Here is a 54,780-nt window from a genome sequence, read left to right as displayed (position 1 = left end):
CTTCATCTTGAAGCTGAGCTGGAACTTGGACTCCAGGTCCTGCAGGCCGAGCGGGGTGGTGACGGTGTTGTTCGGATTCGGCGAGGCCGGCATGTCGTTGACCTTGCTGGTCCAGAACACCGGCAACAGGTAGGTCGGCTTGTAGGCGCGGAAGTTGAACACGCCCAGCTTGGAGTCGCGCGCCAGCTCCCAGCGGCTGTCCAGCAGGGAGCCCTTGCCGGCATTGGCGATCGCGGTGCTCAGCGGGTCCTCGTTGGGGTACAGCTCGCCGCCGCCGCTGGTGATCGCGGGCACCGCTCCCGGAGCGACCTGTTCGCCGATCGCCAGGTTCTCCTGGATCGCGCGCGCCTCGCGCGCGGCCACGTCGGCGTCGCGCGCGGTGCCGGCCTGGTGGCGGTGGAAGGCGTCGTAGCAGGCCAGCCGGTCGGCGTCGGCATCGATGCGCAGGCAGGCTTCGGCGGTCGCCGGCTGGCTCGCCTGCTGGGCGTGGCCGGCAAGCGGGGTCAGGACGAGCAGGGTCTGCAGCAGCAGTCGCCGATCACGGCGCGGCGGCTGGGGGAGGGGCGTGGACATCGGGACTGGCATCCGTCTTGGCGTGGGCGGCGGGTGATCGCAACAGCGTAGCGGCGAGGATAGCCGGCCGCGATGACCGCTGTCGGCGGCTACAGCCACCAGGCGAGCAGGAACAGGCCCAGCATGGCGAACGCCAGGCCGAGCTTGAGCACGGTGCCGACCACGATGCCGATCCAGGTGCCCAACCCGACCCGGGTCGCCTTGCCCATGTGGCGGGTGTCGATCAACTCGCCGACCAGGGCGCCAACGAACGGTCCGACGAAGATGCCGACGAAACCGAACATGAGGCCGGCGAAGGTGCCGATCATGGCGCCGATCAGGGCAAGTCGACTGGCGCCGACGCGCTTGGCGCCCATCGCGGTGGCGGCGAAGTCGACCAGCAGCGACAGCACGGTCAGCGCTCCCAGCGCGACCAGTGGCATCCAGCCGACCTGCTGGAAATCACCGGTCCAGGCCGCCAGCAGCATGCCGACGAAGACCAGCGGCACCCCGGGCAGGGCGGGCAGCACCGTGCCGGCGATGCCGATCACGATCAGGACGCTGGCGAGGATGTAGTAGAGGAGGTTGATGTCCAAACGATCGGCTCCCGACGGGGTGTCGTGTGCGGTGGGAAACCGGCCGGTTTCCGGTCGAGCGGCCCACGGATGGGGCTCGATTGCATTTTCACATGGTGCGGGGTAAGTTGCGGACGCTGCGTTTGCCAGGGTCACCGTGAATCGTGGCCCGATGCGGTTGATCCGATGATCCGCTACATCGTTGCACCTCGCTTCCTCCTTGCAACCAGCACTTCGCGCAAGCGATGTCCAAACCAACGTTCCAAGGAGCAAGTCAATGTCGAACCGTGAAACCGGTACCGTCAAGTGGTTCAACGATGCCAAGGGCTTCGGCTTCATCAGCCGCGAGAATGGCGAGGATGTGTTCGTGCACTTCCGCGCGATCCAGACCCAGGGCTTCAAGAGCCTGAAGGAAGGCCAGCAGGTCTCCTTCACCGTCGTCCAGGGCCAGAAGGGCCTGCAGGCCGACGCCGTCGAGCCGTTGTAAGCACGCCGGGCTTCGCGTCAGCGGCAGCGACTGCCGAGGACGTGTCGGCGATACGAAAAACCCGGCCGGATGGCCGGGTTTTTTCTTTGCGCCTATTGCGTGCGTGGGCGCCGGATCAGTAGCCGTAGACGCGACCGTTGGCGACCCGCACCCGGGCGCCGGCCTGCAACCTGCCGACGCTGTCCATCGACACCACCGTGGTGCGGCCGTCGTCCATCCGCACGTGCACGTTGTAGCGGGTCTGAACCGCGTTCTGGACCGCGTTGCCGGCGACCGCACCGGCGGCCGCGCCGGCCACCGTCGCGGTGTTGCGACGGCCCTTGCTCTTGTCGTCGGCCAGTTCGCGGCCGGCGACCGCACCCACCAGTCCGCCCAGCACGGCGCCGGTCGCGTTCGGGGCGCGCTGGGTCCTGAAGGGTTCGATCCGGGTGATGACGCCGCAGTCGTAGCAGCGCTGATTGTCGTAGGACGGGGCCGGCGCGGGGTTGCCGTAGCCGTAGCCCGGGGCGGACCCGCCGTAACCGGAACTGACGCAGCCGGTCAGCGCCAGCATGCCGGCGGCGGCCACGCCGACCAGGACGGGTGTTCTGGCGGACGCCCGGCGTGTCGCGCGGGCGCTGCGGCCCGGGTCGAGCATGCTCAAGTCGTTGATGTTCATGTCGATCTCCTGGGTGGACGGGAGTGGCGGTCCGGTCCTGGGCGACAGGGCCGGGCCGGCGCGTGCCGGTTTGTGTGCCGACACGCTCACGCCCTTCACGCTAGGAGATCGCCGATGAACCTTCCACCAATCGCGGGTGCTGCGGTGGAGATCGGGGACCGGAGGTTCAGGTAACCGCGTGGCTCAGCCGCGGAAGTCCTGGTGACAGGCCTTGCATGCGCTGCCGACCTGCTTGACCACCGCCTCGACGCCGGCGCAGTTGAGCGGCGGGCTGGCCAGGGAGGTGTCGAGCGCGGCGCGCATCTTGCTGGCGCTCTGCACGAAACGCTCATCGTCGCGCAGGTCCGGGAACGCCGGTTCCAGATCGTTGGCCATCTCGCGCAGGGTCCGCAGGTGCGGCAGGGTGTCGGTGGCCGCGCAACGGTTCTGTTCCAGGCTGGTCTGCAACTGCTGGAGGTGCCATTGCTGCACGTGCATCACCGCGTCGGGCAACTGGTCGGAGAGGGTCTTGCGGGCCTCGACCGCGCGCAGCGCCATCACCGTCGCGATCACGCCCAGGACCAGACCGAGGATCAGCAGGAACAGATACCTGGATGCGTTGCTGACCGCAGGTGCCTTGGCGGCGGTGCTGGGCTGGGGGTCGTTCATGGCCTGGCCTCCTTGAGTGTGGCGGGCAAGATAGCATGCGCGACTGCGCGTCCGTGCGCGCTGTCCGTAAACTATGGCGATGCCTGAAGCCCACGACCCCGCCGTTTCCTCCCCAGTTCCGGACCCGTCGCTGATCGAGCGTTTCGCCGGCGTCGACCGGCTCTACGGCGCTGGCGCGCTGGCCCGGTTCTCGAACTGCCGGGTCGCCGTGGTCGGCATGGGCGGGGTCGGTTCGTGGGCGGTCGAGGCATTCGCCCGTACCGGCATCGGCCACCTGAGCCTGATCGATGCCGACGATCTGTGCGTGTCCAATACCAACCGCCAGCTGCCGGCGATCGACGGCCAGTACGGCCGCGCCAAGGTCGAGGCGATGGCCGAGCGCTGCCGGGCGATCAATCCGGCGATATCGGTGGATGCGATCGCCAGTTTCCTGACCGCCGGCAACATCGGCGAACTGCTGGACCGGCGCTTCGATCTGGTGCTGGATGCCTGCGACAGTTTTCGCAGCAAGGTCGAGCTGATCGCCTGGTGCCGGCGCCGCAAGCTGCCGCTGGTGGTGGTCGGTTCGGCGGGCGGCCGCACCGACGCGACCCTGGTGCGGGTACGGGACCTGTCGCGCACCGAGCACGACGCGATGCTGGCCCTGATCCGAAAGAAGCTGCGTGCGGAGTTCAATTTCCCGCGCAGCCCGTCGCGCTACTTCAGCGTGCCGGCGGTGTACTCGCTGGAGAACGTGAAGTATCCGCAGCCCGACGGCTCGGTCTGCGGCGTGCGTCCCAAGGTCGACGGCGACGCGGCATTCAAGCTCGACTGCGGTGGCGGCCTTGGTGCGGCCACCCACATCACCGGCACCTTCGCGTTCGCGGCCGTCGGCAAGGCGATCGAGCTCCTGCTCAGGAAGGCGTCTTGACGTTGCGAGCGGCGTGAGTCGGGATGGATGCCGCCGGAAAGGCCCGGTTGCCGCTTACGCAGCTCCTACGTATGGCATGTACGCACCGCCAGAGCCTCCGGTAGGAGCGATGAGGCTTTCATGGGAAGGCCCTCGCGGCTTACGCCGCTCCTACGGGGCTGCCATGGGTGTCGATGGCCGGCAGTGCGAACAGGCGCTCGGCGTTGGCGGCGGTGGCGCGGGCGAGCTCGTCCGGAGCGATGTCGCGCAGGCCGGCGATGGTGTCCAGCACCCGCGGCAGCCGCGCCGGTTCGTTGCGCTGGCCGCGGATCCCGGCGTCGGGCTGGTCCGGCGCATCGGTTTCCAGCAGCAGGCTGTCCAGCGGCACCTGCGCGGCGATCCGGCGCACCCGGTTGGCGCGCTCGTAGGTGACCGGACCGCCGAGGCCAATCAGGAAGCCCAGCGCGTACAGCCGTCGCGCCTGGTCGGCGCTGCCGGAGAAGCTGTGGACCACGCCGCGCAGCGGAGCGAAGCGGCGGATCGCCGCGATCACCGCATCGACTGCCCGCCGCGCATGCACGATCACCGGCAGCTCGAACTCGCGCGCCAGCCGCAGCTGGGCGTCGAAGTAATGCGCCTGCTGCTCCGGGTCGAGGTCGTCGACGAAGAAGTCCAGGCCGCACTCGCCGACGGCCACCGGGCGCTCGCGCTCGATCCATTCGCGCAACTGCCCGAGATGCTCGTCGCGATGCCCGGCCAGGTACATCGGGTGCAGACCGTAGGCCGGGTGCAGCCCCGGCGCCAGCCGGCAGGTTTCGCGCAGCCCCGGCCAGCCGGCGGCGGCGACCGCCGGCACGATCTGCCGCAGGACGCCGGCGGCGCGCGCCCGCGCGATCACTTCGCGCCGGTCGGCGTCGAACTCGGAGGCGTCCAGGTGGCAGTGCGAATCGATCAGCATGGCGGCAGCATGGGGGTGTCGGCGCCGGCCGGAACCGGCTTGTCTCAGTGTTGGCCGCCGCCGCCGCCCGGGGGCGCGTCGATCACCCGGTCGTCGTTCTTGTCGGTCTTGTTGCGCCCCTTCCAGTTCGCCAGCAGCAGGGTGCCCAGGCCCAGCACGATCTCGTCGATGAACGGGATCGGATCGAAGGGCCACAGTACGCTGATCGCGAACGCGACGGCGGTGATCTTGAACAGGGTCGGGTAGCGCAGGCCGCGCGCCCAGTTCATCAGTGGCAGCAGCATCGGGTTGGCCATCGGCATACTTCCGTCAACTTGGATCTGAGAACGCTATCACGCCAGCTGAACGCCGTTTGTTGCGGTTGCAGAATAGGTCACGATAATCGGCAGCCATTCAGGTTCCCGATGCTGCAATCGGGCCATCTATCGATGCGGGGCCGGTGTCCCGCTCCAGGAGGTCGTGATGAACAAGAGCATGTTGGCGGTCGCATTGGCATCCCTGCTGGTCGGCGGCATCGCCGTCGCGGCGTACCAGAGTTTCGCCGGTGGCGACCGTGGCGATGCGCCGGGCGCGCCGCTGGATGCGGCCGCATCGCTGGACGGCGCCGGCTCGGACGATGCCGCTTCGCTGGACACCGGGCGGGTCGATTTCGCCGAGGTGCTGGCGGTCGAGCCGGTGACCGAGAAGCAGAAGCTGTACGCGACCGTGACCGGCAGCGAGCCGGTCCGCGAGACCAGCACCACCAGCCAGCCGCGCGAGGTCTGCGAGGACGTGGTGGTGCAGGAGCGCCTGCCCGAGCGCGACGGCAACGTCGGCGGCACCGTGGCCGGCGCCATCATCGGCGGCGTGATCGGCAACCAGGTCGGCGGCGGCAACGGCCGCAAGGTCGCCACCGCGGCCGGCGCCGCGGCCGGCGGCTACATCGGCAACCGGATCGACCGCAACCACGAGGGCGGCAAGGTCGTCGACCGCGTCGAGCGCCAGTGCCACACCGTCACCGATACCTCGCAGAACACCCGCGTGGTCGGTTACGAGGTCGCCTATCGCGCGCCCGACGGCAGCACCGGCAGCAAGCGCATGAGCAGCAAGCCCGGCGATCGCATCCTGCTCGGCGACGAGGACGCGGTGATCGGCTACGACGTGACCTACAGCTTCGACGGCCAGGAGCGCACGGTGCGCATGGACCAGGAGCCGGGCGATCGCCTGCCGGTCATCGACGGCAAGGTCGTGACCCAGACCGCCGACGCCGCCGAACCGGTCAGCCGCGGCTGATTCCGGCGGTCCACCGCGGGCATGACGAGGGGCCGGGCGACCGGCCCCTTTTTCGTATCCGCGGCCGGCGCCGGGGCGATGGCCCGAGACGGTGGCGTATGGCCGTGGCCCATGACCATGTCGGGGTGCCACGGCTCGCGGGGCACCGATACAATGGCGGTTTCCTCATCGCTCGAGTTCACCATGGCCCTGCAACCGTACGACCTTTACGACGTCCGTTCCCTGCTGACCGAGGAGGAGCGCGCGGTGCAGGATACGGTCGCCCGCTTCACCGACGAACGGGTACTGCCGATCATCGGCGACTGCTTCGATGAAGGCCGTTTTCCGAAGGAGCTGGTCGGCGAGATCGCCGAGCTCGGCCTGCTCGGTTCCTCGCTGCCGGAGCAGTACGGTTGCGCCGGCCTCAACGCGGTCAGCTACGGCCTGATTTGTCAGGAACTGGAGCGCGGCGATTCCGGCATCCGCAGCTTCGTCAGCGTGCAGTCGTCGCTGTGCATGTACCCGATCTACGCCTACGGCAGCGAGGAGCAGCGCATGCGCTGGCTGCCGGACATGGCCGCGGGCAAGGTGATCGGCTGCTTCGGTCTGACCGAGCCGCACGGCGGTTCCGATCCGGCCAACATGAAGACCCACGCCAGGCGCGACGGCGACGACTGGGTCCTCAACGGTTCCAAGATGTGGATCACCAACGGCAACCTGGCCGATATCGCGATCGTCTGGGCGCAGACCGAGGACGGCATCCAGGGCTTCGTGGTCGAGAAGGGCATGGCCGGCTTCGCGGCCCAGGAGATCAAGCACAAGATGAGCCTGCGCGCGTCGGTGACCAGCGCGCTGTATTTCGACAATGTGCGCGTGCCGGAGGCCAACCGGCTGCCGAACGTGAAGGGGCTGAAGGGGCCGCTGGGCTGTCTGACCCAGGCCCGTTACGGCATCACCTGGGGCCCGGTCGGCGCCGCGATCGCCTGCCTGGACGAGGCGCTGAACTACTCCAAGGAGCGCATCCTGTTCGGGCGCCCGGTCGCGGCGACCCAGAGCGCGCAGCTCAAGCTGGCCGACATGTCCCGTCGCATCACCATGGCGCAGTTGCTGGTGCTGCAGCTGGGCCGTCTCAAGGACGCCGGCACGATGCAGCCGCAGCAGGTCTCGCTGGCGAAGTGGAACAACTGCCGGATGGCGATCGACATCGCCCGCGAGTGCCGCGATCTGCTCGGCGGTGCCGGCATCACCACCGAGCATGCGGCGATCCGCCATGCTTTGAACCTGGAGTCGGTGATCACCTACGAGGGCACCGAGACCGTGCACCAGCTGGTGATCGGCCGCGAGCTGACCGGCATCAGCGCGTTCTGATTCCGACTCTTTGATCGCCGCCGTCGGGGCCGCGGTGTCGCGGCCCGGCGGGGTAGGGAGGCTTCGTTGTGGGACTGGATATCGTCAACGGCCCGGTCGTCGAAACCGAGCGCCTGATCCTGCGTGTGCCGCGGATCGGGGACTTCGAGCGCTACGCACAGATGTTCGCCCATGAAAGCGCCAACCATATCGGCGGCCCGCTGCTGCGCGGCGAGGCCTGGCGCCGCTTCCTGCAGATGCCGGGGGCGTGGTTGCTGCAGGGCTTCGGCATGTTCTCGGTGGTCGAGAAGGCCAGCGGATTGTGGGTCGGCCAGGGCGGTCCCTGGCAGCCGGACGGCTGGCCCGGAACCGAGGTCGGCTATGCCTTCCATCCCGATGCGCGCGGCAAGGGCTACGCGACCGAGACCTGCGTCGCCGCGATCGACTGGGCCTTCGACAATCTCGGCTGGAGCGAGGTGATCCATTGCATCGCGCCGGCCAACAGCGCCTCGCAGGCGGTGGCGCGGCGCCTGGGCTCGACCCGGCGCGGCCCGGGGACCTTGCCGCCGCCGCTGGACGTGCATGAGGTCGACATATGGAGCCAGACCCGCGAACAGTGGCGCGCGCGTCGCGCCGGGGCGGCGCCATGATCACCGTCTACGGTTTCTCGCCCTCGGGCAATTGCCACAAAGTGCGCCTGTTGCTGGAACAGCTGGGCAAGCGCGAGGATCGCGACTACCGCTGGGTCGAGATCAACAGCGCGATCGGCGAGACCCGCAGCGCCGATTACCTGGCCCTGAATCCCGCCGGCAAGGTGCCGATGCTGGCGCTGGACGACGGCCGGGTCCTGGTCGAATCGAATGCGATCCTGCACTGGCTGGCCGAGGGCAGCGCCTATCTGCCGGAGGACCCCTGGCAGCGCGCACAGGCGCTGAGCTGGATGTTCTTCGAACAGTACAGCCACGAGCCCTGTATCGCGGTGGCCCGCTTCATCTGCGGCTGGACGCCATTGGATTCGCCGCGGCGCGCGGAGCTGCCGGCCCTGCGCGAGAAGGGGCGGGCGGCGCTGGCGGTGATGGAACGTCATCTGCAGTCGCACGAGTGGTTCAGCGGCCCCGCCTACGGCATTGCCGATATCGCTCTGTTCGCCTACACCGACGTCGCCGGTCACGGCGGCATCGAATTGACGCCGTTTCCCGCCGTCCTCGACTGGTTGCGACGGGTGCGCGCGACCCCCGGTTTCGTGCCGATGGCGGCGCCCGACGCCCGGGCCCAAGCCCTGATCGACGCGTCGCTCTGATCCTCCCGCGCGGCCGGCGCCGCGCGCCCGCCGGCGTCATCCCGCTAGAACCCCCATCCGATTCCGACCGAGTGCCCATGTTCGCCACCGTTCCCAATCCGATCCCCGCCCGCATGAAGGGGCTCAACCGCGCCGAGATCTGCGACGTCAATTTCAGCGAGTTCGTGAAAGCCTGGAACGGCCAGGCCGATGTCCGTCCGGCCGCGGAGGAGGCGGTGCTGGCGGGTAGCGCGCTGGATGCGCGCGGCTTCCGCGAGTTGCTGGAGTCGCAGCTGATCAGCCGGCATCTGGATCTGATGGCGCGCGTGCTGCGCCTGCAGAACAAGGTTTTCTACACGATCGGCTCGTCCGGACACGAGGGCAACGCGATGGTCGCGCGGCTGACCCGGCACACCGATCCGGCCTTCCTGCACTATCGCTCCGGCGGCTTCATGGCCGAGCGCTTCCGCAAGCTGCCGGGCATGGACCCGGTGATGGACTCGGCGCTGTCGTTCGCGGCCAGCAAGGACGACCCGGCCTCCGGAGGCCGCCACAAGGTCTGGGGCAGCAAGCCATTGTGGGTGCTGCCGCAGACCTCGACGATCGCCTCGCACCTGCCCAAGGCGCTGGGCACCGCGATCGCGATCGAGGCCGGCCGGCGCCTGGGGCATGCGCTGCCGATCCCCGACGACAGCATCGCGGTATGTTCCTTCGGCGACGCCTCGGCCAACCACGCGACTGCGCAGACCGCGTTCAATGCCGCTGCCTGGACCGCCTACCAGAAACTGCCGGCGCCGGTGCTGTTCGTCTGCGAGGACAACGGCATCGGCATCTCGGTGAAGACGCCGTCGGGCTGGATCGGCAACCGCTTCCGCCACATGGACGGCCTGGACTACTTCTACGCCGACGGGCTGGACCTGGCCGCGGGCTACGGCGACGTGCAACGCGCGGTCGAGCACTGCCGCACGACCCGCCGTCCAACCTTCCTGCACCTGCGCACCAATCGGATCATGGGCCACGCCGGCACCGACTTCGAGATCGAGTGGCGCTCGATCGACGAGCTGTGCCGGGTCGAGGCCGGCGACCCGCTGCTGCGCAGCGCGGCGATCGCGCTGGAGTCGGGGCTGATGTCGAAGGACGAGCTGCTGGCGCTGTACGAGTCGATCCGCGACCGCTGCTTCGCCGCCGCCGAGGAGGCCGATCGCCGGCCCAAGCTGGAGAGCCTGTCCGAGGTGGTCGCACCGCTGGCGCCGTACAGCCCGGACAAGGTCGCCGCCGAGGCCGCCCGTGCCGACTACGACGCGCGCCGCGTCGAGGCGTTCGGCGGCGAGCGCAAGCTGCCCGAGAGGCAGCCGCCGCGACACCTGGCGATCCAGATCAACAACGCCCTGCACGACATCTTCGCCAAGTACCCCGAGACCCTGCTGTTCGGCGAGGACGTGGCGCAGAAGGGCGGCGTCTACACGGTGACCAAGGGCCTGCAGAAGGCGTTCGGTCCGCGCCGGGTGTTCAACACCCTGCTGGACGAGACGATGATCCTGGGCATGGCCCAGGGTTTCGCCAACGTCGGCCTGCTGCCGATCCCGGAGATCCAGTATCTGGCGTACTTCCACAACGCCTGCGACCAGATCCGCGGCGAGGCGGCCAGCCTGCAGTTCTTCAGCAACAACCAGTACGCCAACCCGATGGTGGTGCGCATCGCCGGGCTGGGTTACCAGCGCGGTTTCGGCGGTCATTTCCACAACGACAACTCGATCACCGCGCTGCGCGACATCCCGGGTCTGGTGGTCGGCTGCCCGTCGCGTGGCGACGACGCGGCCACGATGTTGCGCACGCTGACCGCGCTGGCCCGCGTCGACGGCCGGGTCAGCGTGTTCCTGGAGCCGATCGCGCTGTACATGGCCAAGGACCTGTACGAGGCCGGCGACGGCGGCTGGCTGACCGATTATCCGCCGCCGGGCGAGGCGATGCCGCTGGGCGAGGGCAGGGTGTACGGAGAGGGTCACGACGACCTGGTGATCTTCACCTATGGCAACGGCGTGCCGATGAGCCTGCGCGCGGCGCGCGAGATCGAGCGTGCCCACGGCTGGAAGTGCCGCGTGGTCGATCTGCGCTGGCTGGTGCCGCTCAACGAAAGCTACATCCGCGAGCAGGCCGCCAGCGCCAGGCGCATCCTGATCGTCGACGAGGGCCGTCACAGCGCCGGAGTCGGCGAGGGCGTGATCACCGCGATCATCGAGGGCGGGTTCGGTGCGCGGCCGTTCAAGCGCGTGGTCGGCGTCGACACCTACACCCCGCTGGCCGGTGCCGCCTTCATGGTGATCCCGGGCGAGCAGGACATCGTCGCCGCCGCGGCCGAGCTGGCGGGCTGAACCACGACCGCCGCGATCCGCGCGACCGCCCCGGGGCCGGTCGCGCGGCGTCGCTCAGCGCGCGAGTCCGTCCAGCAGGGCGACTTCGCGGACCGGGGTCGCACCGACCCGCAGGGCCGGGCGTTCGTCGGCCAGCGGGACCACCGCCAGTGCCGACCAGCACGCACCGTCGTCGGCGGTACTGACCAGCGGACCGATCATGCGGTCGCCGCTTTGCAGTTCCTGTCCGCTTGCCAGTGGCGCGTCGGCCGCGATCGCGACCAGGCCGCGCTTGACCTTGCCGAGGAAGTGGGTGCGGGCGACGATCTCCTGGCCGGGGTAGCAGCCCTTCTTGACGCTGAAGGCGCGCAACCGCTCCAGCGACAGCTGCTGCGGCGTCCAGTGTTCGACCTGCTCGCCCAGCAGGTGCGGCAGGCCGTGGCGGAGGTCATCGCGACGCCAGCGCGCGGCCCGTGCCGGGGCCTCGTCGGCAGCGTTGCCAAGCCGCATCCGGCGCGGCTCCGACGCCGTCCCAAGGTCGAGCTCCAGGGCGCCGTTGTCGAGTGTCGCGAAGGCATTGCCACGCGCCGCTTCGGGTGCCGAGAAAGAACCTGAAACTGGTTTTTCATCAATCACTTCCATCGTGATTTTGCTGCGAAACACGAAGCGGCGCAGGGCGCCCGCCAAGGCCTCGGGATCGGCATCGGCCAGCAGCAGCCAGAGGTGCTGCGCATCGATCCGGAGCAGGGCGAACAGGGCGATGATCCGGCCCTTGGGCGTGAGCCAACCGTTCCAGTGCCACTGGCCGTCGGCCAGGGCATCGACGTCGTTCATGAACTGCGCCTGCGCGAACGCCAGCGCATCGCGTCCGCTCAGGCTGAGGATGCGGTAGTCGGGCAACGCAAACGGCTGGCCGGAGACCGGCGGGAGCGGGCCGGCGACGGCTGATGAGGGGCGTTGTGGGTTGTCAGGCATTGGGGCTGGGAATTAAGCTTCAACGCCGAGATGATAGGCGAAACGACCCACGACCCCGCTTCCGACGCGCCCGAGACCCCGGCTCCGAAGCCGGCGGACGAGGACGCCAAGGCGGTCGAGATCGGGGGGCGCGACGGTCCGGACCCCACCCGCTTCGGCGATTGGGAGAAGAACGGCCGCTGCATCGACTTCTGAGACACCCGCGCGCCGCTGCGCCTGGTTGTCCCCTGCCTGTTCATCCCGAGAGTAGCCCGACCCTTCCGCCACGCGGCTCCGCCGCCCAGCCGAGACTGTCCGTCCACCCATGGCGAACCCCCAACGTCCCTTGTCACCGCATCTGCAGGTTTACCGCTGGCAGATACAGATGGTGACCTCGATCCTGCACCGGGCCACCGGTGTGGTCCTCGCCGTCGGCAGTCTGCTGATCGCCTACGCACTCGTCGCGCTCGCCGCCGGTCCCGAGCAGTGGGCCAAGGTCGCCGCGTGCATGGCCTCGCCGCTGGGCTTCCTGGTCCTGTTCGGCTGGAGCTGGGCGTTCGCCTACCACCTGTTCAATGGCCTGCGCCATCTGGTCCAGGACGCGGGCTACGGCTACAAGGTCGCCAGCTTCGTGCGCAGCAGCTGGACCAGCGTGTTCGGCAGCCTGGCGCTGACCGCGATCATCTGGGTGGTCGCGATGACCATGCGGGGTGGCGCATGAGCAGCAATCCGCGCCTGCGCAATCCGCTCAAGACCGCCCGTGGCCTGGGTTCGGCCAAGGACGGTACCCATCACTTCATCGTCCAGCGCATCACCGCGGTCGCGCTGGTGCTGCTCGGCCTGTACGTGCTGTGCCTGCTGGTCGGCCTTGCCGGCGCCGACTACGCCAGCGTGCGCGCCACGGTCGCCAGCCCGTTCAACGCGGTCGTGCTGATCGCCTTCCTGCTGAGCATGTTCTGGCATGCCCAGCTCGGCCTGCAGGTCGTCATCGAGGACTACGTACACGGTGGTCTGGCGGTGGTCTCCCAGCTCGCTGTCCGTTTCATCTGCGTACTCGCGGCCATCGCCAGCGTGCTCGCCGTCATCCGCATCGCGCTGGGGTAATCCGACATGCCTGCCTACAAGATCCACGAACACAGCTTCGACATGGTGGTGGTCGGTGCCGGCGGCGCCGGCCTGCGCGCCACCTTCGGCCTGGCCCAGAAGGGCCTGAAGACCGCCTGCATCACCAAGGTCTTTCCGACCCGTTCGCATACCGTCGCCGCCCAGGGCGGCGTCGCCGCCGCGCTCGCCAACATGGGCGAGGACGACTGGCGCTACCACTTCTTCGATACCGTCAAGGGCTCGGACTGGCTGGGCGACCAGGACGCGATCGAGTACATGTGCAAGGAGGCCATCCCGGCCATCATCGAGCTGGAGCACTACGGTGTGCCGTTCTCGCGCACCGAGGACGGCAAGATCTACCAGCGCCCGTTCGGCGGCATGACCACCAAGTTCGGCGAGGGTCCGCCGGCGCAGCGCACCTGCGCCGCGGCCGACCGCACCGGCCACGCCATCCTGCACACCCTGTACCAGCAGTCGCTGGCGCATGACGCGCAGTTCTTCATCGAGTACTTCGCGCTCGACCTGATCATGGACGCCGACGGCGCCTGCCGCGGCGTGCTCGCGCTCGACCTGTCGACCGGCGAGCTGCACCTGTTCCGCGCCCAGGGCACGGTGCTGGCGACCGGCGGCTACGGCCGCGCCTACTTCTCGGCGACCTCGGCGCACACCTGCACCGGCGACGGCGGCGGCATGGTGCTGCGCGCCGGCCTGGCGATGCAGGACATGGAGTTCGTGCAGTTCCACCCGACCGGCATCTACGGCGCCGGCTGCCTGATCACCGAGGGCGTGCGGGGCGAGGGCGGCATCCTGCGCAACAGCAACGGCGAGCGCTTCATGGAGCGCTACGCGCCCAGCGTGAAAGACCTGGCGCCGCGCGACATGGTCAGCCGTTCGATGACCATCGAGATCCGCGAGGGACGCGGCGTCGGCGAGCACAAGGATCACATCCTGCTCGACCTGACCCACCTCGGCCCCGAGGTCATCCACGAGAAGCTGCCGGGCATCGCCGAGTCGGCGCGGATCTTCGCCGGCGTCGATGTCGAGAAGCAGCCGATCCCGGTCATTCCGACCGTCCACTACAACATGGGCGGCATCCCGACCAACTATCACGGCGAGGTCGTGCAGCTGCGCAACGGCAATCCGGACGAGGTGGTGCCGGGCCTGTACGCGATCGGCGAAGCCGCCTGCGTGTCGGTGCACGGCGCCAACCGCCTGGGCTCGAACTCGTTGCTGGATCTGGTCGTGTTCGGCCGCGCGGTCGCCAATCGCGCCGCCGAGACGGTCAAGCCCGACGGCAAGCAGGCCACGCTGGCCGGCGACGCCTGCGACCAGGCCCTGGCCCGGCTCGACAAGCTGCGCAACGCCAACGGCGACACCCCGACCGCGGTCATCCGCGACAAGATGCAGCGCACGATGCAGGCCGACGCCGCGGTGTTCCGCACCGGCGAGACCCTGTCCGACGGCGTGAAGAAGATCCGCGAGATCCACGCCTCGTTCGCCGACGTCAAGGTCAGCGACCGCTCGCTGGTGTGGAACTCGGACCTGATCGAGACCTACGAGCTGTCGAACCTGCTCGGCCAGGCCCTGGCGACGATCGTCTCGGCGGAGAACCGCACCGAGTCGCGCGGCGCGCATGCGCGCGAGGACTTCCCGGAGCGCGACGACGCCAACTGGCTCAAGCACACCCTGTGCTCGGTCGGCGACGACGGCACCACCTCGATCGACTATCGCCCGGTGCACATGTACACGTTGACCGACGACGTCGACGTGGTGCCGCCGAAGAAGCGCGTCTACTGATCCGGAGCGAGTACCCGTGGCTGAATTCACTCTTCCCAAGAACTCGCAGATCCAGAAGGGCCGCCATTTCGCGGCCACCAAGGGCGCGAAGGACGTTCGCACGTTCAAGGTCTACCGTTGGAACCCCGACGACGGCATGAATCCGCGCGTCGACACCTACGAGGTCGATCTGGCGACCTGCGGGCCGATGGTTCTCGACGCGCTGATCAAGATCAAGAACGAGATCGATCCGACCCTGACCTTCCGCCGCTCCTGCCGCGAGGGCATCTGCGGTTCGTGCGCGATGAACATCGACGGCACCAACACCCTGGCCTGCACCAAGGCGATCGGCGACTGCGAGAAGGCCGAGGTGCCGATCTACCCGCTGCCGCACATGGAGGTGGTCAAGGACCTGGTGCCGGACCTGACCCACTTCTACGCGCAGTACGCGTCGATCCGACCGTGGCTGAGGACCCAGAGCCCGGCGCCGTCCGACCGCGAGCGCCTGCAGTCCCCGGAGGATCGCAAGAAGCTCGACGGCCTGTACGAGTGCATCCTGTGCGCGTGCTGCTCGACCAGCTGCCCGAGCTACTGGTGGAACGGCGACCGCTACCTGGGGCCGGCGATCCTGCTGCAGGCCTATCGCTGGATCATCGATTCGCGCGACGAGGACACCGGCGCCCGCCTGGACGATCTGGAGGATCCGTTCAAGCTGTACCGTTGCCACACCATCATGAACTGCGCGCGGACCTGCCCGAAGGGCCTGAACCCGGCGCAGGCGATCGGCGAGATCAAGAAGCTGATGCTGGCGCGCCGGGTCTGAATCCGGCGACGCGCATGGCGGTCATGCGGACCACGAAGGGCGTGCGCGAGCGCGCCCTTCTTTTTTGACCGGGAGGAACGATGTCCGACGACACCCTGATCTGGTGGCCGGCGCTGGCGATGGCGGCGCTGACCTGCGCGGTCTGGTTCCGCATGTTCTTCATGCGCATCGGCCAGATGAGGCGCGAGCGCATCCATCCGCAGTCGGTGGCGACCTCGGCGCAGGTCGCGCAGCGCCTGACCGACAGCCGCGCCGCCGACAACTTCCGCAATCTGCTGGAGCTGCCGGTGCTGTTCTACCTGGCGTTGGCGGTCGCGGCGACGACCGGGCAGACGAGCGGCGCGGTGCTGGTGCTGGCCTGGATGTTCGTGGCCCTGCGCGTCGTCCATAGCGCGATCCAGTGCGGCTACAACAAGGTCGTGCACCGCTTCCTGGCCTACCTGGCCGGCGGACTGGTGCTGTGGACGCTGTGGGGCGTGCTGGCCTGGGGGATGCTGAAATGAGTACGAGAGGGCTGAGCGAGGCCGACCAGCGCGAACTGGCGCGACTGCGCTGGCGCTGCCGGCGCGGGATGCGCGAGCTCGATCGCTTGTTCGAGCGCTATCTGGAGCGCGAGTGGGGTGCGGCCCCGAGCCGCGAGCGGGAGGTTTTCCTAGTCCTGCTGGATACCGAGGACGATAGGCTCTGGCACTGGTTCATGGGTCATGACGCGCCTGCCGATGCCGAGCTCCAATCCCTGGTCGAACGTATCCGCCAGCTGCCGCCCTGAGCCGGCGGCGCAGGACCGCTTCGACTGGCGTCCGTCGCCGGTCCTGGTCGCGTCGGTGCTGCTGGTGGGTGTGTTGGCCGCGCTGGCCAGCCTGTGCTCGGACCTGCCGCCCCGGGCGGCGCGGGTCTTGGCCGTGTTGGCGCTGATTCATGCGGCCGGCGCGGCATGGCGCGAGTGGCGGCGGCCGCGGCTGCAGGTGGTGGTGACGGCCGCCGGCCGGGTCGATGTCGACGGCCGGCGGGTCGGGGACCTGGCGGTCGATTGGCGGGGCGCGCTGGGATTCATGAGCTGGGGTGGCGACCGCGGTCGCCGCCAGCGCCGGATCTGGCTGCCGGACACGCTGCCGGCCCCGAGGCGACGTGAACTGAGGCTGGCGCTGATGCGGGTGCGGGCGGATCTGGATCCTGAATCGGTGGCAAGATAACCCGCTATGTTGAAACCCGTTCCCGTCGCCATCGGCCTGCGCTACCTGCGCGCCAAACGCCGCAATGGCTTCATCTCCTTCATCTCGTTCGCATCGATCGCCGGCATCGCGCTGGGGGTGATGGTGCTGATCACCACCCTGGCGGTGATGAGCGGTTTCCAGCGCGAGATCCGCGACCGCCTGCTGCAGATGGTCGCCCACGCCACGATCAGCACCCATGGCGAGCCGATGCCCGACTGGCGGCATGCGGTCGATATCGCAATGGCCGACCCACGCGTCGCCGGCGCGGCGCCCTACGTGGAAAAGGAGGCGCTGCTTTCCGGCGTGCGCAACCAGCCGGCGCTGGTGCGCGGCATCGTCCCCGAGCAGGAGGCGACGACCTCGGAGCTGGCCGACAAGATGGTGATGGGCGAGCTGGACACCCTGACGCCGGGCAGCTTCAACATCGTGCTCGGCCGCGAGCTGGCCATGTGGCTCGGGGTCGGCGTCGGCGACAGCGTGATCGTGACCACGTCCAATTTCCGCAGCACGCCGATGGGCGCGGTCGCGCAGCAGAAACGCTTCACCGTCACCGGCCTGTTCGAGGCCGGCCACCAGCAGTTCGATCGCGGCCTGGCCGTGGCCCACATGGCCGACATGCAGCGGGTGCTGCGGATCGGCGACGGGGTGACCGGCGTGCGCCTGCGCCTGCACGACATGGACCAGGCCTGGAACGTCGCCGGCGATCTCGCGCTGGAGCTGAAGGGCCCCTACAGCATCAGCGACTGGGCCAGCGAGAACGCCAACATGTTCCATGCGCTGAAGATGGAAAAGACCATGGTCGGCCTGCTGCTGTCGCTGATCATCCTGATGGGCTCCTTCAACCTGGTCGCCTCCCAGGTCGGTCTGGTCACCGACAAGCAGGCCGATATCGCGATCCTGCGCACCCTGGGCCTGACCCCGGGCGGGGTGATGCGGGTGTTCATGGTGCAGGGCTCGCTGATCGGCGTGATCGGGACCGTGCTGGGCGTGGTCGGCGGGATCGCGCTGACCCTGAACCTGGAACACATCCTGCGGGTGATCGAGCGTGTGTTCGGCGTCAGCCTGCTGCCCTCGGCCGACGTCTACTACATCACCGGTCTGCCGACCGACCTGCAGGGCAGCGACGTGATGATGATCGCCGCAGTGGCGCTGACGATGGCCTTCCTGGCAACCCTGTATCCGGCCTGGCGCGCGGCGCGCACCGCCCCGGCGGAGGCGCTGCGCTATGAGTGAGTGCATGCTTCCGCGCGGTTCAGCCCAGGCGAGCTGCGCGATCCCAGGCCTGGCCGCCCGGGCAGAAGGCGCCGCAGCGCCTGCCTGCCGTTGCCGCCCGCTGCGAGGAGATCAACGATGACCGATGCCGTCATCCACTGCGACGGCCTGGCCAAGACCTATGCCGAGGGTGCGCTGCGCACCCACGTCTTCCACGACCTGCATCTGGAAGTGGCGCGCGGCGAGACCGTGGCGATCCTGGGCGCTTCCGGCGCCGGCAAGAGCACCCTGCTGCATCTGCTTGGCGGGCTGGATACGCCGAGCGGGGGCGAGGTCTACGTCGCCGGCCAGAAGATGAGCGCGCTGTCGAACGCCGAGCGCGGTCGCCTGCGCAATGCCTCGCTGGGCTTCGTCTACCAGTTCCACCATCTGCTGCCGGAGTTCACCGCGCTGGAGAACGTGATGCTGCCGGTGCTGCTGGGCGGCACCGCGAATGCTGCTGCCGAGGCGCGCGCGCGCGGTCTGCTGGAGGCGGTGGGGCTGGGGCACCGCCTCGCCCACAAGCCCGGCGAATTGTCCGGCGGCGAACGCCAGCGCGCCGCGGTCGCCCGCGCCCTGGTCAACAACCCGGCCTGCGTGCTCGGCGACGAGCCGACCGGGAACCTCGACGAGAAGACCGCCTCGACCGTGTTCGAGTTGATGCTTTCGCTCAACCGCGAGCAGGGCACCAGCCTGGTGCTGGTCACCCATGACCGCCGCCTCGCGCGGCGGCTGGACCGGGTGCTGGAACTGCACGAAGGCCGACTCAGGGAGCTTTCCGCCGCCGAGGTCTGAACCATGGAGGCAACGGCAAGGATGCCGGCAGACACACCTCTCGAAGACATTGCGGCGCCGCAGCCCCTCGTCCCGGGCGTGGGGCCCACGCCCGCGGACCGGCGGCCGCCGTCTCCACCGCACAACCCGCTGTTCGGGATCGCGACCGCATCGGCGTTGCTTGCCGGCATCGTCCTGGTGCTGTGGTTGCCGCGCCTGCCGCCCTGGCCGTTGGCGGCGTTGGCGCTGCCGATGGCGAGCCTGCTGCTGTGGCGCGGCTGGCGCTGGCCGGCGGCGCTGGTTCTCGGCGCCGGACTGGCGGCACTGCATGCCGCCCATGCATTGTCGCTGCAGCTGCCCGCGGATCTTGAGCGCGCCGATCTGACCATCGCAGGCCGCATCGTCGGCCTGCCCGAGCACGATCCACGCCGGACCCGCTTCGAGTTCCGTGTCGACGACGCCGCTGCCGAGGCGGTGAGTGGCCGATTGCTGCGCCTGTCCTGGTACGACGACGATCCAGGCGCCCGCGAGAGACTGCGGGCCGGGCAACGCTGGCGCCTGTCGGTGCGCCTGAAGGCGCCGCGCGGGCTGCGCAATCCGGGTGGCTTCGACAGCGAGAAGCAGGCCCTGGCCGGCCGCATCGCCGCGCGCGGCTATGTCCGCGAGTTGCGGCGGGCCGAGCTGCTGTCGGACGCGACCGGGCTGGACGCCTGGCGTCAGGCGATGTCGGAGCGGATCGCGGCGGCGATCCGGTCGCCGTCGTCACGCTTCGTGCGCGCGCTCGCGCTCGGCGACACCCGTGGCCTCGACGATGCCGACTGGGCGCTGCTGCGCGCCAACGGCCTGACCCACCTGATCGCGATCTCCGGCTTCCACGTCGGTCTGGTCGCCGGCTTTGCGGCGCTGTTGGCGCGCGGGCTGTGGTGGGGGTGGCCGGGACTGGCGCGCCGGATCCCGCGACCGGTGGCCGCGGCGCTGGCCGGGCTTGCCGGCGGCATCGCCTATGCCGCCGTGGCCGGATTCGCGCTGCCGACGGTGCGCACCGTGTTGATGATCGGCGCGGTCGCGGCGATGCGGGTGTCGCGGCGCCGGTTCGGACCGGCGGCCGCGCTGGCGGCCGCGGCGCTGGCGATCCTGCTGGTCGATCCGCTATCGGTGCTCAGCGCCGGTTTCTGGCTCAGTTTCGCCGGTGTCGCCTGGTTGCTCTGGTGTCTTCCCGGCTTCGAGCGCAGGCTTTTGCGCGGCTTCCTGTCCGCGCAGGCGGTGGCGACGATCGGCCTGCTGCCACTGGGCGTGGCGCTGTTCGGCCAGGCATCGCTGGCCGGCCCGGTCGCCAACCTGGTGGCGGTGCCGTGGTGGAGCCTGGTGGTGGTGCCGCTGTCGTTGCTGGGCACCGGGCTGGAGGGCCTCCATGGCGGGCTGGGGGCCTGGGCGTGGCGGCTGTCGGCCTGGTGTTTCGATCTGAGCTGGCCCTTGTTCGAGTGGTTGGGAGCGAGCCCGCTTGCGGTGCGCTGGTTGCCGGAGTCGCGCTGGTTCGCACTGCCGATGGCGCTGCTGGCGGCGTTCTGGATGTTGCTGCCGCGCGGGCTGCCGGCACGGGGGCTGGCGTTGCTGCTGTGGTTGCCGCTGCTGTTGCCGGCACGCGATCTGCCCGCCGAAGGCGAGGCCGAGTTGTGGGTGCTGGATGTCGGCCAGGGGCTGGCGGTGGTGGTGCGCACCGCCCGGCACACCCTGCTGTATGACACCGGCCCGGCCGTGCGCGACGGCTACGATGCCGGCGACCGGGTGGTGGTGCCGACATTGCGTGCGCTGGGCGTGCCGCGGCTGGAGCGGGTGGTGGTCAGCCATGCCGACAACGATCATGCCGGCGGACTGGCGGCGGTGACGCGCGACTACCCGGTTGCGGCCTTGCTGGCCCCGGCCGGGTCCGGGGTGTCGGACGCGGAGGCCTGCGTCGCCGGCAGCGGATGGCGCTGGGACGGTGTCGAGTTCGAGTTCCTGCATCCGACGCCGCACTTTCCCTACCTGCGCAACGAGGCCAGTTGCGTGCTGCGGATCGCGAGCCGCGATGGTGCCGTCCTGTTGACCGGCGATATCGGCGAGGTGATCGAGCGCGGCCTGGTCCGACGGCTGCCGGACCGCCTGCGGGCGGACGTGGTGCTGGTCGCCCACCACGGCAGCGGCGCCTCGTCCGACCCGACCTTCGTCGCCGCAACCGGCGCCCGCCATGCCATCGTTTCCAACGGCTACGGCAATCGCTTCGGCCATCCCCATGCGGGGACCGTCGATCGCTGGCGCCAGGCCGGGGCCGAGCTGCACGAGACCGGCCGTGCCGGCGCGCTGTGGGTCGGTTTCCGCGATGGAGAGGCCATCGTGCAGGGGCGCAGGGCCGCACGGGCGCGCCTGTGGGACGCCCAGGCGCGCCTGGCGGGCGCGGACGGCGCTGATTGAGCCCGGGACCGGCGGCGCGTGGGGCGCGTACGGGGCATCGGCGGTCCGTGGGCGTCGACCCGGTCACAGTGGCGGCAAGGCGTTGCCGGCGCGCAGTGACGTGAATTCTCCGGGCTGGGCTATCCTATCGGCCGGATTGAGACGGCTGCGGCCGGAGGTTTGCGAGTGCTCGAATTGGTCAAGGCCGGCGGCTGGCCGATGATCCCGCTGCTGTTGTTGTCCCTGGTCGCGCTGGCGATCATCGTCGAACGCGCCTGGACCCTGCGCCGGGCGGCGGTGCTGCCGCCGGGCCTGGGCAACGAGGTCCGGGCCTGGGCCGGACGCGGCAAGCTCGACCCCACCCACATCGAATCCCTGCGCAAGACTTCGCCGCTGGGCGCGCTGCTGGCCGCGGCGCTGGACGTCCGCCATCGCTCACGCGACCAGATCCGCGAGCGGATCGAGGACGTCGGCCGCCACCTGGTGCACCGGATGGAGCGCTATCTCAACACCCTCGGCACGATCGCCGCGGCCGGCCCGCTGCTGGGCCTGTTCGGCACCGTGGTCGGCATGATCCAGATGTTCCTGGTGATCGGCGACCAGGGCATCGGCGACGTCAACCAGCTGGCCGGCGGCATCGGCAAGGCCCTGGTCTGCACCGCGACCGGCATGATCGTCGCGATCCCGGCGCTGATGATGCACCGTTGGTTCCGCGGCCGGATCGGCGAGTACATCGTGGCGATGGAGCACGAGGCGATCCAGCTGCTGGACACCCTCGATCCGGCCAGGTCCGCGCCCGCCGCCTCCACGCCGGCCCGCCCGGTCCCGGCCGCGGCCACCGCCTGAGGCGCGCATGCGGATCCAAGACCACCGCGCGTTCGACGAGCCGGAGATCAACCTGGTCCCGCTGATCGACGTGATCCTGGTACTGATCATCTTCTTCGTGGTCACCACCACCTTCGATTCGCGCTCGGTGATGAAGCTGCAGTTGCCGCAGGCGAGCGGCGAGCCGGCCGAGCCCGATCAGGCGCTGAGCGTGCTGGTCAACGCCGATGGCCGCTACTTCGTCGACGATCGCGAGGTGATCCGGGACGATCTGGACTCGCTCAAGACCACCGTGGCCGAGGTCGCCGGCGACGACCGCGACCGCCCGGTGCTGCTGCGGGCCGATGCGCGCACGCCGCACCAGGCCGTGGTCACCGCCTACGACGCACTCGGCCAGCTCGGCTTCAAGCGGGTGATGATCGCGACCGCGCCGCAACAGTCCGGTGCCGCGGCCTCCGGCGACGGGGGCGGGGCCGCCCGATGAGCCGCTCCGAAGGGGCCTGGCAGACCTACCGGCGCCTGCTGGCCTTCGCGCGGCCCTACCGGCCGCTGCTGTTGCTGGCGCTGGCCGGCATGGTGATCGAGGCCGCGGCCGGCGGCGCCTTCACCAAACTGATGGAGCCGGTGGTCAACGAGACCTTCATCAACCAGGGGTCGACGCTCAAGGCCTGGCTGCCGCTGATCATCGTCGGCCTGTTCGTGCTGCGCGGCATTGCCGGCTACGTCAGCGACATCGGCATGGCGCGGGCCGGGCGGGGCATCGCCCGAGATCTGCGGGTCAGGGTGCTGGGCAAGTACCTGCACCTGCCGGGACAGCGTTTCGACACCGAGCCGGTGCCGTCGATGCTGGTGCGGTTGGGCTCGGACAGCGACCAGGTCGCGCAGGCCGCGGTCGACGCGCTCAAGGTCATGCTGCAGCAGTCGTTCCAGGTGCTGGCGATGCTGGGGGTGATGCTGTGGACCAGTTGGCAGGTCACCATCGCGATCCTGTTCATGGCGCCGCCGCTGGCCTGGGTGATGGACCGGGTCGGCAAGCGCTACCGCCGGATCAGCCACCGCATCCAGGAGAGCGGCGGGCAGTTGATGCAGTCGGCCGACCAGGCCCTGTCCAACCAGCAGGAGGTCAAGGTCTACGGCGCGCAGGACGTCGAGCTGGAGCGCTACGCGGTCCAGGCCGATCACCACCGCAAGCTCAGCGTCAAGGTCGAATCGACCCGCAGCATCTCCTCGGCGATGGTGCAGCTGATGGGGTCGATCGGCCTGGCCGTCCTGTTGTTCTTCGCCGGCAGCGAGGCCGCCGCCGGGCGCCTGAGCGCGGGCGGTTTCGTCGCCCTGATGGTGGCGATGATGGCGATCATTCCCGCACTCAAGCAGTTGACCAACGTCCAGAACATGCTGCAGCGGGGCGTGGCCTCGGCCGAGCGTCTGTTCAGCGTGCTCGATGCCGAGGACGAGCCCGATACCGGTACCCGGGCGCTGGACCGCGCCGGCGGGGTCCTGGAGTTCCGTCATGTCACCGCGCGCTATCCGGGGCAGGTCGCACCGGCATTGGCGGACGTCGACTTCGTCGCCCGGCCCGGCACCGTCACCGCGATCGTCGGCCGTTCCGGCAGCGGCAAGTCCAGCCTGGTCAAGCTGATCCCGCGCTTCTATGAACCCGAGGCCGGCGAGATCCTGCTCGACGGCCATCCGCTGCGCGACTATCCGTTGCGCGACCTGCGCCGCAACATCGCCCTGGTCGGCCAGCAGGTCATGCTGTTCGACGGTTCGATCGCCGCCAACGTCGCCTATGGCGAGTTGCGCCAGACCACGCCCGAGCAGCAGGAGGCGGCGATCCGCGGCGCCAACGCGATGGAGTTCGTCGACAAGCTGCCCGACGGCGTCGACAGCGGGATCGGCACCAAGGGCGGCAAGCTCTCCGGCGGCCAGCGCCAGCGCCTGGCGATCGCCCGCGCAATGCTGAAGGACGCGCCGATCCTGATCCTCGACGAGGCCACAGCGGCGCTCGACGCCGAATCCGAGCGGCTGGTGCAGGATGCGCTCGAACACCTGATGCCCAATCGCACCACCCTGGTGATCGCGCACCGCCTGGCCACCATCGAGCATGCCGACCAGGTCCTGGTGATGGACGAGGGACGCATCGTCGAGCGCGGCACCCACGCCGAGCTGATCGCCGCCGACGGTCTGTACGCGCACCTGCACCGCCTGCAGTTCCGCGAGACGCCATGACCGCGAAGCCGTCGCGCGACGCCGGTCAGGCGCCCCGATACTGGTACCAGGACGCGCCGGTTCCGCTGCATGCGCGGCTGCTGTCGGGCCTGTACGGCCGGGTGATCGCGTTGCGCCGGTGGCTGTACCGGGACGGCCGCCGCAGCCGCCATCCCGGTGTCCCGGTCATCGTGGTCGGCAACATCACCGCGGGCGGTACCGGCAAGACGCCGTTGACGATCGCCCTGGTCCAGCGCCTGCGCGAGCAGGGCTTCACCCCCGGTGTCGCCAGCCGCGGCCATGGCCGCGACGCCGCCGCGCAGGCGCGTTGGGTCGATGCCGATACCGATCCGCGACTGGGCGGCGACGAGCCGCTACTGATCGCCGCGCGCACCGGAGTCCGGGTCCGGGTCGATCGCGACCGGGTGGCCGCGGCGATGGCCCTGGTCGAGGCCGGCTGCGACGTGGTGGTCTGCGACGACGGCCTGCAGCACTACCGCCTGGCCCGCGACATCGAGATCGAGGTGATCGACGGACGGCGTCGCTACGGCAACGGCCGCCTGCTGCCGGCCGGTCCGCTGCGCGAACCGGTCGAACGCGCGGCCAGGTGCGACTTCCACGTGTTGAACATGGGCGACGCCGCCGGGTCCGATCCCGGCGCCGAAGCGGGCGAGGGCGCCGGGTTCGGCCAGTGGCCGATGCGGCTGCGTTGCGGGCAGGCAATCCCATTGCTGGGCGGGCGTCCCAGGCCGTTGACCGCCTTTGCCGGCCAGCGCGTGCACGCGGTCGCCGGCATCGGCGACCCCGAGCGCTTCTTCGCGATGCTGCGTGGGCTGGGCATCGCGGTGGTCCCGCATGCGTTTGCCGACCACCATGACTACCAGGCCGCCGATTTCGAGTTCGGCAGTCGGCTGCCGGTGCTGATGACCGAGAAGGACGCGGTCAAGTGCGCCGCCTTCCGTACCGAGTTGCATTACAGCGTGCCGGTGGACGCGGCGCTGCCCGAAGCGTTCTGGGTGGCGTTGACGGAGCGGATCGCCGCCCGCTGAACGAGTCGCCGACATCCGTCGGCAGAGGAGAGGAACCGATGAGCTCGATGTTCAACCGCCTGTTGCTGTGCGCGGCCCTGTTCGCGGCGGCATCCGTTCCGGCCGCCGCTGGCGAGAGTCCGGAAGCGTTCATGCAGCGCTACGTCGACGCGATACGCAGCGATGGCGTGAGCGCCGCCGCGGACTTCTTCCACCCCGACGAGGCCGAGCGGTTCCGCGCGATGCTGGCGCCGCTGTTCGCCGCGATGCCGGAGCCGCAGGCCGATGCGATGGCGCAGACGTTCTTTGGCGGCAAGGCGGATGCGGCGAAGGTCGCGGCGATGCCGGCCGGCGACTTCATGCGCGCCTTCCTGAGGTTCGTGGAGCAGCAGGCGATGGGAGCGGGGCCCGGCAAGGGCGGTATCGAGATCCGGCAGTTCGACATGCTGGGATCGGTGCCAGAGGGCGACGTGCGTCATTTCGTCACCCGCGGAACCGTGGCGGCCGGGCCGATCACCATGACCAAGATGGAAGTGGTCAGCATCCGCCCCGACGGCGATGGTTGGGGCATGTTGCTCTCCGGCGAGCTGGACGGGATGGCGCAGGCGATCAAGGCCTCGGCGCAGCGCGCCGCCGAGGCGGGTGAGGATCGCAAACCCCGGGCGGATCAATGATGAGTGCCGCCCCCGATTTCGTCGTCGCGATTCCGGCCCGTCACGACGCTTCGCGCCTGCCGGGCAAGCCGCTGCGCCTGCTCGCGGGCGAGCCGCTGGTGCTGCACGTCGCCCGGCGTGCGCTGGCGGCCGGCGCGCGCGAGGTCTGGGTCGCCGCCGACGATGCGCGCATTGCCGAGGCGCTGAACGGCGCCGGGGTCCGGGTCGCGATGACCGCGCGCGATCACGCCTCCGGTACCGACCGCCTGGCCGAATGCGCGCGCATCGCCGGCTGGGACGACGATACCGTGGTGGTGAATCTGCAGGGCGACGAGCCGTTCGCGCCGGCCGCCGGCATCCGCGCGGTGGCGGCGCTGTTGCGCGAGAGCGGTGCGGAGATGGCGACCCTGGCGACCCCGATCGAGGCGGTCGAGAGCCTGTTCGATCCGAACACGGTCAAGCTGGTGCAGGCCAGCAACGGCGATGCGCTGTATTTCAGTCGGGCGCCGTTGCCGTGGCCGCGCGACGCGTTCCTGGACGACCGCAGCCGCCTGCCGGACGGCGATCACTGGCTGCGCCACATCGGCATCTACGGTTACCGTGCCGGGTTCCTCAAGCGCTTCGCGCAGATGCCGCCGGGGCGGCTGGAAAGGATCGAATCGCTGGAGCAGTTGCGGGTGCTGGAGGCCGGATTCAGGATCGCGGTCGCGCGCACCCCGGAGCCGTTCCCGGCCGGCGTCGACACCCCGGAGGACCTGGTCCGCGCCGAGGCGCGACTGGCGGCCGACCATGGCTGAGCCGCTGCGGCTGCTGGTCGTGTGCCTGGGCAACATCTGCCGCTCGCCGATGGCCGAGGGCGTGCTGCGCGCCCGTATCGAGGCCTCGCCCTTGGCCGGCCGGGTCGAGGTCGACTCCGCCGGCACCGGCGACTGGCACGTCGGCGATCCGCCGGACCGGCGCGCGATCGCCACCGCGCGCGAGCACGGCATCGACATCGCCGGCCTGCGCGCGCGCCAGATCGGCCGCGACGACCACCACGATTTCGACTGGCTGTTGTGCGCCGATCGCAACAATCTGCGCGACGTTCGCGCGCGGGCGCCGGAGGCGGCGAGGGCGCGCACCGCGCTGCTGCTGGAGTGGGCCGGGATCGACGGCGAGATCGAGGTCCCGGATCCCTACACCGGCGGCCCGGCCCAGTTCGAGCATGTCCACCGCCTGCTCGATGCCGCCGCCAACGGCGTGATCGAGCGTCTGTTGCGCGGCGAGACGGTTGCGGCGGGCCCGCGACAGGGGTGAATGCCCGTCGCCGGGCTTGCCTTGCCCGCGCGGCGGCCCAATCCTAGTCGCGATGCAGCCAGACGCCACGCCCACCGCAGCAGCCCCTGTCCGGACTTCGCGCCCGCCGGCGGAGCCGCGCCGATGAGCGACGCCCGCCTCCCCACGTTCGACGGCAAGGCCTTCGTGCGCCAGCTCAGCACCGCGCCGGGCGTGTACCGGATGATCGCGGCCGACGAAAGCGTGCTCTACGTGGGCAAGGCAGGCGCGCTGAAGAAGCGCGTGGCCAGTTATTTCAACGCGTCGCCGAAGTCGCCGCGGATCGCGTCGATGCTGTCCCAGGTCGCGCGGATGGAGGTCACGGTCACCCGGACCGAGGCCGAGGCGCTGATCCTCGAGAACCAGCTGATCAAGTCGCTGCGGCCGCGCTACAACGTGCTGCTGCGCGACGACAAGAGCTACCCCTACGTGCTGATGACCCAGGAAGCCTGGCCGCGGATCGCGATGCACCGCGGCGCGCGTTCGGTTCCGGGGCGTTACTTCGGTCCGTATCCCAGTGTCGGCGCGGTGCGCGAGACCTTGAACCTGATGCACAAGCTGTTCCGCCTGCGCAGTTGCGAGGACAGCGTGTTCCGCAATCGCTCGCGGCCCTGTCTGCAGTACCAGATCGGTCGCTGCAGCGCGCCCTGCGTGGGCCTGGTCGAGGCCGACGAGTATGCCGTGAGCCTGCGCCGGGCGACGATGTTGCTGGAGGGGCGCAGCGACGAGCTGACCGGCGAACTCGGCCAGCTGATGGAGGCGGCCAGCGAGCGGCTGGAGTTCGAGCAGGCCGCGCGGCTGCGCGACCTGATCGGTTCGATCCGGACCTTGCAGGCGCGCCAGTATGTCGACGGCCGCGCCGCCGATCTCGACGTGCTGGCGGTGGCGATGCAGGGCGCGGCGGCCTGCGTGCTGCTGCTGGCGTTCCGCGACGGCCGCAATCTGGGCACCCGTGCCTTCTTTCCCAGGACCAACGGCAGCGACAGCGCCGAGGAAGTGCTGGCGGCGTTCGTTTCGCAGTACTACGGCGAACAACAATCCGGTGGACAACAGCCACCGCGCGAGATCATTCTCGATCGCGACATTCCCGACCGCGAGCTGATCGAGCAGGCGCTGTCGAGCGGCGGCAATGGCCGCCGGGTCCAGATTCGCAGCAGCGTGCGCGGCGAGCGCGCCGGTTATCTCGACCTGGCCCGCCGCAACGCCGAGCTGGCCCTGGCCACCGAACGCACCGGCCACGCCGCGCAGAAGGCCCGCAGCGAAGCGCTACAGGTCCTGCTGGGGCTGGAGGAGCCGGCGGCGCGGATCGAATGCTTCGACATCAGTCACACCATGGGCGAGGCGACCGTGGCCTCCTGCGTGGTGTTCGACGCCGAAGGCCCGGTCCGCGGCCAGTACCGCCGTTACAACATCGCCGGCATCGAGCCCGGCGACGACTATGCGGCGATGAATCAGGCGATCGCCCGGCGTTTCCGGCGCGCCGTGGACGAGGACAGCGTGTTGCCGGACGTGCTGTTGATCGACGGCGGAGCGGGGCAGGTGGCGCAGGCGCGCGAAGCGCTCGACGAACTGGGCGTGCAGGGCGTGGTCCTGGTCGGCGTGGCCAAGGGGCCGGCGCGGCGCCCCGGCGACGAGGAACTGCTGCTGCCGGACGGTCGCGGCGTGCGCCCCGGGGCCGAGTCGCCGGCGCTGCAACTGGTCCAGCAGGTCCGCGACGAGGCGCACCGTTTCGCGATCACCGGCCACCGCGGACGCCGCCAGAAGGCCCGCAACAGCAGCCGGCTGGAGGACATCGACGGAATCGGGCCGCGTCGACGCGCTAATCTGTTGAAACATTTCGGCGGCCTGGGCGGTCTGAAGGCCGCCGGGGTCGAGGAAATCGCCCGTGTCGAGGGCATCAACGTCGCCCTTGCCGAGCGCATCTATGCGACCCTGCACGGCCTGGACACCCCCACTGACGACCGCCCACCCCCGCGGAGCACTGCATGAAGTTGACGGTACCGACCATCCTGACCCTGCTGCGGATCCTGCTGATCCCGGTATTGGTGCTGGTGTTCTATCTGCCGTTCAAGTGGACCAATTTCGCCGCCGCGTTCATCTTTGCCCTGGCCTCGGTCACCGACTGGCTGGACGGCTGGATCGCCCGTCGCTACGACCAGCACTCGGCGTTCGGCGCATTCCTGGATCCGGTCGCCGACAAGCTGATGGTCGCGATCGCGCTGATGCTGATCGTGCAGAAGCACCCGACGGTCTGGATGACGTTGTGGGCGGCGGTGATCATCGGCCGCGAGATCGCGGTTTCGGCGCTGCGCGAGTGGATGGCGGAGCTGGGACAGCGGGCGAGGGTCAAGGTCGCCAGCATCGGCAAGATCAAGACCGTCGTGCAGATGCTCGCCCTGGTCTGCCTGCTGTACCAGGAGCCGTTCGCCGCTCTGCCGGTATTCGCGATCGGCGAATGGATGCTGGCGGCGGCCGCGCTGCTGACCCTGTGGTCGGGTCTGGCCTACCTGCGCGCGGCCTGGCCGACCCTGAAGGAAGACGAACACAGCTCCGAAAAAACCAGTTGACAGTTTCGTGGCGAAGCCTAAAATGACGGCTCCTCAGCGGGAATAGCTCAGTTGGTAGAGCACGACCTTGCCAAGGTCGGGGTCGCGAGTTCGAGTCTCGTTTCCCGCTCCAGTTTCGATGAGGCAGGCCCGTTCCGGGCAGGCCTTCCGACGAAGCCCCCTCGCGGGGTTTTGTCTTTTCAGGATGGCGAGAATGCGGCCGCGCGCGGCGTCGAGCTTTCCGGAAAGTCACCGGCCGGGTGGCAGAGTGGTTATGCAGCGGATTGCAAATCCGTGTACGCCGGTTCGATTCCGACCTCGGCCTCCAGACGTGCGGTAGATTGACAGTTTCACGGTGCGCCCTAGAATGGCCGCCCCAAAGCGGGAATAGCTCAGTTGGTAGAGCACGACCTTGCCAAGGTCGGGGTCGCGAGTTCGAGTCTCGTTTCCCGCTCCAATTCGATGGTGCCGGTCCTTGCTGGCCGCCCTTCAAACAGGCCCCCGTCGCGGGGCCTTGTTTTTTTCCGGCCCGGTTTCTTGAGGTTATGTCTTGACGTTGTGTCTCGACGTCAGGTTCCGCCGCCATTCGCCGGCCCATTCGCGGCCTGGGCGCGACATGCGCGACATGCGCGGCAATCGGCAAAAGCGGTAAGCTTGGCGGCAGTCACCGGCCGGGTGGCAGAGTGGTTATGCAGCGGATTGCAAATCCGTGTACGCCGGTTCGATTCCGACCTCGGCCTCCAGACCCGCGGGACGCGCCTTCGCCGGCGCGTCCCGTCCTGCTTTCGCGGACGAGTCATTGCGGACGAGTCATCGCGGACGAGTGATCGCGGCGGACGCGGCGCAGCAGGCCGGTCGCGGCTCGCACCGCTCCCGCGGGCGTTCCTGCGGTAAGCTGCCCGCGCTCCAGAACGCTGCCCGGATGGCGAAACTGGTAGACGCAGCAGACTTAAAATCTGCCGGCCGCGAGGCCGTGCCGGTTCGATTCCGGCTCCGGGCACCATCCATGTCCCAGCGCTGGACGCGCAGGCCGCCGCGCCACGCCCATGCGGGGCGCCGGATGAGCCGCCGGTCGCGCGGAACTCCCGTCCTCTCGGCATCCGCAGGCGCCGCCCTGTCAGCAGTCGACGCGGCGCGCCACGGCTCTGGATCCGCGGTGCGTTGTTGGAACCTGTCGTTGAGACGGGCCTTTCGGCTGCGGTTCGAATGGATCGATGCAAATCCGGGGCGCGGTGAAGACGCTCCGGATGTCAGCAGGCTTCCTCCAGCGTGACGGTGTCGCCGGTCCTGGCGCGCGTGCTGCAGCAGACTCCCGCCTGCGCCGGACCGCTCCATCGCGGCCGACGTCGACCACTCAACAGGGAGAGTCCGAGATGTCCATGTCAAGGCGGCCTCAGCCGCTGCTTCAGCGTCTTCGCCCATCGGGGGCGCACATGTTCGCGGCCGTTCTGGCCGCATCCGCGCTGGGCGTGTCCGCACCCACGATGGCGCAGGCCTGGCCGACCGAGCCGCCGGCCCGCATGTGCGGCAATACCGCTGTGCTCGACGGGCCGGCAACGCCTCCGGCCGGCGCCATCGTCGTACCCGCCGGCGACAACGCCGGCTTCGACTTCAACCGTCCCGGGGCCACGTTCTGGTTCGCGCCCGGCGTGCACACCCTGGGCGACGACCTGTACGGCCAGATCATCGCCCGCGATGGCACGACCTATGTCGGCGCGCCGGGCGCGGTGATTGATGGACGCAATCTCAATCTGTACGCGTTCACCGGCAGTGCCCGCGACGTCACCATCCGCCACCTGACCGTGCGCAACTTCGGTCGCGGGCTCGACAACAACAACGAGGGCGTGGTCAACCATGACGCCGGCGACGGCTGGTTGGTCGAATACAACACCATCGCCGACAACGACGGCGCCGGCGTGTTCCTCGGCAGTGCCAACACCGTCCGCTACAACTGCCTTAAGGACAACGGCCAGTACGGTTTCAGCATGTTCAAGATGCCGGTCGAGGGCGGCCCGGCGATCACCGACATCGTGCTCGACCACAACGAGATCGCCGGCAACAACACCGACGACTGGGAAGTCCGGCTGCCGGGTTGCGGATGCAGCGGCGGCGGCAAGTTCTGGGACGTGCAGGGCGCCCGCGTGACCCACAACTGGGTCCACGACAACAAGAGCGTCGGGTTGTGGGCCGACACCAACAACATCGATTTCCTGTTCGAAGGCAACTACATCGAGGACAACGACGACGAGGGCATCTGGTACGAGATCAGCTACAACGCGACCATCCGCGGCAACACCCTGATCAACAACGCCTGGGTCAAGGGCCTGCGCAACCAGGGATCGCCGGCGCCGGCGATCTACCTGTCCGAGTCGGGCGGCGATGCGCGCCTGGCCAGCACCGTGTCCGGCTCGGCCATGATCCGCATTCACGACAACTATTTCGAGAACAACTTCTCCGGCGTGTCGATCTACGAGAACAGCAACCGGTTCTGCAATTCGAACGGCAACACCAGCAAGGGCTACTGCACGCCGTTGGTGACGCCCACGCGAATCCCCGAGCCGCACGACTACGACTACCTCGATCCGATCAACGCCGGTCATCCCTGCTATACGCGGATCGCGGAGGAGCCCTACCGCACGGACTGCCGCTGGCATGCGCGCAACATCGAGGTGGTCGGCAACGCCTTCCATTTCGATCCCGCCGTCGTTCCCTGCGAGGGCTCGGACTACTGTGGCGTGCAGGCGTTGATCGCCACCGGCGCCGACAATCTGCCGTGGTCGCCGTACACCGTTGCCGAGATCCAGGACCGGGTGATGTTCGGCGCCAACAACCGCTTCGCCGACAACGCGTACTTCGGCCCCTGGCAGTTCGCCAAGCGCTGGGGCGAGCGGATCGGCTTCGCCGCCTGGCAGGCCGCGCCCTATCTGCAGGATGCCGGCAGCACCAGCGACCATCCCGGAGGTCCCGGGCCGGGGCCGGTCGGCAACCTGGTCGACGCCGATACCGCCACGCTGGAGGCTTCGCTGGGCCTGTGGAGCGCCTGGTACGGCGCGGAGGTGGTCCGCAGCGACGCGCAGGCCCATGGCGGCAGCTACAGCCTGCGCGTGGACATCGCGGGCGCCTACTGGGGCGTGGAGGTCGCGAACTACCCGGGCTACGCCGCTTCGCCGGGCGCCAAGGCGGTGAGCCTGTGGGTTCGTGGCGGCGTCGGCACGCCGGTGAATCCGCGCCTCTCGCTGGACTGGCGCGGTGCGGACGGGCAGGTGCTGGACAACAGCGTGGTCGCGCTGCCGGTGCAGGGCAGCCAGTGGCAACTGGCCGAGGCCAGCGTGCAGGCGCCGGCCGGGACCGCGAGCGTGTCGGTGGTGCTGGTCGGGTCCGGCACCGCCGGCACCGCGTTCTATCTCGATGATCTGGCAATCGAGGACGTGCAGCCCTGAGGCCGAGGCGGTTGCGGCGTGCGGGTGCGAGCCGCCGCCGCGCCGTCTGATCCTCCCCGCATGCGTCCGGTCTCGACGACCGGGCGCATTGGCCTTGCGGTTGCGCGGATGGCCGTGAGTCGGCGCTCCGTCGGGTTTTGCCCGAGTGGGCGGGCGCGGGAACCGTGATCGAGTTTGCACATGGGCACGGGTAAGCTAGGCGGATGCGTATATCGATCCCGACTCTCGCCGGCGCGCTGTTGTGCGCCGGTTTCTGCGCCACCGCGTCGGCGGCGGATATCAGTTCATGCGTGCAATCCTTGCGTGGCAAGGCGGTGGCCGCCGGCATCGGCGCCTCGACCTTCGACACCCATGTGGCCGGAGTCGTCGCCGATCCGTCGTTGCTGGAACTGCTCAACCGGCAGCCGGAGTTCACCACCCCGATCTGGGACTACATGGCCGGCCTGGTCGACCAGGAGCGGGTCGACGACGGTCGCGCGATGCTGCGGACGCATGCCGACACCCTGGCCCGGGTCGAGGCCGCGTACGGCGTCGATCCGGCGACCGTGGTCGCGGTGTGGGGGGTGGAGAGCGACTACGGCAAGGTCTTCGGCAAGCGGCCCTTGCTGATCTCGCTGACCACGCTCTCGTGCATGGGGCGCCGCCAGAGCTTCTTCCGCGGCGAGCTGCTGGAGACGCTGCGGATCGTGCAGGGCGGCGACGTCTCCGCCGACAAACTGGTCGGCTCCTGGGCCGGTGCGTTCGGGCACACCCAGTTCATGCCCTCGACCTATCGCCGGATCGCGGTCGACTTCGACGGCGATGGCCGTCGCGATCTGGTCGACAGCATTCCCGATGCGCTGGCATCGACCGCGAACTATCTCAAGCGCTCGGGTTGGCGCAGCGGTCAGCCGTGGGGCTACGAAGTGCGATTGCCGGAAGGCTTCGACACCTCGGTATCGGGTCGCACCAGCCGTCGGCCGCTGTCGTACTGGACCGGTCGTGGGGTGTCGAGGATCGACGGCCAGGCGTTCGAGCCGGCCGTCGGCACCGCCGCGGCATTGTTGTTGCCGGCGGGCCGTTCGGGGCCGGCGTTCCTGGTGTTCAAGAACTTCGATGCGATCTACTCCTACAACGCCGCCGAGAGCTATGCGCTGGCGATCGCGCACCTGTCCGACCGGCTGCGCGGGCAGGGCGGGCTGGTCGCGTCCTGGCCGACCGACGATCCGGGCCTGTCGCGGGCCGAGCGCCGCGAGCTGCAGACCCTGTTGCTGGAGCGCGGTCACGACATCGGCGAGGTCGACGGCATCATCGGTTCGGCCAGCCGCGCGGCGATCAAGGCCGAGCAGCAGCGGCTCGGGCAGCAACCGGTCGACGGGCGGGGCGGACAGCGGGTTCTGCGGGCGCTGCGCCAGGCCGTGCCGCCGGCCGCTGCGGCGCCCGGTGGCTGAGCCGGCGGCAACCGCTATCCTGCCGGTGGCGCGTAAGTCGCGATTGGGCCTACCCGCGAAAGCCTCATCGCGGCTCACGCCGCTCCTGCGCCTGACAGCCTCACCGACACCGCCATCCCGACACGGAGCCTCCGATCCCGCATGTCCCGATACGTCGTCTACATCGCCTGCCTGATCCTCACCGTGGCTTCGCTGATCGCCTGGTACTGGCTGCCGGGCTGGGGCTGGGCGGCGTTGTTGTTCGCCACCCTGTCGGCGCTGGGCAGCTGGGACCTGCTGCAGAAGACCAGCACGTTGCGGCGCAACTATCCGGTCCTGGCCCACTTCCGCTACGGGCTGGAGTCGATCGGCCCGGAGATGCGCCAGTACTTCATCCAGTCCGATACCGACGAGGTGCCGTTCTCGCGTCAGCAACGGGCCCTGGTCTACCAGCGCGCCAAGTCTGTCAGCGATGTGCGCCCGTTCGGCAGCCTGCAGGACATCTACGCGGTCGACTACGAGTGGATCAACCACTCGATGAACCCGATCGCGCACGGTTCGCACGATTTCCGCGTCGTGGTCGGCCAGAACACCGCCCAGCCGTATGCGGTCAGCGTGTTCAACATCTCGGCGATGAGCTTTGGTTCGCTGTCGGCCAACGCGATCCGTGCGCTCAACCACGGCGCCAGGCTGGGCGGGTTCTATCACGATACCGGCGAGGGCTCGATCTCCAGCTACCATCGCGAGCATGGCGGCGACCTGGTCTGGGAGATCGGCTCGGGCTACTTCGGTTGCCGCAATCCCGACGGCAGCTTCAGCGAGGAGCGCTTCGTCGAGAACGCCCGCGACCCCCAGGTCAAGATGATCGAGGTCAAGCTCTCGCAGGGGGCCAAGCCCGGCCATGGCGGCATGTTGCCCGGCGCCAAGGTGACTGCCGAGATCGCCGCCGCGCGTGGTGTGGAGGTCGGCAAGGACTGCATTTCGCCGGCCCGCCACAGTGCGTTCGATTCGCCGAAGTCACTGCTGGCCTTCGTCGCGCGCCTGCGCGAGCTGTCTGGCGGCAAGCCGACCGGCTTCAAGCTGGCGGTCGGCCATCCCTGGGAGTGGTTCGGCATCGCCAAGGCGATGCACGAGACCGGCGTGCTGCCGGACTTCATCGTCGTCGACGGCGCCGAGGGTGGCACCGGCGCGGCGCCGGCGGAGTTCATCGACCACGTCGGCCTGCCCATGCACGAGGCGCTGATGCTGGTGCACAACACCCTGGTCGGATTGAACCTGCGCGACCGCGTGCGGATCGGCGCCGCCGGTCGCATCACCAGCGCCTTCGACCTGGCCCGGACCCTGGCGATGGGCGCGGACTGGTGCAACTCCGCGCGCGGCTTCATGTTCGCGCTGGGCTGCATCCAGTCATTGAGTTGCCACACCGACCGTTGCCCGACCGGCATCGCCACCCAGGACCCATCGCGCTGGCGCCATCTCGACGCCGCCGACAAGGCGGTGCGGGTGGCCGGATTCCAGCAGAACACGCTGAAGGCGCTGCGCGACATCCTGTGCGCGGCGGGGCTGAGCGATCCGGGCCAGGTCGGCCCCGAGCACATCCTGCGCCGGGTGTCGCCGATCGAGGTGCGCTCGCTGGCGGCGCTGCACCGCTTCCTCAGGCCCGGCGAACTGCTCGAACGGCTGCCCGAGCACGCGGTATTCCGCGATTTCTGGGCCGACGCCAGCAGCGAGTCCTTTGCGGCGCCGACCAAGGTCGAGGCGATGCGCCGCGACAAGTCGCAGTAGCGTTCCCGGGTCGGCCGCGGATGCTCGCGATCCGCAGCCGTTCGTAGGAGCGGCGTCAAATACCCGCCGCGGCTGACGCCGCTCCTACGGGGATGGGGCGGATGACGCGGTGCGGGGGATGGGGCGTCAGTCCAGCAGTTCCAGTACCCGCTCCGGCGGGCGTCCGATCACCGCGCGCTCGCCGACGACCAGGATCGGCCGTTCGATCAGCCGCGGGTGCGCATGCATCGCGGCGATCAGCGCGGCCTCGTCCAGCGTCGGGTCGTCCAGACCCAGCTCCTTGTACTCGGCCTCGCCCTTGCGCAGCAATGCGCGCGCATCCACGCCCAGCCGAGCCAGCAGGGTGCGCAGTGCCTCGACCGATGGCGGCTGCTCCAGGTAGGCGACGATGCGTGGCTCGATGCCGCGCTCGTTCAGCAGCGCCAGCGCGCCGCGCGACTTCGAGCAGCGCGGATTGTGATAGAGCGTGGGCGTGGCCGAGGGCATGGGCGTCTCCGGTGGCGTGGGCGCCTTGGGCCGGGCTCGACCGGGCTGGCGGCGCAGGGGATGAGGCAAAGAAAAAGGGCCGGCATGATGCCGGCCCTTCGCTGTTGGTGGGCGGTGCAGGGATCGAACCTGCGACCCTTGCCGTGTGAAGGCAATGCTCTACCGCTGAGCTAACCGCCCGTGCTCAGGGCCGTGAACGAGTCAGGCGTCTGGCGTGGGCCGCGCAGTTTACTGGCAGCGGCGACGACAGGCAAGAGCCCGTGACGCATTCAGCCGCCCGCGGCGTTCATTCGAGCTGGTCGGCGGCCCAGGCCGCGTCCAGCGCCTCCATCGCGTCCAGCGGCTTGAGCTTGGCGGCCTTCTCGTAGGCATCGGCGACAGCGTCCTCCTCGCGATCGCCGTGCAGCAGCAACAGCAGGTTGCCGTACTCGATGTGGGCGATCGGCGATTGCGGGGTCAGCTTCAACGCGGCCTTGATGTGCTTCTCGGCCTCGGAAGCCTTGGCGCCGTAGGTCAGGCCGCCGATCATCGCACCGACCTTGCCGATGATCTCGGCGTGGTACAGCGCCATCGCGGTATGCGCCTCGGCGTGCTTGGGGGCCAGTTCCAGCGCCGCGTCGAGGGCGTCGCGGACCTTGCCGGCGATGCCGGCCTTCAGCGCCTTGGCGATGCTCAGACCCTGGCTGTAGCGGCCCAGTGCGAAGGCGTGGCGGTAGTGGCTGTTGGCGTCCTCGGGCAGGGCGGCGACCGCGGCGTCGGCCAGCTTGGCCGCCTGCTCGTAGCGCTTGAGCCGCTCGCCGTCGTCCTCGACCAGGTAGGTCGCGTGGATGCCCAGGGCCTTGACCGCGACCGAGGCGCCGACCGGACCGAGCGCGTTGCCGAGGTCGAAGGCCTGCTTGAAGTCGCCGCGATGGAAGGCGCGCCAGGCCTCCTGCAGCTCGGCGGCGAGGGCATCGGCGTCGAGCTTCTTGGGCGCGGCCTTGCCGGCGGCGGCGATCAGCGCGGCCGCGCGTTTGGCGTCGGGATAGGGCTCCTGGTCGCCGGCGTGCAGCTTGGGCCAGGCCTTCTTCAGCGTATCGCCGGCGTAGGCGAAGGACTTGGCGTCGTGGGGAAAGGGGGCCCAGGAGGACTTGCTGGCGGCCATGGCGTTTCCTTGCGTTGGACGGGTACGGGACAGCCCGGTCGTCGGGCGGCCGGGTGCCGGGAAAGGGGCGAATGCGGGGCGGGGCGGCTCAGGTCATGTAGGCGCTGGTCAGGTGGTTCAGGTGCAGGCGCTCGGCGTCGCGCAGGAACGGCGCCACCAGCATCATCACCTGGACGATGCCGTCGCGGATCGCGGCGTGCTCGTCCTTGTCGCCGCGCGCGGCGGCGTAATTGAGCCAGAAGGTGGCGATCACCAGCACGTTGGTGGCGGTCGCCGCCAGTTCGCTGCTGGAGGCGCGCATCACCCCGGCCTGCAACAGGCCGCGCATCACCGCGTGCGCGCGCTCGTCGGCGCGGCGCAGGATCCGCGCGAAGCGCAACCGCAGGCGGCGGTTGCGGCTGAGGATCTCGACCAGGTCGCGGTGCAGGAAACGGAAGTCCCAGATGCACTCGAACACTTGGTGCAGCTGCAGCCAGATGTCCTCCAGTCCCGGCAACCGGCCCTCGGGCATCGCCAGCGCCTGGTCCATGCGCTCCTCGAAGCGCGCGAACAGCTGCTCGATGATGTCGTCCTTGTTGCGGAAGTGGTAGTACAGGTTGCCCGGGCTGATCTCCAGCTCGTCGGCGATGTGGTTGGTGGTGACGTTCGGCTCGCCCTGCGCGTTGAACATCGCGAGGCTGGCATCGAGGATGCGCTGGCGCGTGTGCCTGGCCATTCGCTCGGGCGGCGGCCTCAGGCCCGCAGCTTGCCGACCAGGTCGACGTATTTGCGCATCGCGTCTTCCTTGGAGGTGCCGGCCAGCTTGGCCCAGGCCTCGTACTTGGCGGTGCCGACGAAGTCGAAGAACCCCGGCTTGGGACCGCTGACGTCGCCTTCGCTGCCCTGCTTGAACAGCGCGTACAGGCGCAACAGGGTGTCGTTGTCGGGGCGTTCGGACAGGTCTTTCACGTCCTTGGAGGCCTGTTCGAAGTCGCGTTGAAGGTCCGTCATCGCTGCTGGTTCCGGCATTGGAAGTCGATCGAATCACATCACGCAGCGGGGGAGGGGTCAATACGGGAGGGAATTGTGCTGCCTGCGGGCCTCTGGCACCGTAGTCGCGAGGCGGCCGCATCCGCGCGGCCGGAGGGTTGGGGGAGAGAGGAGTCATGGATTACTTCGTCACGGGCGCGACTGGTTTCATCGGCCGGTTCCTGGTCAGCAACCTGCTCAAGCGCAAGGGCACGGTCCACGTGCTGGTGCGCAGGCAGTCGCGCAAGAAGCTCGACGAGATCGGTCGCAGAATGGGCTGGGACATGAAGCGGGTGGTCGTGGTGCAGGGCGACATGGGCAAGCCTGGCTGCGGGGTCAGCGCGGCCCAGCGCAAGGCATTGACCGGCAAGGTCCGGCACTTCTTCCATCTGGCCGCGATCTACGACCTCACCGCCAGTCCGGAGGCGCAGCGCGAGGCCAACGTCGAGGGCACCCGGCATGCGCTGGACCTGGCCGCGGCGATCAAGGCCGGCTGTTTCCACCACACCAGTTCGATCGCCGCCGCGGGCCTGTATCCGGGCGTGTTCCGCGAGGACATGTTCGATGAGGCCGAGGGCCTGGACGATCCCTATCTGCGCACCAAGCACGAGTCGGAAGGGCTGGTGCGCGCCGACAAGCGGGTCAAGTGGCGGATCTACCGCCCCGGCATCGTCGTCGGCCACTCGAAGACCGGCGAGATCGACAAGATCGACGGCCCGTACTACTTCTTCACCCTGCTCAAGAAGATGCGGCAGATGCTGCCGCCGTGGGTGCCGACGCTGGGCGTGGAGGGCGGCCGCATCAACATGGTGCCGGTCGACTTCGTCGCCGATGCGATGGACCACATCGCCCACAAGCCCAAGCTCGACGGCCACTGCTTCCACCTGACCGACCCCGAGCCGCAGCGGGTCGGCGAGGTGCTGAACCTGTTCGCCCGTGCCGGTCACGCGCCGGAAATGACCATGCGCATCGATGCGCGGATGTTCGCCTTCGTGCCGGGCAGCGTGAGGATGGCGGTCGGCAGCCTGCCGCCGGTGCGGCGCTTCGTCGGCATGCTGCTGCGCGACTTCAGGATCCCCAAACAGGCGCTGAGATTCGTCACCTATCCGACCCGCTTCGACAACCGCGACGCCGAGCGTGCGCTCAAGGGCAGCGGCATCGCGGTGCCGCGCCTGGAGGACTACGCGTGGCGGCTGTGGGACTACTGGGAGCGACAGCTCGATCCGGACCTGTTCATCGACCGTACGCTGAAGGGCAAGGTGCGCAACAAGGTGGTGGTGATCACCGGCGGTTCCTCGGGCATCGGCCTGGCCACGGCACAACGGGTGGCCGAGGCGGGCGCGGTCACCGTGATCGTCGCGCGCGGCGAGGAGGAGTTGTTCAAGGCCCGCGACGCGATGAAGGCGGCCGGCGGCAAGGTGTTCGCGTACACCGCCGACCTGTCCGACATGGCCGACTGCGACCGCCTGGTCGGGCAGGTGCTGGACGAGCACGGCCACGTCGACATCCTGGTCAACAATGCCGGCCGTTCGATCCGGCGCTCGATCGAGCTCAGCTACGACCGCTTCCACGACTTCGAGCGGACCATGCAGCTGAACTACTTCGGCTCGCTGCGCCTGATCATGGGCTTCATGCCGAAGATGACCGAGAAGCGCAGGGGCCACATCATCAACATCAGCTCGATCGGCGTGTTGGCGAACTCGCCGCGCTTCTCCGCCTACGTCGCCTCGAAAGCGGCGCTGGACGCCTTCAGCCGTTGCGCCCAGGGCGAGCTGTCGGGCAAGGGCATCGCCTTCACCACGATCAACATGCCGCTGGTGAAGACGCCGATGATCGCGCCGACCAAGATGTACGACAGCGTGCCGACGCTGACTCCGGAGGAAGCCGCCGACCTGGTGGTGAAGGGCATCATCGAACGTCCGAGCCGGATCGCGACCCGGCTCGGGATCTTCGCGGCGGTGATCAACGCGCTGGCGCCGAAGGCCTACGAGGTGGTGATGAACACCGCCTTCGAACTGTTCCCGGACTCGGCGGCGGCGAAGGGCGGCGACGGCGCCGGCAGCGTGCAACCGAGCAACGAGCAGATCGCGTTCGCTTCGCTGATGCGCGGCGTGCACTGGTAGCGGGCCGCCCGGGCGACGCGGGTGCCGCGTCGCCCGCGTGGGTTGTCAGCGCTGACGGCGGCGGGCGGGAATGCGCCTGCCGCCGCCGTTTCAGGCGTCCGTCCGGGGCGCGCTCAGTAGTTGCGGCACTGCATGAAGCGCACCCGGGCGTCGCTGCCCTCGGGGGGCTGCAGTTGCAGTCGCGATGCCCGCAGTGCCTCGTAGTTCTCCAGGATCGCGCAGATCGAACCGGTGAACGCCGGGCCGTCGGCGACACTGCCGTCCATCACGACCAGCAGGGTCGAGCGGGTCGACCACGAGACCTGCTTGATGCCGGCGAGCTGGCGGACCCGTTCGACGACCTTCCGGCGTTGCTGGGTCTCGTCGAGGCCGCTGTCCGGCGGGGGCGAGGCGGCGACAGCGGCCGGGGCCGGGGCCGGAGCGTCCTGGGCGGCGGTGGCCGCCGTCGGGGCATCGGAATCCTGCTCGCCGGCCGCGGGCGTCGCGGTACTCGCAGCCGTGCTTGGCGCCGACACGCCTGCGTCCTCACCTTCGCTGTTGGAGTCGGCGCCATTGGAGGTCGCAAATGCGACCGCGCCGCCCAGCAGCAGGGCCACGACCCAGGCCAGTACCAGTTCGCGGATATTGCGGCGTTGTGCGTATTCGCCCAGCTCGCGGCGCAGTCCGGCCGGAAGCAGGGGTTCGACCAGGGCCCAGACCGCCTGTCCGTCCATTAGCTCCATGCCGCGACTGCTGGCCTGGGCGTCCTTCTGGATCGTGCCGAGGGTGGCGACGATGCCGCCGGAGGCGCCGGCGAAACGCACCGCGTCGGCCAGGCTGGCGACATGGCTGGCGTCGATGCGGTAGTTCAGGCCCTGCTTGCAGCTCAGCAGCCAGCTCTCGCCATTGCGGGTCAGCTTCAGGTCGGCGGTCTGTCCGCCCTTGGGCGAGGACTCGAGCCGGTCGGCCCCGAAGCCCTGGGCCTGCAGCGCCTCGACCACGAAGCCGGAGAACTCCCGCCAGCGCATGCCGGCCAGAGCGGCCAGGCCACGGCCGATCTCGTGATTGCGGCGACGTACCCGCCACAGGTAGATGGTCAGCGGAGCGCCGATCGCGACGGCGACCCCGAGCATGGTCATGACGGCTGAAACCGTGAGCATCCTGTCCTCGACTGCAATGTTGATGCGATCGCGCGCGCGAAGCGCGGCGACTATACGCGTTGCCGGCGCCGAAGTCAGTGCGCTGGGTCCGCAAACAGCCTGTACGGAAGCAGTCGGTATGGAAGCAGTCGATCCGGGAGCGGCCGGCTAGCAGGTCGCTCCGGGACCGGTGCGGTGCGGACGCAAGAAGCCCGCCAGTCCGGAACCGTAAGGGGAGGGGAGCATACGGAGGTACGGACTGGCGGGCTGAACCGTGCGTCGGGCGACCTGGGGCGCGGACCGGTTCGGGCCGGCGCGCCCGGTCCGGACTCAGGAGGCCGGCGTGGTCTTGGACGCGCTGCGCTTGCGCGCGGTGGTCTTGCTCGACTTGCGCGCCGTGGTCGTGCGGGTCTTGCCGCGGGCGGCGGAAGTCTTCTTGGCCGGCGCCTTCTTGGCGGCCTTCTTCGTCGCCTTCTTCGCAGCGGTCTTGCGCGGCGCCTTGGCGGCCTTGCCGCCGCCCTGGCGACGCAGCTCGGCGGTGAGCGCCTCGACCCGGTCGCTCAGCTCGGCGAGGTCCTCGCGGCCGGGCACGCCCAGCTTGACCAGGGCGCGCTGCACGCGTTCCTCGAACACCTTCTCCAGCCGGTCCCAGGTGTCGGCGGCACGGTCGCGCGCCTGTCCGACCCGGTTCTCGACCGCGCCACGCACCGCGTCGGCCTGATGGCTGGCGAGGTCGCCGGCGAACTTGCGTGCGCTCTTCTCCAGGCCCAGACCTTCCTTGACCAGGCCCTCGAACAGCTTGGTGCCCTCGGCCTGGGCGCGGGCGAAGGCGCCCATGCCGGCCAGCCAGATGTGCTGGGCGGACTCGCTGATGCCCTTGGCCAGGCGCTCGGCCTGCTGCTGCGGATCGCTGGCGGCGGATGCCGACTTCGCGGACGCGGTCTTCTTGGCGGACTTCTTCAACTTGGCCATCTATCCCTCCGTGTTGGGCGGGACGTGGAGCACGACCCGCGCCGTTATTTGGCGTTGTATCCGACCATGCGCCCGCGCTCTAGAGTTTTCACACCAACCGCTTGCGCGCCGGGCGGCGCGTGGCGGACGACTTGGCGCCCGGACGGCCGCGGGTGCGCGGGCGGGCGCCGGGCTTGGCGTTGCCGCGGGCGACGATCCGGTCGACGTCGTCCAGAGCCCGCTTCAGCTCGGCGACGGTGTCGGTGTCGCGGCTGGCGGGAGCGGACAGGCCCTCGACCAGGGTCCGGGTGCGATCGTCGACGACCTCGGTGCGCAGGCGGATGCCGTGCCGCGCCAGCTGTGGCGCCAGCACGTCCTGGTGCCGGTGCAGGTCGTCGAGGGTGTTGCGGTAGGCGATCTCGCAGATGCGCCGGCGCGCGGCGAAGCTGAAGGCATTGGTGAAGAACAGTTCGCCGTCGTCGGGATTGGGTTCGAACACCAGTTGGTCGACATGCGGGTACTGCCTCGCGTAGCGGGCCAGGCCGACCTGCATGCGCGACTGCAGCAGACTGCGGAAGGTCTGCGAAAGCACCGCCGGCAGCCCGCCGGCGGCCAGGCGCGCATGCTCGCTGCCACGCTCGCCCGAGGCGTCGCCTGCGCCGCCGTCGCCGGTGTTGAAGGCGACCAGCGGGTTGACCCCGATCATCAGGTCGATGTCCTTGTCCAACACCGCCGAGGCATGCATCGTCCGTCGCAACGCACCATCGACGAACTGGCGGCCGTGGATCGCGACCGGCGGGTACAGGCCCGGCAGCGCGGCGCTGGCCTGGATCGCGCGCGAGATCGGCACGTCGTCCCAGCCCTGGTCTCCGAAGCGGACGGTATCACCGCTGTCCAGATCGACCGCGACCACGTACAGGTCGGTGCCGAGCTTGCGGAAGTCGTTGCTGCGGCCGCGACGGGTGAATACGTCGCGCAGGAAGCGCTCGACCTGCTCGTTGTCGAACAGTCCGGTCGGCACCAGTCCGCCGAAGCGGGCGATCAGGTCCGGCCAGCGCACCGAGGCCGGCGAGAACAGCAGCGCCTGCCAGCACTCCAGGGTCAGACGCGGCAGGCTGGCGGCGCGACGCATGTACTCGTACACCGCCGGACGCATGAAGGTTTCGGGGCGGAACCTGACATCGTCGCTGTCGCCGGTGATGAAGATCCGGCACATCTGCGCGGTATCGATGCGGTTGGCCAGCGCCGCGGCCAGGAACGCGCCGCTGCTGACGCCGACATAGGCGTCCAGGCGGGTCAGGTCGAGACCGTCGAGGGCTTCGTCCAGCGCGCGCAACGCCCCCAGCTCGTACATGCCGCCGATCGGGCCGCCGCCGGCGACGGCCAGGCCGATGCGGGGACCGTCGGAACCCTTGCGGGGACGGGCTTGGGCGTTGTGGGCGGATAGCATCGGCGGGTCGCGTACCTGGACTGTGGTCGGGTCGAGTGTAGCCCCAGTGAACGGCCCTGCGTCGCCCGGGCCATCCCGGCCGCCGTAGAATCCGCGTCAGGATGTCGCGCACGCACCGCCACCACGATGCCGTCGATCGCCTCGCGCGCCTGCTGCGGGCGCACCAGGATCTCAACGATCCGCGACGCGATCCGCGCAACCGTTCGCGCTGGCTGCCGGAGCTGCGGCGCTGGCAGTCGGCGCGGCTGGAGGCGAGTTTCCGCCACTTCCTCCACGACCCGCGGCGCGAGCCGGCGGCGCGCTTCTTCCTCAGCGACGTCTATGCCGACAAGGACTTCAGCCGCCGCGACGCCGACATCGTCAAGGTCCTGCCGATGATGCAGCGGCTGCTGCCGGCCCGGTTGCTGGCGGCGGTGGCCGACGCGATCGAGCTAGCCCTGCTGACCCACGCACTGGACCTGAGGATGATCCAGTGGTTGGACGACAATGCCGCGCGCGCGAAGGTGCTCGATGCCGCGCTGTATGCCGACGCCTACCGCGGAACCGGCCTGCCGCGGGTGCGCGGCAGGCAGATCGACCTGATCGTGCGCGCCGGACTCGGGCTCGCGCAGGCGCTGAAGATGCCCGGCGTGGGCACCCTGTTGCGGCTGTCGCGCGGCCCGGCCAGGGCGGCCGGGCTGGAAGAACTGCAGAATTTTCTCGAACGCGGTGCGGCGGCGTTCGCCCGGCTGGGCGACGTCGGCGGATTCATCGCCGAGATCGAACGCGGCGAGCGTGAGGTTTCGCGTCGCCTGTTCGCGGCGGCGCCGGACCCGTTCGGAGACGACGGGTCGTTCAGCTGAAGCGTTCGTCCAGGACCCGGCGGATCTCGTTCTCGATCGGCCCCTTGAACGCCGACATCAGGAAGCCCAACTGCGCGGTCACCCGCAACTCGCTCGGCGCCAGCGCGATGCAACCATCGACCCCGGCGCCGCGGAAGTTGAGGTCGTCGCCGGCCCAGTCGTACTCCACACCGAAGCGGTCGGACAGCTTCTCCGCGACTTCCTGCACCGCGCGGCGGGCATCGTCGTGGGCAAGCGAATGGGCGTGATGGATATCGATACTCGGCATGGGACTCCCTCCTGGCCGGCTATTGTGCGGTCATGCGGCGGCTTCGGCCAGCACCGCGGCGCGGGCATTGGCCGGTGGCGCGGAAACTGTGCCGGGATGCGCGCCGGCCATGCTAGATTGCGCTCGCGTGAATGCCATCCGACTGCAATTCCCCAACCGCGAACGCGACGACCTGCCACTGGGGCCGGGCGTCCATGCGCTCGGCCGCGACGATGCCGGCGTGCCGACCCTGGTCGACGATCCCGGCCGCGGCATGATGCAGTTCTGCGTCGACCGGCGCGGCATCTGGCTGCAGCTGCGCGACGATGTGCGCGGGATCCACGTCAACGGCCGTCCGATCCGCCACGTGGCGATGCTGCGGATGGGCGACATCCTGCATGTCGATGGCTATCAGCTTTCGTTGCTGGGGCCCGAGCCGGTGCCCGCGCCCGAGGGCCAGGCCGCGCCGGTGGCCCCGAGCGGCGCGGCGATCGTGCTGCGCGGGATCGGCGGCGCCCATCACGGTCGTGCGATCGTGATGGACCGGCCATTGCTGGTCGGGCGCCAGCGCGCCTGCGAAGTGCGGATCGACGAGCCCGGGTTCGCCGAACGCCATGCCCGGCTGGAGCCGCACCCGGAAGGGGTGGTGCTGCGCGACCTGGGTTCGGAGCACGGCAGCCGGGTCAACGGCCGGCCGGTGCGGCATGCCTTGCTGATGCCCGGTTCGCAGGTGATGTTCGGCACCCAGCACCGTTTCGTGGTCGAGGCGGCGACGATGCCGACGCACCCGTCGCTGACCCTGCCGGCGAACGAGCCGGAGCCGGCCTCGCTGCGGCCGGCGCAGGACGGTCCCGTGGCCGCCCGCAGCGCGCTGCGGATCCCGTGGCTGCTGTTGGCCGCGCTGTTGCTGGCCGGGGCGCTGAGCCTGCTGCTGCTCTACGGCGCGCGTTGATCGCGCCGGCCCTGGGGCGCGCGGGCCCTGACCGCGTTCCTCAGTCTGCGTACCAGCCGCCAGCCGAGCAGGACGGCCAGGATCGCCGCGTACAGCAGCGGCTCGCGGATGTCGGACTTCACCAGCCACCAGAAGTGCAGCACCGCCAGCACCGCGATCGCGTAGATCGCCTTGTGCAGGCGGCCCCAGTTGCGGCCCAGCCAGCGGATCGCGGCGGTGGTCGAGGTGGCGGCGAGCGGGATCAGCAGCAGCCAGGCGAGGAAGCCGACGGTGATGTAGGGCCGCTTGACGATCTCCTCGAAGATCTGGGTCCAGTAGCCGCGCAGGTCGAGGACAAGATAGGCCAGCAGGTGCAGGGTGGCGTAGGCGAACGCGTACAGCCCCAGCATGCGCCGGAACCGCAGCAGCGCGGCCTGGCCGGTCAGCTGCCGCAGCGGAGTGACCGCCAGGGTGATCATCAGCAGACGCAGCGCCCACAGGCCGAGCCGGTGTTCGATCTCGGCGACCGGGTCGGCGCCGAGGCCGCCGCTGCCGGTCAGCCATTCCTCGCGGATCTGCCAGGCCAGGATCGCAGCGGGCGTCAGCGCCAGCGCATGCACCAGCGCCTTGGCCGCGATCACCCAGCGCGGCGTGCGTGGACGAGCGGCGGGTCGGCGACGGGGGCGGGCCTGCGCGGCCGCGCGGGGCGGGGCCGACATGCGCGCTAGAACCAGCGCCGCAGGTTCATGCCCGCGTACATGTCGCCGACCTGCTCGGCATAGCCGTTGAACAGGCGGGTGGGGATGCGCTCGGCGAACAGCTGGCTGCCGCTGCCGGCGATCCGGCGTTCGGTCTTCTGGCTCCAGCGCGGGTGGTCGACGTCGGGATTCACGTTCGAGAAGAAGCCGTACTCGCTCGGCTGCAGGTCGTTCCAGCTGCAATGCGGGCGGTGCTTGACGAAGGTGATCGCGACGATCGACTTGATGCTCTTGAAGCCGTACTTCCACGGCACCACCAGTCGCAGCGGCGCGCCGTTCTGCTGCGGCAGCGCCTTGCCGTACAGGCCGGTCGCCAGCAGGGTCAGCGGGTGCATGGCCTCGTCGATGCGCAGCCCCTCGCGGTACGGCCAGTCGATCGAGCGGTAGCGGATGCCGGGCATCTGCTCTCGGTCGGCGAGGGTGGTGAAGGCGACGTACTTGGCATCCGAGTTGGGCTCGAAGCGCTTGAGCACGTCGGCCAGCGGCACGCCCAGCCACGGGATCACCATCGACCAGCCCTCCACGCAGCGCAGCCGGTAGATGCGCTCTTCCGGGGTCAGGCCCTTGAGCAGGTCGTCGAGCGAGAGTTTGCCGGGTCTGGCGCATTCGCCGCCGACCGCGACCGTCCACGGTGAGGTGCGCAGGGTCCTGGCCGCCTTCGACGGATCGCCCTTGCCGGTGCCGAACTCGTAGAAGTTGTTGTAGCCGGTAACGTCCTCGTAGCGGGTCAGGGGCTCGTCGGTCTTGAAGCCCGAGGCCGCCTCGGCGGCGCTGATCACCGGACCGGGCGGCGCCGGCGGATCGGCCTCGGCACAGCCGGACAGGCCCAGCGCCGGCAGCGCAGACAGGCCGGCGATCAGCCTCCGCCGCTGCAGGTAGACCCGCTCGTCGGTGACTTCGTTCTCCGGAATTCTCAAGGCATTACGCAAAATCATGACCGGCTCCGTCGCGTCCAAGCACCATGTCGTGGATACGTTCCAGGATCACGAAAGGTTACGCCCGCAACCGACGCGGTGCACGGTGTTGCGCTGCGGCATACTACGGGACCCGGGTCCGCCGGCCGGTGGTCGGCGGACCGGACTCACTTTCGATCACAGCCCCCACCTCGGAGTTCCAGATGACGCGTGCGTACAACTTCAGTGCCGGCCCGGCCACCCTGCCCGAATCCGTATTGCTGCAGGCCCAGGCGGAAATGCTCGACTGGCACGGTGCGGGCGCCTCGATCGTGGAACTCAGCCACCGCGGGCCGGAATTCATTCAGGTCGCCCAGGAGGCCGAGGCCGACCTGCGCACGCTGATGGCGATCCCGGACGACTACGCGGTGCTGTTCCTGCAGGGCGGCGCGACCGGCCAGCAGGCCCTGATTCCGCTGAACTTCGCCGCGCCCGGACAGAAGGCCGACTACGTGCTGACCGGCCACTGGGGCAAGACCGCTATCAAGCAGGCCAAGCCCTATGTCGACGTGAACATCGCCGCCAGCGGCGAGGGCGAAGGGTTCCGCGGCATCCCGGCGCGCGCCGACTGGCAGTTGTCCGCCGACGCGGCCTATGTCCACATCACCGCCAACGAGACCATCCACGGTGTCGAGTTCCGCGATACCCCGGAGGTCGGCGACGTGCCGCTGGTCGCCGACTTCAGCTCCAGCATCGTCTCCGAGCCGCTGGACGTGTCGAAGTACGGGGTGATCTACGCCGGCGCGCAGAAGAACCTGGGCCCGGTCGGTATCAGCGTGGTGATCATCCGCCGCGACCTGCTCGAGCGTGCCGGCCAGCCGCGCGCCGACATCTTCACCTACGCCTCGCACCTGGCCAAGGAGTCGATGCTCAATACCCCGCCGACCTGGAACTGGTACCTGGCCGGACTGGTGTTCAAGTGGATGATCGCGCAGGGCGGCGTGGCCGAGTTCGCCCAGCGCAACGCGCGCAAGTCGGCGCTGCTGTACGGCGTGATCGACGGTTCCGGCGGCTTCTACCGCAACGAGGTGGCCGCGGCCGTGCGCTCGCGCATGAACGTGCCGTTCTTCCTGCACGAGGAAGCGCTGAACAAGCCGTTCCTCGACGAGGCCAAGGCCGCCGGCCTGATCTCGCTGAAGGGGCACCGTGCGCTGGGCGGCATGCGCGCTTCGATCTACAACGCGATGCCCGAAGAGGGCGTGCAGGCGCTGGCCGGGTTCATGCGCGAGTTCCAGCAGCGCCATGGTTGATCGACCGCGTTCCGACGGTGCCCCAAGGGCATCGTCGGGAGCGGCGAGCGCGCGGTCACGGAGGGCCGGGCAGGGCGATCGGCCCGCATTGGATTGCGCCATGGACGGCGACGATCTCCATCCGGAGTCAATGGCAGACAGATGACAGGCAAATCCCGTAAACCGGTGACCGCGGCGAGCAAGAAGCCGGCCAGGACCAAGAGCGCCGCGACCAAGACCGCCTCGAGCAAGGCCGCCGCAGGCAAGGCCGCGCCGGCCGCCAGCAAGGGCAAGCCCGACCTGGCCGAGCTGCGCGTGCGTATCGACGGCATCGACCGCAGCATCCAGGCGCTGATCGCCGAGCGCGCCCAGTTCGCCGGCCAGGTCGGACAGGCCAAGGGCAAGCTGGCGGCGGCGGTCGACTACTACCGGCCCGAGCGCGAGGCGCAGGTGCTGCGGCGGGTGGTCGACCGCAACGGCGGCCCGCTCAACGACGACGTGCTGGTGCGGGTGTTCCGCGAGATCATGTCCGCCTGCCTGGCCCAGCAGGAGCCATTGAAGATCGGCTTCCTCGGCCCGGAGGGCACGCACTCCCAGCAGGCGGTCTACAAGCACTTCGGCCACTCGATCCACGGCCTGCCGCTGGGCAGCATCGAAGAGGTGTTCCAGGAGGTCGAGTCCGGCGCCGCCGACTTCGGCGTGGTGCCGGTCGAGAACTCGACCCAGGGCACGATCCAGTCGACCCTGGACATGTTCCTGACCTCGGACGTGAAGATCTGCGGCGAGGTCGAACTGCGCGTGCACCAGCATCTGCTGTCGCGCGGCGGCAGGCTCGAGGACATCGAGCGGGTCTATTCGCACCCGCAGTCGTTCGCCCAGTGCAAGGCCTGGCTGCGCCAGCACCTGCCGCATGCGGAGAAGATCCCGGTCAGCAGCAACGCCGAGGCCGCCCGTCGCGCCCGCAATGCCGACGATGCGGCGGCGATCGCCGGCATCAGCGCCGGTACCGTGTACGGCCTGAAGAACGTCGCCGGTCCGATCGAGGACCGCCCCGACAACACCACCCGCTTCCTGGTGCTGGGCCGCGAGCTGTTCCCGCCGTCGGGCAACGATCGCACCTCGCTGCTGGTGTTCATCAAGGACCAGCCCGGCGCGCTGTTCAACATCCTCGCGCCGATCGCCAAGCACGGCCTGAGCATGAACCGGATCGAGTCGCGCCCGGGCCATACCGGCCTGTGGCAGTACGCCTTCTTCATCGACGTGGCCGGTCACGTCGACGAGGACGGCATGCGCCGCTCGCTGGAGGAGATGGCCGACTTCGTCGAGGAAGTGAAGGTCCTGGGGTCCTACCCGGTGGCGATCGCATGAACGCGATGGCCGACGAGGCTGGCGGCGACGTGCTGGACGAAGCCTGGTTCGCGGCGCGCGCCTGCGCCGGTGTGCGGGGCCTGAAGGCCTACGACCCCGGTCACGACCTGGTGGCGTTCCGGCGCCGTTTTGCCGGCAGCGCCGGCGGGCATCCGCTGGTCGAACTGGGCTCGAACGAGAACCCGTACGGGCCCTCCGATGCCGCGCGTGCGGCGATCCTCGACCAGTTGCAGGCGATCCACCGCTATCCGGACCCGCTCGGCGGCGACCTCAAGCGGGCGCTGGCGGCCCGGCACGGTGTCGCGCCCGAACGGATCCTGCTCGGCAACGGCTCCCACGAATTGCTGATGCTGCTGGGGCAGGTGTTTGCTGGTCCCGGTCTCGACGTGGTTTTCGCGCGTCACGCCTTCGCCGTGTTCGCGCTGGCGACCCAGGCCGCCGGCGCGCGCATGCGCATCGCCGAGCCGTTGCCGCGCGATGCGGCGATGCCGCTGGGTCACGACCTGGACGCGCTGGCGGCGGCGATCACGGCCGACACCCGGCTGCTCTACGTCGCCAATCCGAACAATCCGACCGGGACCTGGTTCGGCGCCGACGCGCTGGCGGCCTTCCTGGCCCGGGTGCCGCGCGAGGTCATCGTCGTCGTCGACGAGGCCTATGCCGAGATGGCCGACGCGCCCGATTACGCCAGCGCACTGGGCCTGCTCGACGCGCACCCGAACGTGGTGGTGACCCGTACCTTCAGCAAGGCCTACGGACTGGCCGGCCTGCGCTGCGGTTACCTGATCGGCGCCTCCGGCCTGGTCGCGGTGATGGAACGGCTGCGCGAGAGTTTCAACGTCAACGGCCTGGCACTGGCCGCCTGCGAGGCCGCGCTGGGCGATGAGGCGCATCTGCGCTCGGCCTGTGCGCGCAACGCCGAGCAGCGCGACGGGTTGTCCCGGGCCTTGCGCGAACGCGGGCTGGACGTGTTCCCGTCGCAGACCAACTTCGTGCTGGTCGGCTTCGGTCGCGACGCCGCGCCGATCGAGCGGGCGTTGACCGATCGCGGGGTGATCCTGCGGCCGATGGGCGGCTACGGTCTGCCCGACTGCCTGCGCATCAGTGTCGGCAATCCCGACGAGAACCGCAGGCTGCTGGCCGCGCTGGACGAGGTGCTGGCATGAGCGATGGGGGACAACGCTGGTCGGCCGGTGCCGGTCGCCCGCTGGGCGGCGCACTGAAGGTCCCCGGCGACAAATCGGTCTCGCATCGCGCGGTGATGCTCGGTGCGCTGGCCGAAGGCACGACCCGGGTGCGCGGTTTCCTGGAAGGCGAGGACACCCGCGCCACCGCGCGGGTGTTCGAGACGATGGGCGTGCGCATCGAGACGCCCAGCGCCAGCGAGCGCATCGTCCACGGCGTCGGCCTGCACGGTCTGCGCGCGCCGGCGACCGAGCTGGATTGCGGCAATGCCGGCACCGGCATGCGCCTGCTGTCGGGGGTGCTGGCCGGCCAGGCCTTCGATTCGATGCTGGTCGGCGATGCCTCGCTGTCGCGGCGGCCGATGCGGCGGGTGATCGATCCGCTGACCGCGATGGGCGCGCGCATCGATTCCGGTGAGGGCGGCCTGCCACCGCTGAGAATTCACGGTGGAAATACCCTGCAAGGCATTGATTACAAAACACCTGTTGCCAGCGCCCAGGTCAAGTCGGCGGTGTTGCTGGCCGGTCTGTACGCACGCGGCGAGACCGTCGTGACCGAGCCGCATCCGACCCGCGACTATAGCGAGCGGATGCTGGCGGCATTCGGCTGGCCGATCGAGTTCGGCCCCGGTCGTGCCCGTCTCGGCGGCGGCCACCGCCTGCGTGCGACCGAGGTCGAGGTGCCGGCCGATTTCTCGTCGGCGGCCTTCTTCATCGTCGCCGCCAGCCTGGTGCCCGGTTCGGAGTTGCGCCTGCGCGCGGTCGGCATGAATCCGCGTCGTACCGGCCTGTTGGCCGCGCTGCGCCTGATGGGGGCCGATATCCGCGAGGAGTCGGTGGCCGGACGCGCCGGGGAGGCCGACGCCGAGCCGGTGGCCGACCTGGTCGTGCGGCACGCGCCGTTGCGTGGGATCGAGGTGCCCGAGGCGCTGGTGCCGGACATGATCGACGAGTTCCCGGCGTTGTTCGTCGCCGCGGCCTGCGCGCAGGGCAGGACCGTGGTCCGGGGCGCCGCCGAATTGCGGGTCAAGGAATCCGACCGCATCGCGACGATGGCGGCCGGGTTGCGGGCGCTGGGCGTGTCGATCCAGGAAACCCCGGACGGTGCGATCATCGAGGGCGGCCGTATCGGCGGCGGTCGCGTGCACAGCCACGGCGACCACCGTATCGCGATGAGCTTCGCGGTCGCGGCCCAGCTTGCGCATGGCAGCGTGACGATCGAGGACGTCGCCAACGTCGCCACCTCGTTCCCGGGCTTCGTCGAGCTGGCGAACTCGATCGGAATGGGCTTGCAGGCGGACTGAGCGCCGGGCTCAGCCGGCCGGTTCGAAGTCGACCGGGATCTCGATCGTGTCGGCGACCGGTTCGTTCTCCTCCAGTGCCGGCTCGAACTGCCAGCGGCCCACCGCTTCGCGGGCGGCCTCGTCGAGGATCAGCGAACCGCTGCTGGTCGCGACCCGGACCGCGGTCGCCTGACCGCGCGGGTCGACGACCACTTCCAGTATCACCTTGCCGCTTTCGCCGCGCTTGATCGCCTCGATCGGGAATGCCGGCGGCACCGCCGAGCCGACCACCGGCCGCGCGCGACGGTTGCGCGAGGCATTGTCCGGGTCCGCCGAAGCCGGCGTCAGCGATTGACCGTCGATCTCGGTGGCATCGATCGGTCCGATGGTGATGTCGTTGCCGGCCGCGTCGGCGACATCGTCCGGCGCCATCTTCCAGACATACAGTCCCAGCAGCAGCGCGACGATGGCCAGGCCGGCCAGCAGCAGGCGGGAGGACGAAGACGCTTGGCTCATTGACGGTTCCTCGGAATGCGGGCGCGGGACGCGACAGCGGATGTTAGCGCGTGACGGGGCAGGCGTTGAGGGGCCGCTCGCAGACCATCGGCAGGAAACTGATGCCGTCGCTGTGCTGCATCTGCGCGGTCGCTTCGAAACCCAGGCGGCGGTAGACCTCGACCGCCGATGGCGTCGAATTGACGGTGAAGCGCGCGGGGGCGCCCTGCGTCGATCCGCCGGCGCCGGTCATTGCCCGCCATAGCCGGCGAGCGATGCCCAGGCCCTGGCGGTCGCGGCGCACGAACAGATGGTAGAGGTGGGTGGTGTCGCGCATCAGGATGATCCCGCAGGCGCCGCTGCCGTCCTCGGCGAGCAGGCCGGCGAAGCGCGGCGATGCCAGCCGCTCGAACATGCCGTCGGGCCCGAGCGTGGCCAGGAAGGCGGTCGCATCCGGAGCGTCGACGACCTCGCGAGCCAGCGGCAGGACCAGGGCGCTGACCGCCATCGCGTCGCCCACCGTCGCCGGACGTATCCGCAGCATTGGCGTCGGGCTCACCGCCGGAATTCGACCGGAACGTTGACGTCGGCCTCGACCGGCTGGCCGTCGCGCAGCGCCGGCTGGAAGCGCCAGCGCCGGACCGCCGCCTCGGCGGCGCGGTCGAGGCGGCGCGAACCGCT

At 69.6% G+C, this 54,780-nt stretch carries 57 protein-coding genes and 6 tRNA genes (2 of these 63 cut by a window edge); 42 read left to right on the top strand and 21 right to left on the bottom strand.

Annotated features, from left to right (window positions below):
• Both C9I47_RS09560 and C9I47_RS09555 read right to left on the bottom strand, forming a co-directional pair.
• Positions 1-573, bottom strand: the beginning of a protein-coding gene (locus C9I47_RS09560; protein ID WP_111266534.1) for a phospholipase A. 600 nt of this gene lie to the left of the window's left edge; only the first 573 of its 1,173 coding nucleotides appear in the window; the start codon lies at positions 571-573; its stop codon lies off the left edge, out of view.
• An 89-nt stretch (positions 574-662) separates the two neighbouring features.
• Positions 663-1,148 (bottom strand): DUF456 domain-containing protein, encoded by a 486-nt coding sequence (locus tag C9I47_RS09555; RefSeq protein WP_111266533.1) that lies wholly within the window; start codon positions 1,146-1,148, stop codon positions 663-665.
• A gap of 256 nt (positions 1,149-1,404) precedes the next feature.
• On the opposite strand from C9I47_RS09555, the gene C9I47_RS09550 reads away from it, so the two are divergent.
• On the top strand, positions 1,405-1,614 hold the full coding sequence (locus C9I47_RS09550; protein ID WP_036206291.1) for a cold-shock protein: 210 nt from the start codon (positions 1,405-1,407) through the stop codon (positions 1,612-1,614).
• A 115-nt stretch (positions 1,615-1,729) separates the two neighbouring features.
• Here the strand turns inward: C9I47_RS09550 and C9I47_RS09545 are convergent, their stop codons facing one another.
• Together C9I47_RS09545 and C9I47_RS09540 are read right to left on the bottom strand one after the other, a co-directional pair.
• On the bottom strand, positions 1,730-2,272 hold the full coding sequence (locus C9I47_RS09545) for a glycine zipper 2TM domain-containing protein (protein WP_407067475.1): 543 nt from the start codon (positions 2,270-2,272) through the stop codon (positions 1,730-1,732).
• 183 nt (positions 2,273-2,455) lie between these two features.
• Positions 2,456-2,920: a cytochrome c gene (locus C9I47_RS09540; protein WP_111266532.1), complete on the bottom strand. Its 465-nt coding sequence runs from the start codon at positions 2,918-2,920 to the stop codon at positions 2,456-2,458.
• Between the two features lie 79 nt (positions 2,921-2,999).
• Between C9I47_RS09540 and C9I47_RS09535 the strand changes: the two genes are divergently transcribed.
• Positions 3,000-3,830 (top strand): tRNA threonylcarbamoyladenosine dehydratase, encoded by an 831-nt coding sequence (locus C9I47_RS09535; RefSeq protein WP_111268064.1) that lies wholly within the window; start codon positions 3,000-3,002, stop codon positions 3,828-3,830.
• Positions 3,831-3,969: 139 nt separating this feature from the next.
• Here C9I47_RS09535 and C9I47_RS09530 read toward each other — a convergent pair whose 3' ends face one another.
• Positions 3,970-4,767 (bottom strand): TatD family hydrolase, encoded by a 798-nt coding sequence (locus C9I47_RS09530; protein ID WP_111266531.1) that lies wholly within the window; start codon positions 4,765-4,767, stop codon positions 3,970-3,972.
• Positions 4,768-4,811: 44 nt separating this feature from the next.
• Positions 4,812-5,063 carry a DUF6116 family protein gene (locus C9I47_RS09525; protein WP_111268063.1) on the bottom strand — a complete coding sequence of 84 codons (252 nt, stop codon included), beginning with the start codon at positions 5,061-5,063 and terminating at the stop codon, positions 4,812-4,814.
• Between the two features lie 166 nt (positions 5,064-5,229).
• Here C9I47_RS09525 and C9I47_RS09520 point away from each other — a divergent pair, with 166 nt between their 5' ends.
• From C9I47_RS09520 to C9I47_RS09500, 5 genes are all read left to right on the top strand, one after another.
• Positions 5,230-6,039, top strand: coding sequence for a glycine zipper 2TM domain-containing protein (locus C9I47_RS09520; RefSeq protein ID WP_111266530.1), 810 nt, complete (start codon positions 5,230-5,232; stop codon positions 6,037-6,039).
• A 183-nt stretch (positions 6,040-6,222) separates the two neighbouring features.
• A complete protein-coding gene (locus C9I47_RS09515; RefSeq protein WP_111266529.1) occupies positions 6,223-7,386 on the top strand; it encodes an acyl-CoA dehydrogenase family protein in 1,164 nt (387 codons plus the stop codon).
• Between the two features lie 68 nt (positions 7,387-7,454).
• Complete coding sequence (locus C9I47_RS09510) at positions 7,455-8,015, top strand: GNAT family N-acetyltransferase (RefSeq protein ID WP_407067474.1); 561 nt, start codon at positions 7,455-7,457, stop codon at positions 8,013-8,015.
• Positions 8,012-8,665, top strand: coding sequence for a glutathione S-transferase family protein (locus C9I47_RS09505; RefSeq protein WP_111268061.1), 654 nt, complete (start codon positions 8,012-8,014; stop codon positions 8,663-8,665). Before C9I47_RS09510 ends, C9I47_RS09505 begins: the two co-directional genes overlap by 4 nt.
• 77 nt (positions 8,666-8,742) lie before the next feature.
• Positions 8,743-11,016 (top strand): thiamine pyrophosphate-dependent enzyme, encoded by a 2,274-nt coding sequence (locus C9I47_RS09500; protein WP_111266528.1) that lies wholly within the window; start codon positions 8,743-8,745, stop codon positions 11,014-11,016.
• Between the two features lie 54 nt (positions 11,017-11,070).
• On the opposite strand, the gene ygfZ is transcribed toward C9I47_RS09500, so the two are convergent.
• The gene (ygfZ, locus tag C9I47_RS09495) at positions 11,071-11,970 is read right to left on the bottom strand and encodes a CAF17-like 4Fe-4S cluster assembly/insertion protein YgfZ (protein ID WP_111266527.1); all 900 of its coding nucleotides are present in this window, start codon (positions 11,968-11,970) and stop codon (positions 11,071-11,073) included.
• Between the two features lie 30 nt (positions 11,971-12,000).
• On the opposite strand from ygfZ, the gene C9I47_RS09490 reads away from it, so the two are divergent.
• From C9I47_RS09490 to C9I47_RS09355, 28 genes are all read left to right on the top strand, one after another.
• On the top strand, positions 12,001-12,165 hold the full coding sequence (locus C9I47_RS09490; RefSeq protein WP_111266526.1) for a DUF1674 domain-containing protein: 165 nt from the start codon (positions 12,001-12,003) through the stop codon (positions 12,163-12,165).
• A 109-nt stretch (positions 12,166-12,274) separates the two neighbouring features.
• Positions 12,275-12,670 (top strand): succinate dehydrogenase, cytochrome b556 subunit, encoded by a 396-nt coding sequence (gene sdhC / locus C9I47_RS09485; RefSeq protein ID WP_111266525.1) that lies wholly within the window; start codon positions 12,275-12,277, stop codon positions 12,668-12,670.
• Positions 12,667-13,053: a succinate dehydrogenase, hydrophobic membrane anchor protein gene (gene sdhD / locus C9I47_RS09480; RefSeq protein ID WP_111266524.1), complete on the top strand. Its 387-nt coding sequence runs from the start codon at positions 12,667-12,669 to the stop codon at positions 13,051-13,053. The genes sdhC and sdhD overlap by 4 nt, the downstream gene beginning before the upstream one ends.
• A 6-nt stretch (positions 13,054-13,059) precedes the next feature.
• Positions 13,060-14,850: a succinate dehydrogenase flavoprotein subunit gene (gene sdhA / locus C9I47_RS09475; protein WP_111266523.1), complete on the top strand. Its 1,791-nt coding sequence runs from the start codon at positions 13,060-13,062 to the stop codon at positions 14,848-14,850.
• 16 nt (positions 14,851-14,866) lie between these two features.
• A complete protein-coding gene (locus C9I47_RS09470; protein WP_111266522.1) occupies positions 14,867-15,652 on the top strand; it encodes a succinate dehydrogenase iron-sulfur subunit in 786 nt (261 codons plus the stop codon).
• Positions 15,653-15,732: 80 nt separating this feature from the next.
• Positions 15,733-16,155: an MAPEG family protein gene (locus tag C9I47_RS09465; protein ID WP_111266521.1), complete on the top strand. Its 423-nt coding sequence runs from the start codon at positions 15,733-15,735 to the stop codon at positions 16,153-16,155.
• Positions 16,152-16,421, top strand: a complete 270-nt coding sequence (locus C9I47_RS09460) for an FAD assembly factor SdhE (RefSeq protein WP_111266520.1) — start codon at positions 16,152-16,154, stop codon at positions 16,419-16,421. Before C9I47_RS09465 ends, C9I47_RS09460 begins: the two co-directional genes overlap by 4 nt.
• A complete protein-coding gene (locus C9I47_RS09455) occupies positions 16,357-16,845 on the top strand; it encodes a hypothetical protein (RefSeq protein WP_190238459.1) in 489 nt (162 codons plus the stop codon). Before C9I47_RS09460 ends, C9I47_RS09455 begins: the two co-directional genes overlap by 65 nt.
• A 6-nt stretch (positions 16,846-16,851) precedes the next feature.
• The gene (locus C9I47_RS09450) at positions 16,852-18,099 is read left to right on the top strand and encodes a lipoprotein-releasing ABC transporter permease subunit (RefSeq protein WP_111266519.1); all 1,248 of its coding nucleotides are present in this window, start codon (positions 16,852-16,854) and stop codon (positions 18,097-18,099) included.
• Positions 18,100-18,216: 117 nt separating this feature from the next.
• A complete protein-coding gene (gene lolD, locus C9I47_RS09445; protein WP_111266518.1) occupies positions 18,217-18,912 on the top strand; it encodes a lipoprotein-releasing ABC transporter ATP-binding protein LolD in 696 nt (231 codons plus the stop codon).
• Between the two features lie 156 nt (positions 18,913-19,068).
• Positions 19,069-21,342 (top strand): DNA internalization-related competence protein ComEC/Rec2, encoded by a 2,274-nt coding sequence (locus C9I47_RS09440; protein ID WP_407067473.1) that lies wholly within the window; start codon positions 19,069-19,071, stop codon positions 21,340-21,342.
• A gap of 165 nt (positions 21,343-21,507) precedes the next feature.
• Positions 21,508-22,167, top strand: a complete 660-nt coding sequence (locus C9I47_RS09435; protein ID WP_111266516.1) for a MotA/TolQ/ExbB proton channel family protein — start codon at positions 21,508-21,510, stop codon at positions 22,165-22,167.
• Between the two features lie 7 nt (positions 22,168-22,174).
• Positions 22,175-22,630 carry an ExbD/TolR family protein gene (locus C9I47_RS09430; protein ID WP_111266515.1) on the top strand — a complete coding sequence of 152 codons (456 nt, stop codon included), beginning with the start codon at positions 22,175-22,177 and terminating at the stop codon, positions 22,628-22,630.
• The gene (gene msbA, locus C9I47_RS09425; protein ID WP_111266514.1) at positions 22,627-24,375 is read left to right on the top strand and encodes a lipid A export permease/ATP-binding protein MsbA; all 1,749 of its coding nucleotides are present in this window, start codon (positions 22,627-22,629) and stop codon (positions 24,373-24,375) included. The genes C9I47_RS09430 and msbA overlap by 4 nt, the downstream gene beginning before the upstream one ends.
• Positions 24,372-25,403, top strand: coding sequence for a tetraacyldisaccharide 4'-kinase (gene lpxK / locus C9I47_RS09420; protein ID WP_111266513.1), 1,032 nt, complete (start codon positions 24,372-24,374; stop codon positions 25,401-25,403). The genes msbA and lpxK overlap by 4 nt, the downstream gene beginning before the upstream one ends.
• Positions 25,404-25,441: 38 nt before the next feature.
• On the top strand, positions 25,442-26,056 hold the full coding sequence (locus C9I47_RS09415; protein WP_111266512.1) for a hypothetical protein: 615 nt from the start codon (positions 25,442-25,444) through the stop codon (positions 26,054-26,056).
• Positions 26,056-26,832, top strand: a complete 777-nt coding sequence (gene kdsB, locus C9I47_RS09410) for a 3-deoxy-manno-octulosonate cytidylyltransferase (protein WP_223250077.1) — start codon at positions 26,056-26,058, stop codon at positions 26,830-26,832. Before C9I47_RS09415 ends, kdsB begins: the two co-directional genes overlap by 1 nt.
• Before the next feature lie 4 nt (positions 26,833-26,836).
• Complete coding sequence (locus tag C9I47_RS09405; RefSeq protein ID WP_111268060.1) at positions 26,837-27,331, top strand: low molecular weight protein-tyrosine-phosphatase; 495 nt, start codon at positions 26,837-26,839, stop codon at positions 27,329-27,331.
• Positions 27,332-27,454: 123 nt separating this feature from the next.
• Positions 27,455-29,338: an excinuclease ABC subunit UvrC gene (gene uvrC, locus C9I47_RS09400; protein WP_111266510.1), complete on the top strand. Its 1,884-nt coding sequence runs from the start codon at positions 27,455-27,457 to the stop codon at positions 29,336-29,338.
• The gene (pgsA, locus tag C9I47_RS09395) at positions 29,335-29,916 is read left to right on the top strand and encodes a CDP-diacylglycerol--glycerol-3-phosphate 3-phosphatidyltransferase (protein WP_111266509.1); all 582 of its coding nucleotides are present in this window, start codon (positions 29,335-29,337) and stop codon (positions 29,914-29,916) included. Before uvrC ends, pgsA begins: the two co-directional genes overlap by 4 nt.
• Positions 29,917-29,952: 36 nt before the next feature.
• A tRNA-Gly gene (locus tag C9I47_RS09390) sits at positions 29,953-30,028 on the top strand.
• A 121-nt stretch (positions 30,029-30,149) separates the two neighbouring features.
• Positions 30,150-30,223: transfer RNA gene (locus C9I47_RS09385), tRNA-Cys, on the top strand.
• Between the two features lie 53 nt (positions 30,224-30,276).
• Positions 30,277-30,352 (top strand) — tRNA-Gly (locus C9I47_RS09380).
• A 212-nt stretch (positions 30,353-30,564) separates the two neighbouring features.
• Positions 30,565-30,638 (top strand) — tRNA-Cys (locus C9I47_RS09375).
• 173 nt (positions 30,639-30,811) lie between these two features.
• Positions 30,812-30,898 (top strand) — tRNA-Leu (locus tag C9I47_RS09370).
• 430 nt (positions 30,899-31,328) lie between these two features.
• Positions 31,329-33,335, top strand: coding sequence for a right-handed parallel beta-helix repeat-containing protein (locus tag C9I47_RS09365; RefSeq protein WP_190238458.1), 2,007 nt, complete (start codon positions 31,329-31,331; stop codon positions 33,333-33,335).
• A gap of 203 nt (positions 33,336-33,538) precedes the next feature.
• A complete protein-coding gene (locus C9I47_RS09360; protein WP_111266507.1) occupies positions 33,539-34,765 on the top strand; it encodes a lytic murein transglycosylase in 1,227 nt (408 codons plus the stop codon).
• Positions 34,766-34,906: 141 nt separating this feature from the next.
• Positions 34,907-36,529, top strand: a complete 1,623-nt coding sequence (locus C9I47_RS09355) for an FMN-binding glutamate synthase family protein (RefSeq protein WP_111266506.1) — start codon at positions 34,907-34,909, stop codon at positions 36,527-36,529.
• Between the two features lie 126 nt (positions 36,530-36,655).
• Here the strand turns inward: C9I47_RS09355 and arsC are convergent, their stop codons facing one another.
• From arsC to C9I47_RS09330, 5 genes are all read right to left on the bottom strand, one after another.
• Positions 36,656-37,015 carry an arsenate reductase (glutaredoxin) gene (gene arsC / locus C9I47_RS09350; RefSeq protein WP_111266505.1) on the bottom strand — a complete coding sequence of 120 codons (360 nt, stop codon included), beginning with the start codon at positions 37,013-37,015 and terminating at the stop codon, positions 36,656-36,658.
• Between the two features lie 105 nt (positions 37,016-37,120).
• Positions 37,121-37,195, bottom strand: a tRNA-Val gene (locus C9I47_RS09345).
• 106 nt (positions 37,196-37,301) lie between these two features.
• Positions 37,302-38,159: a tetratricopeptide repeat protein gene (locus C9I47_RS09340; protein WP_111266504.1), complete on the bottom strand. Its 858-nt coding sequence runs from the start codon at positions 38,157-38,159 to the stop codon at positions 37,302-37,304.
• 88 nt (positions 38,160-38,247) lie between these two features.
• The gene (locus C9I47_RS09335; RefSeq protein ID WP_111266503.1) at positions 38,248-38,874 is read right to left on the bottom strand and encodes a TetR/AcrR family transcriptional regulator; all 627 of its coding nucleotides are present in this window, start codon (positions 38,872-38,874) and stop codon (positions 38,248-38,250) included.
• A 17-nt stretch (positions 38,875-38,891) separates the two neighbouring features.
• Positions 38,892-39,149, bottom strand: a complete 258-nt coding sequence (locus C9I47_RS09330; RefSeq protein WP_111266502.1) for an acyl-CoA-binding protein — start codon at positions 39,147-39,149, stop codon at positions 38,892-38,894.
• 155 nt (positions 39,150-39,304) lie between these two features.
• Between C9I47_RS09330 and C9I47_RS09325 the strand changes: the two genes are divergently transcribed.
• Entirely contained in the window at positions 39,305-41,290 is a 1,986-nt protein-coding gene (locus tag C9I47_RS09325; protein ID WP_111266501.1) for an SDR family oxidoreductase, read from the top strand.
• A 113-nt stretch (positions 41,291-41,403) separates the two neighbouring features.
• Here the strand turns inward: C9I47_RS09325 and C9I47_RS09320 are convergent, their stop codons facing one another.
• The 3 genes from C9I47_RS09320 to C9I47_RS09310 all read right to left on the bottom strand — a co-directional run bounded on the left by C9I47_RS09320 (position 41,404) and on the right by C9I47_RS09310 (position 44,809).
• Positions 41,404-42,408 carry a restriction endonuclease gene (locus tag C9I47_RS09320; protein ID WP_190238457.1) on the bottom strand — a complete coding sequence of 335 codons (1,005 nt, stop codon included), beginning with the start codon at positions 42,406-42,408 and terminating at the stop codon, positions 41,404-41,406.
• 330 nt (positions 42,409-42,738) lie between these two features.
• Positions 42,739-43,380 carry a phasin family protein gene (locus C9I47_RS09315; protein WP_111266499.1) on the bottom strand — a complete coding sequence of 214 codons (642 nt, stop codon included), beginning with the start codon at positions 43,378-43,380 and terminating at the stop codon, positions 42,739-42,741.
• 88 nt (positions 43,381-43,468) lie between these two features.
• Positions 43,469-44,809, bottom strand: coding sequence for a patatin-like phospholipase family protein (locus C9I47_RS09310; RefSeq protein ID WP_111266498.1), 1,341 nt, complete (start codon positions 44,807-44,809; stop codon positions 43,469-43,471).
• 101 nt (positions 44,810-44,910) lie between these two features.
• Between C9I47_RS09310 and C9I47_RS09305 the strand changes: the two genes are divergently transcribed.
• Positions 44,911-45,651: an FFLEELY motif protein gene (locus C9I47_RS09305; protein WP_111266497.1), complete on the top strand. Its 741-nt coding sequence runs from the start codon at positions 44,911-44,913 to the stop codon at positions 45,649-45,651.
• Here the strand turns inward: C9I47_RS09305 and C9I47_RS09300 are convergent.
• The gene (locus tag C9I47_RS09300) at positions 45,644-45,919 is read right to left on the bottom strand and encodes a polyhydroxyalkanoic acid system family protein (RefSeq protein WP_111266496.1); all 276 of its coding nucleotides are present in this window, start codon (positions 45,917-45,919) and stop codon (positions 45,644-45,646) included. The two genes, C9I47_RS09305 and C9I47_RS09300, sit on opposite strands and share 8 nt — an antisense overlap.
• A gap of 127 nt (positions 45,920-46,046) precedes the next feature.
• On the opposite strand from C9I47_RS09300, the gene C9I47_RS18155 reads away from it, so the two are divergent.
• Entirely contained in the window at positions 46,047-46,850 is an 804-nt protein-coding gene (locus tag C9I47_RS18155; protein WP_111266495.1) for an FHA domain-containing protein, read from the top strand.
• Here C9I47_RS18155 and C9I47_RS09290 read toward each other — a convergent pair.
• Positions 46,835-47,470 carry a protein-methionine-sulfoxide reductase heme-binding subunit MsrQ gene (locus C9I47_RS09290; protein WP_111268059.1) on the bottom strand — a complete coding sequence of 212 codons (636 nt, stop codon included), beginning with the start codon at positions 47,468-47,470 and terminating at the stop codon, positions 46,835-46,837. The genes C9I47_RS18155 and C9I47_RS09290 overlap by 16 nt on opposite strands.
• Positions 47,471-47,553: 83 nt before the next feature.
• Positions 47,554-48,522: a protein-methionine-sulfoxide reductase catalytic subunit MsrP gene (msrP, locus tag C9I47_RS09285; protein ID WP_111266494.1), complete on the bottom strand. Its 969-nt coding sequence runs from the start codon at positions 48,520-48,522 to the stop codon at positions 47,554-47,556.
• Positions 48,523-48,704: 182 nt separating this feature from the next.
• Between msrP and serC the strand changes: the two genes are divergently transcribed.
• From serC to aroA, 4 genes are all read left to right on the top strand, one after another.
• On the top strand, positions 48,705-49,790 hold the full coding sequence (gene serC / locus C9I47_RS09280; RefSeq protein WP_111266493.1) for a 3-phosphoserine/phosphohydroxythreonine transaminase: 1,086 nt from the start codon (positions 48,705-48,707) through the stop codon (positions 49,788-49,790).
• 141 nt (positions 49,791-49,931) lie between these two features.
• Positions 49,932-51,137: a prephenate dehydratase gene (pheA, locus tag C9I47_RS09275; protein ID WP_111266492.1), complete on the top strand. Its 1,206-nt coding sequence runs from the start codon at positions 49,932-49,934 to the stop codon at positions 51,135-51,137.
• Positions 51,134-52,303 (top strand): histidinol-phosphate transaminase, encoded by a 1,170-nt coding sequence (hisC, locus tag C9I47_RS09270; RefSeq protein WP_111266491.1) that lies wholly within the window; start codon positions 51,134-51,136, stop codon positions 52,301-52,303. Before pheA ends, hisC begins: the two co-directional genes overlap by 4 nt.
• A complete protein-coding gene (aroA, locus tag C9I47_RS09265) occupies positions 52,300-53,625 on the top strand; it encodes a 3-phosphoshikimate 1-carboxyvinyltransferase (protein ID WP_111266490.1) in 1,326 nt (441 codons plus the stop codon). Before hisC ends, aroA begins: the two co-directional genes overlap by 4 nt.
• A gap of 9 nt (positions 53,626-53,634) precedes the next feature.
• Here aroA and C9I47_RS09260 read toward each other — a convergent pair whose 3' ends face one another.
• The 3 genes in view from C9I47_RS09260 to C9I47_RS09250 are tightly spaced (at most 43 nt apart) and all read right to left on the bottom strand, a layout consistent with a single transcriptional unit that may run on beyond the window.
• Complete coding sequence (locus tag C9I47_RS09260; protein ID WP_111266489.1) at positions 53,635-54,120, bottom strand: energy transducer TonB; 486 nt, start codon at positions 54,118-54,120, stop codon at positions 53,635-53,637.
• A gap of 43 nt (positions 54,121-54,163) precedes the next feature.
• The gene (locus C9I47_RS09255; protein WP_145985472.1) at positions 54,164-54,658 is read right to left on the bottom strand and encodes a GNAT family N-acetyltransferase; all 495 of its coding nucleotides are present in this window, start codon (positions 54,656-54,658) and stop codon (positions 54,164-54,166) included.
• Positions 54,655-54,780, bottom strand: the 3' end of a protein-coding gene (locus C9I47_RS09250; RefSeq protein WP_223250076.1) for an energy transducer TonB. The gene runs 567 nt beyond the window's last position; 126 of the gene's 693 nt are visible here — the last part of the coding sequence; its start codon lies beyond the right edge, outside the window — the gene reads right to left on this strand; its stop codon occupies positions 54,655-54,657. The genes C9I47_RS09255 and C9I47_RS09250 overlap by 4 nt, the downstream gene beginning before the upstream one ends.

Source organism: Marilutibacter maris (assembly GCF_003233695.1).
GTDB lineage: Bacteria > Pseudomonadota > Gammaproteobacteria > Xanthomonadales > Xanthomonadaceae > Marilutibacter > Marilutibacter maris.
Note: the sequence above shows the minus strand (reverse complement) of the source record. Positions and strands in the feature narration are given on the sequence as shown.

Coding starts and splice junctions, on each gene's coding strand:
- C9I47_RS09455 (WP_190238459.1), top strand. CDS start 16,357: ATGACGCGCCTGCCGATGCCGAGCTCCAATCCCTGGTCGAACGTATCC.
- C9I47_RS09515 (WP_111266529.1), top strand. CDS start 6,223: ATGGCCCTGCAACCGTACGACCTTTACGACGTCCGTTCCCTGCTGACC.
- C9I47_RS09450 (WP_111266519.1), top strand. CDS start 16,852: ATGTTGAAACCCGTTCCCGTCGCCATCGGCCTGCGCTACCTGCGCGCC.
- sdhC (WP_111266525.1), top strand. CDS start 12,275: ATGGCGAACCCCCAACGTCCCTTGTCACCGCATCTGCAGGTTTACCGC.
- kdsB (WP_223250077.1), top strand. CDS start 26,056: ATGAGTGCCGCCCCCGATTTCGTCGTCGCGATTCCGGCCCGTCACGAC.
- ygfZ (WP_111266527.1), bottom strand. CDS start 11,970: ATGCCTGACAACCCACAACGCCCCTCATCAGCCGTCGCCGGCCCGCTC.
- C9I47_RS09320 (WP_190238457.1), bottom strand. CDS start 42,408: ATGACCATGCTCGGGGTCGCCGTCGCGATCGGCGCTCCGCTGACCATC.
- C9I47_RS09365 (WP_190238458.1), top strand. CDS start 31,329: ATGTTCGCGGCCGTTCTGGCCGCATCCGCGCTGGGCGTGTCCGCACCC.
- C9I47_RS09330 (WP_111266502.1), bottom strand. CDS start 39,149: ATGACGGACCTTCAACGCGACTTCGAACAGGCCTCCAAGGACGTGAAA.
- C9I47_RS09465 (WP_111266521.1), top strand. CDS start 15,733: ATGTCCGACGACACCCTGATCTGGTGGCCGGCGCTGGCGATGGCGGCG.
- C9I47_RS09530 (WP_111266531.1), bottom strand. CDS start 4,767: ATGCTGATCGATTCGCACTGCCACCTGGACGCCTCCGAGTTCGACGCC.
- C9I47_RS09355 (WP_111266506.1), top strand. CDS start 34,907: ATGTCCCGATACGTCGTCTACATCGCCTGCCTGATCCTCACCGTGGCT.
- msrP (WP_111266494.1), bottom strand. CDS start 48,522: ATGATTTTGCGTAATGCCTTGAGAATTCCGGAGAACGAAGTCACCGAC.
- C9I47_RS09300 (WP_111266496.1), bottom strand. CDS start 45,919: ATGCCGAGTATCGATATCCATCACGCCCATTCGCTTGCCCACGACGAT.
- arsC (WP_111266505.1), bottom strand. CDS start 37,015: ATGCCCTCGGCCACGCCCACGCTCTATCACAATCCGCGCTGCTCGAAG.
- C9I47_RS09490 (WP_111266526.1), top strand. CDS start 12,001: ATGATAGGCGAAACGACCCACGACCCCGCTTCCGACGCGCCCGAGACC.
- C9I47_RS09340 (WP_111266504.1), bottom strand. CDS start 38,159: ATGGCCGCCAGCAAGTCCTCCTGGGCCCCCTTTCCCCACGACGCCAAG.
- C9I47_RS09525 (WP_111268063.1), bottom strand. CDS start 5,063: ATGGCCAACCCGATGCTGCTGCCACTGATGAACTGGGCGCGCGGCCTG.
- lpxK (WP_111266513.1), top strand. CDS start 24,372: ATGACCGCGAAGCCGTCGCGCGACGCCGGTCAGGCGCCCCGATACTGG.
- lolD (WP_111266518.1), top strand. CDS start 18,217: ATGACCGATGCCGTCATCCACTGCGACGGCCTGGCCAAGACCTATGCC.
- C9I47_RS09415 (WP_111266512.1), top strand. CDS start 25,442: ATGAGCTCGATGTTCAACCGCCTGTTGCTGTGCGCGGCCCTGTTCGCG.
- sdhD (WP_111266524.1), top strand. CDS start 12,667: ATGAGCAGCAATCCGCGCCTGCGCAATCCGCTCAAGACCGCCCGTGGC.
- C9I47_RS09360 (WP_111266507.1), top strand. CDS start 33,539: ATGCGTATATCGATCCCGACTCTCGCCGGCGCGCTGTTGTGCGCCGGT.
- uvrC (WP_111266510.1), top strand. CDS start 27,455: ATGAGCGACGCCCGCCTCCCCACGTTCGACGGCAAGGCCTTCGTGCGC.
- sdhA (WP_111266523.1), top strand. CDS start 13,060: ATGCCTGCCTACAAGATCCACGAACACAGCTTCGACATGGTGGTGGTC.
- C9I47_RS09430 (WP_111266515.1), top strand. CDS start 22,175: ATGCGGATCCAAGACCACCGCGCGTTCGACGAGCCGGAGATCAACCTG.
- C9I47_RS09305 (WP_111266497.1), top strand. CDS start 44,911: ATGTCGCGCACGCACCGCCACCACGATGCCGTCGATCGCCTCGCGCGC.
- aroA (WP_111266490.1), top strand. CDS start 52,300: ATGAGCGATGGGGGACAACGCTGGTCGGCCGGTGCCGGTCGCCCGCTG.
- C9I47_RS09535 (WP_111268064.1), top strand. CDS start 3,000: ATGCCTGAAGCCCACGACCCCGCCGTTTCCTCCCCAGTTCCGGACCCG.
- C9I47_RS09505 (WP_111268061.1), top strand. CDS start 8,012: ATGATCACCGTCTACGGTTTCTCGCCCTCGGGCAATTGCCACAAAGTG.
- pgsA (WP_111266509.1), top strand. CDS start 29,335: ATGAAGTTGACGGTACCGACCATCCTGACCCTGCTGCGGATCCTGCTG.
- pheA (WP_111266492.1), top strand. CDS start 49,932: ATGACAGGCAAATCCCGTAAACCGGTGACCGCGGCGAGCAAGAAGCCG.
- serC (WP_111266493.1), top strand. CDS start 48,705: ATGACGCGTGCGTACAACTTCAGTGCCGGCCCGGCCACCCTGCCCGAA.
- C9I47_RS09460 (WP_111266520.1), top strand. CDS start 16,152: ATGAGTACGAGAGGGCTGAGCGAGGCCGACCAGCGCGAACTGGCGCGA.
- C9I47_RS09520 (WP_111266530.1), top strand. CDS start 5,230: ATGAACAAGAGCATGTTGGCGGTCGCATTGGCATCCCTGCTGGTCGGC.
- C9I47_RS09310 (WP_111266498.1), bottom strand. CDS start 44,809: ATGCTATCCGCCCACAACGCCCAAGCCCGTCCCCGCAAGGGTTCCGAC.
- C9I47_RS09540 (WP_111266532.1), bottom strand. CDS start 2,920: ATGAACGACCCCCAGCCCAGCACCGCCGCCAAGGCACCTGCGGTCAGC.
- C9I47_RS09260 (WP_111266489.1), bottom strand. CDS start 54,120: ATGAGCCAAGCGTCTTCGTCCTCCCGCCTGCTGCTGGCCGGCCTGGCC.
- C9I47_RS09315 (WP_111266499.1), bottom strand. CDS start 43,380: ATGGCCAAGTTGAAGAAGTCCGCCAAGAAGACCGCGTCCGCGAAGTCG.
- C9I47_RS09500 (WP_111266528.1), top strand. CDS start 8,743: ATGTTCGCCACCGTTCCCAATCCGATCCCCGCCCGCATGAAGGGGCTC.
- msbA (WP_111266514.1), top strand. CDS start 22,627: ATGAGCCGCTCCGAAGGGGCCTGGCAGACCTACCGGCGCCTGCTGGCC.
- C9I47_RS09325 (WP_111266501.1), top strand. CDS start 39,305: ATGGATTACTTCGTCACGGGCGCGACTGGTTTCATCGGCCGGTTCCTG.
- hisC (WP_111266491.1), top strand. CDS start 51,134: ATGAACGCGATGGCCGACGAGGCTGGCGGCGACGTGCTGGACGAAGCC.
- C9I47_RS09550 (WP_036206291.1), top strand. CDS start 1,405: ATGTCGAACCGTGAAACCGGTACCGTCAAGTGGTTCAACGATGCCAAG.
- C9I47_RS09545 (WP_407067475.1), bottom strand. CDS start 2,272: ATGAACATCAACGACTTGAGCATGCTCGACCCGGGCCGCAGCGCCCGC.
- C9I47_RS09335 (WP_111266503.1), bottom strand. CDS start 38,874: ATGGCCAGGCACACGCGCCAGCGCATCCTCGATGCCAGCCTCGCGATG.